Genomic DNA, 57671 nt, shown 5'->3' on the forward strand with positions numbered 1-57671 from the left:
CATTTGACCGCCCATTGGCATTTGACCCATTCCTCCAGGCATTTGACCGCCCATTGGCATTTGACCCATTCCTCCAGGCATTTGTCCGCTCATTGGCATTTGATCAAAGCCTCCTTGCATTGGGTTTGTCATCGGTAATTGCGGCATAAAGGATGAAGATTCATCATCAAATCCATGTGGCATATATTGCGCACCTGCTACGCCTGGCATTGGTCCAGGTTGATAAGGTAACATATTAGGTGCCTGTTGCATTGCCACTCCTTGAACTTGAGGATATGGCATGAATGATACTGGTGGACAAGGAGGCGGCGGACACCATTGTGGTGGTGGCGGACAAAATCCTGATCCAGGCATTATTGGTGAAATAGGTACACAATAATCTTGTAACATTTGCTGCTGTACAGGGAACTGGTTTGCCATTGGTGCTTCTTGTACAGGCATGACTGGGTTTTCCTTTATCGGTTCTTTTATTTCAGGAAGTATGTTTGCTGGTTTTGGAGGCAGTTGTGGCTGTTTTACCCCCATATTGGTCATATTGTTCATATAATAGTTGTTAATATCGATTTCTGGGATGATTTGCAGGGGCATTTTTGGAGTGTATGGTGTTTTAGGTGCTTCTTTAATTGGCGCTTCCTTAATTGGTGCTACTTTAATTGGTGCTTCTTTAATTGGTGCTTCCTTAATTGGTGCTACTTTAATTGGTGCTTCCTTAATTGGTGCTGCTTTAATTGGTGCTTCCTTAATTGGTGCTACTTTAATTGGTGCTGCTTTAATTGGTGCTTCCTTAATTGGTGCTGCTTTAATTGGTGCTTCCTTAATAGGTGCTACTTTAATTGGTGCTGCTTTAATTGGTGCTTCCTTAATAGGTGCTGCTTTAATTGGTGCTTCCTTTATTGGAACCTCCTTCTTTGGAGCTGTTTTAATCGGCATTTCTTTTGGTTTCTCTTTGGTATACGGTTGCTCAGCAATCGGCATTTCTTTCTTGGCGCCTAAGTTGATTGTGGCCCCCGGCTTAGTTCCCATAGGCGCTTCTTTTTTTACATTTCCACCTGATGTTGGGACTTTTATTTTCATACCGGGCATAATCATATCAGGGTTGCTGAGCTGTGAATTCATCTTTTTCAGCTCTTCAAAATTCACGCCGTACTTCTTGGCGATTTTCCAAAGAGTATCCCCTTTCTGTACGATATGGATCTTCACTCTGATTTCCCTCCTATGCATAAGTCCATATATTCTATGTGATGATAGGCAAAGTGCTAACATTCTTCAGAAAAACTTATGCTTTTTTTCGGGAAAATATGAATCAACCCTTTAAATATAAAAATAGATGCAATTTTAAAAAATTGCATCTATCCTATCATTATGCGTTTTGTAACATTCTATCTAGCGCTAATTTTGCATTTTCAGCAATTTCAGGACTAACCTTAATAATATTATTTGTATCTTCTAATGTATCCAAGCTCCACACTAGATGTGGAAGGTCAATTCGATTCATCGTTAAACAAGGACACATTTGTGGATTTAATGAAATGATTTTTTTATCAGGATGATTCTGAATCAGTCGATTGACAAGATTCATCTCCGTTCCGATTGCCCACTCAGAACCTGGCTCCGCTTTTTCAATCGCATTAATAATATAACTTGTTGAACCAGCCATATCGGATAATTCCACGACCTCGCGACGACACTCAGGATGAACAATAATCGTCATGTTAGGATATTGACTCCTTGTGTCATGGACATTATGAACCGTAAAGTTCTCATGTACCGAGCAGTGACCTTTCCAAAGGATCACTTTTATTTTTGAAGGATCACCTCCGTATTCCAGCGAATTTGTAATTGGATTCCAAACTGCCATTTCATCTAAGCCAATACCCAAATCATAAGCCGTATTACGACCTAAATGCTGATCAGGTAAAAATAAAATCCGTTCTTTTTGTGTAAATGCCCACTTTACCATTGTCTCGGCATTAGAAGAGGTTACACTCGCACCACCATGAGCGCCGACAAAAGACTTAATCGCCGCTGTAGAATTAACATATGTTAAAGGAGTAATCGTATCACCAAAGATTCCCTGTAGGATTTCCCACGCTTTTTCGGTTTGATCAAGGTCTGCCATGTCAGCCATGGAACAGCCTGCACGCATGTCTGGGAGAATTACTTTTTGGTTTTCGTTTGTAAGAATATCTGCCGTTTCCGCCATAAAATGAACGCCGCAGAAAACAATATATTCTGCTTCTGAATTTTCAGCTGATAATTGTGCGAGTTTTAAAGAATCTCCTGTGGCGTCTGCAAACTGTATCACTTCATCTTTTTGATAATGATGACCTGGAATGAAAAGTTTTGAGCCTAATTTGTTTTTCACTTCAACCACTCTAGCCTCTAACTCTTCCTTGGACATTTGTTTGTATTTTTCAGGAATCATTTTATTCATTTTCATAGTCGCTAAAATACTCATATTATAATTCCTCCCCTTTACTCCAGAGAACTTTGACACTTATATCGAGTGCTTTATATGAATGTGTTAAGAATCCTAGTGAAATATAATCAACACCTGTATCACGATAATCAGCTAAATTGGTCAATTGAATACCGCCTGAAGCTTCAGTTATGAATCCAGCTGGAACTAATTTGATCAGTTCTTTAATCTCGTCTGGCGTACGATTGTCAAACATAATCACATCTGCACCTGCAGTGACGGCTTCTTTAACTTGGGCTTCTGTTTCAACCTCTACTTCGACCTTTACCATATGACCGGCTTTTTTTCGAACCGTTTCAACTGCATGAGAAATTGAGCCTGCAAACGAAATATGATTGTCTTTAATCATGATGCCATCATATAAACCGAAACGATGATTAAAGCCTCCTCCGGTGGTAACGGCATATTTTTCAAGCATTCTTAAGCCAGGTGTCGTTTTACGCGTATCGCAAATTTTGGTATGACCACTGTCCAGTGTTGAAATAGCTTTACGTGTAAGGGTGGCAATCCCACTCATTCTTTGGACAAGGTTAAGGACAACTCTTTCCCCTTTTAATAAATCTGCGATTTTTCCAGAGGCTGTCGCAAGCTTCTGACCATATTCAATGGCTTGACCATCCTTCACAAAAACCTGTGTTTCAATATCACTATTTAAAAGTTTAAAACCCGCTTTTATAATTTCTTCTCCACAAAAAATTCCGTTATCCTTTGAGAGAAAAACAATTTCCCCTTTAGTATCATCTGCAAAGATTAAATCGGTTGTAATGTCCTGTTCCCCAATATCTTCGATAAAAAATTGCTCAAGTAGCGAGCGCAGTTTCAATGTATTCATGGTTCGTCTCCATTCCCCGGCTATTTTTATGAATAATGGTTTTGTTTAACCAATGATGATCGTCTTCCATCGGATAATCACTTCGATAATGACCTCCACGGCTTTCTGTTCGTTTCAGAGCAGCTTCGGTAATTAAATTTGCTATCATCAGCATAAAAATCTTCGTCATCTCTTCTAAAGAATAATTATCAAGATCATTTATTTGGTGGGCATTAAACGTATCTAACCATGCTTTTTGGTTCTTGAGATTGACCTCATTTCGAACAATTCCGACCCGCTCCATCATCGTATCTTTAATTTGTTGTCTATCTGGTAAGATTACTTTTTCTTGAGGGATAAATGGACGCTTGATCTCTGTCCCAACGATATCTTCATATACAGCCTCATTTAGCCATGAGGATAACTTTTCTCCCATATATAAACCTTCTAATAAAGAATTACTTGCCAAACGGTTGGCACCATGTAATCCTGTGCAGGCGGCTTCTCCAATGGCAAATAGCCCCTTTATAGAAGTCCTTCCGAATAAATCTGTTTTAATTCCTCCCATTAAAAAATGACTGCCGGGAGCAACTGGGATTCTCCCCTTTGATAACTGAATTCCATTTTCCTCACATATGGATGTTATGGACGGGAATCTTTGCTTAAAGTTTTTAATTTTACTAATATCTAAATATATGTTGTAGCCTTTTTTAAGATATTCATAGATTTTCTGCGAAACAACATGCCTTGGGCCAAGGTCTTTGAGAGGATGAACACCTTCCATAATCGGGGTGCCATCATCGGTTACAAGAACGGCACCTTCGCCGCGTACCGCTTCCGAAATCAACCCTTTTGTTTCACCATTTAAATATAAGAGTGTTGGATGGAATTGAATAAATTCCATATCGACCACCTCAACACCAGCTAAATAGGCCATCGCTATCCCATCGCCGCTGACAGTATCGGCATTTGAGGTATAGGTGAACAATTGTCCACAACCGCCAGTAGCAAGAATCGTATTATTGCTATAGTAATTCTTTATCTGTCCATCCGACCCTTTAGCTTTTACACCAATACATCGATTTTCAGAATTCAGCAATAATTCATAAGCAAAAACATCCTCTTCAATGGTGACATTTTCCTTCAGCGTGCTGATAAGGAACTCAACCATATTTTTACCTGTTGCATCACCGCCGCCATGAACAATTCGCTTTTCGCTATGTGCCCCTTCCATTCCTAAGAGCAATTCACCTTTTTGATTTTTATCAAAAACAGATCCTTGTTCAGTAATGAACTTAATCAACCCAGGTGCGGCATGAATGATTTGCTCGACGGCTTTTTGATTATTGTGATATCTTCCTGCCTCAAGCGTATCGGTAATATGTTTACTTGGATGGTCATGCTCGCCAATAGCTGCAGCAATACCGCCTTGAGCAAGATAAGAATTGGCTGTTCTTACCTTTTCCTTTGTGAGAATCCTCACATTTAAATCCTTATTTAAAAGCGAGGCTAACTGCAGCGCAGCTATCCCACTTCCTAAAATTAAAACATCATTATTTGTCATATTGACTCCTCCTGGATTAACAGGTGTCTTGACATCTATATTTACATAGATTTAAACTATTATCAAGAGTTTTTTAAAAGAGCATTATCAAAGTTCAAAAATACTAATATTGGAGATTACTAATGATATATTTTGATTTTGCGGCGACCACTCCGTTAGATTCTGAAGCAGCAGAGGTGTTTGTTCAGGCATCTACTGAGTATTTTGGGAACTCAAGCTCCCTCCATGATATAGGTGGACAGTCACAGGAGTTACTAGAGAATTGCCGCGAAGAGCTGGCAAATCTTTTAGGAGTTAATAAAAAAGGATTATACTTTACAAGTGGTGGATCCGAGGGGAATTTTTTAGCCATTGAGGCATTATTATCTGCTCCTAAAAAACCCGGGAAGCACATTATAGCTGGGATGGCTGAGCACTCTTCCATCCATGGAGTTCTTAACAGGTTAGAAGGGTACAGTATTACCTATTTACCACTTAATTCTTCAGGTCTCATTGACATAGAAGAATTGGAGCGTACCATTACTCCTGAAACGGTTTTAGTGACAGTACAGCACATTAATTCTGAAATAGGTACCATTCAGCCGATTGAAGACATAGCTTCTATTTGCAGGGAGCATGACATCCATTTTCACAGTGATTTTGTTCAATCTTTTGGAAAAATTGAATTGAAAAAGATTGCCCCGCTTGTCAGCAGCTGTTCCTTTTCTGGTCATAAAATTTATGGGCCCAAAGGGGTAGGCGGCGCCTATATCAACCCTGCTATTTCTTGGAGCCCATTTTTCCCAGGCGGATCACATGAAAGAGGCTTCAGACCAGGAACCGTAAACGTCCCAGCGATAGCGGCGATGACTGCGGCTGCTCAAAAAATTAATGACGAACTTGGGCAAAGTCACGATAGATTTTTAGAACTTCGTGGCACTTTGATGGAGGCGCTTGATCCAATTAAGGAATTTGTGCATATTTATCAGTCAGATTCAGACTCGCAGTTACCATCTATCATTGGTTTTCGTATTTCTGGAATTGAAGGGCAATGGATGATGCTCGAATGTAATCGCTATGGGTTCGCGATTTCAACCGGAAGTGCCTGTCAAATTGGCATGCAAGCTCCAGCAAAAGTGACACAAGCATTAGGATTAAGCCTTCAAGAAGGGAAGGAATTTATCCGTATTTCTTTTGGAAAAACAACCAAGAGGGAAGATGTAGTAAAGCTTGGAGAAACTATTGTAGATATCGTAAAAAAATTTAAAAACTAGAAACTGTGCTAGAATATAGAGTAGGAATACGAGGAGGTATTTATGGCTGAGCAAAAGAAAATATTAGGCGATGAAAGGAGAGCTTTCATCCTGCAACTGCTAAAAGACAGCCCTGTACCGCTTACAGGAAGCGAATTAGCAACACGAACAAATGTAAGCAGGCAAGTGATTGTTGGGGATATTACGCTCCTTAAAGCAAAAGATGAGCCGATTATCGCCACAAGTCAAGGCTATTTGTATTTTAAGCAAAACACAGGCATGCCATTATTCGAAAGGACCATCGCCTGCAGTCACTCACCGGATGACACAGTAAAAGAGCTAAATTTAATGGTGGATCATGGTGTATTGGTAAAGGATGTTAAAATTGAGCATGCAGTTTACGGTGATTTAACTGCCTCGATTATGGTATCCAATCGCCAAGAAGTGAAACAATTTATGGATAACATCCATAATACAAAGGCCTCGTTATTATCGGAATTAACAGGCGGCATTCACATTCATACAATCGCTGCATCAAGTACACAAACCTTAGACAATGCCGAAGCAGCTTTGAAGGAAGCTGGATTTTTAATTGAATATTAAAAGCAAAAAGTACCGAGCATATGCCCGGTACTTTTAGTTTAATTCGACCATTTTGGATGGGTAGCTTCCCAATAATGTTACACCACAGCCTAAAGCTTCAAGTTCGGCCATTGCGCCTGGAATCAATACCTCATCTAGTTTCATTTCCAAATCAATGATGAAAAAATAATTGCCAATTCCTGTTTTCATCGGTCTTGATTCAATTTTGGAAAGGTTTATTTTCCGCCAAGCAAAGGCAGAAAGGACCATATGCAGCGTTCCAGCTTTGTCAGTTGGAAGTGTGACCATCAGGGTTGTTTTGTAATGGGATGAACCGCTGAGTTCCTCAAAATCCAGTCCCTTTTCTGATAAAACGAAAAAGCGGGTATGGTTATGGTCAAAATCATGAATATCTCGTTGTACAATCGACAATCCATATTCTTCAGCTGCCAATTCATTCGCGATGGCGGCTACACGCAATTCTGGATGGTCCATCACCATTTTGGCTGCAGCAGCCGTGGAGCTGACACTCTCATAAGGTATCCCATGTAACTTAGTATGTAAGAACTTATGGCATTGGGCAATTGCATGGGAGTGACTGTACACCTTATTAACATCATGCCAATTTTCACTGTTATCAGGATGCACCATCAGATGCTGCTTAATCGGAATGGTAATCTCCCCGACAATCGGCAATTGAACCACATGGGTCAAGTAATCTATTGTAATATTAACGGTTCCTTCAAGTGTATTTTCAATAGGAACAACCGCAAGTTCCACCTTTTCGCTGACAACCGCATCCATGGATTCAGGAATCGTCCGATATGGTTCATGCTCGAATCCAGGAAAAACCTTTTTCACCGCTAATTCGGTGAAGGTTGCCTTTGGTCCTAAAAAACCAACTTTCATGATTTCACACACTCCCTAACAAAAAATCTCTCTCTGCTGCTAAAAATGAGCAATCATTATGCGCCTGTTCCAAGCACTTCTACTTTTTCTACAAATTCAAGCTTGCGTAATTCTGCAAGCAGCTCATCAATATCAGTAGAAATCTCGGTGGTATTCAGTGAAAGTGTAACGTTTGCCCTTCCTTGCAGTGGAATGGTTTGATGAATCGTCAACACATTGCAGCCAGAAGAAGCAACTACACCGAGAAGCTTTGAAAGTGTGCCTGAACGGTCCTCAAGATGAAAAAAAAGTGTTACTAAGCGTTCCTTTACAATCGTGGAAAATGGAAATACAGTATCCCTATATTTATAATAGGCACTTCTGCTTAGGTCCACCTGTTGAACCGCATCCCAAATAGACTCTGCCTTGCCTCTTTCGAGCATTTCTTTTACATCAAGTGTTTTCTTCATGGCTTCAGGCAAGACGTCTTCTCTTATTAAGTAAAATTTTTTATCAAATTTTTCATTTTTCATCTCTATACCCCACCTGATTAGAAAAAGCGTAAGCGCCCATATTGGGACCTATTTGGGGCGCTTCAGCTAGAATTTCTCAAAGTCCTTTTAAAACCTACTCAACAAATTCGAATTCAAAGTCTAATAATTTAACGATATCCCCATTTTTTGCACCTTTTTTCCTTAGAGCCTCGTCAACACCGAGACCACGAAGCTGTCTTGCAAAACGACGGATAGATTCATCCGTTTGGAAATTCGTCATCTTAAACAGCTTTTCAATTTTTTCACCCGTAATGACGAATGATCCATCTGGGTCTCTTGTTATAAAGAATGCTTCAGGATCTGCCTCATGCTTGTAAAGAACACGATGGACCCCCGTTTCCTCCTCTTCATGCTCAAGGGGAAATTCCGGGGTCTGCTCAATTTTATCTGCAATTGCAAATAATAGCTCCCGCAAGCCTTTTCTCGACAAAGCCGATATCGGGAAAATCGGGAAATCCTCTTCAAGGCGTTCTTTAAATTTCTTTAAATTTTCTTCTGCTTCCGGCATGTCCATTTTATTGGCAACAATAATTTGCGGACGCTCTGTTAAGCGGAGATTATACTCTTCTAACTCTTTATTGATGGTCAGATAATCCTCATAAGGATCTCGTCCTTCCATTGCAGCCATATCTATGACATGAACGATTACTCGTGTCCGTTCAATATGACGTAAAAATTGATGACCAAGTCCGACACCCTCACTCGCACCTTCAATCAATCCTGGAAGGTCTGCCATTACAAAACTTCTATTATCCTCTGTTTCAACCATTCCAAGATTTGGAACAATCGTTGTGAAATGGTATTCAGCAATTTTTGGTTTTGCTGAAGAAACGACTGATAATAAAGTTGATTTTCCAACGCTTGGAAAGCCAACAAGTCCAACGTCTGCAAGCAGCTTTAATTCAAGGATAACGTCGCGCTCTTGACCTGGTTCGCCATTTTCAGCAAGCTCTGGCGCAGGATTTGAAGGGGTCGCAAAACGGGAATTTCCTCTTCCTCCACGTCCTCCCTTGGCAATGACTGCACGCTGACCATTCTCAACAAGATCGGCAATGACTTCTTTTGTTTCTGCATCCATAACTACTGTGCCTGGCGGTACCTTAACAATCATATCTTTCGCATTTTTCCCATGCTGATTTTTGGACATTCCATGCTCACCACGTGGGGCTTTCCAATGGCGTTGATAACGGAAATCCATTAACGTACGCAAACCCTCATTTACTTCAAAAACAACATCGGCACCCTTACCGCCGTCTCCGCCAGCAGGTCCGCCCATTGGAACATATTTTTCACGACGAAACGCGACCATTCCATTACCGCCGTCTCCGCCTTTTACGTAAATCTTCGTTTGATCGACAAACATGTAAATCCTCCTGATTTGACTGATAAACGAACGGAATAAAAGCTTACACCATCGGCATAAAGACTTCTAAACCCAGTTCGTTTTCTGAGAATTCCTTAACTACACACTCGATTTCCGAGGAGATCAGGAATTGTTCAATCAGTTCTTTTTTTATTATTATTCCGCTAAAATCAAAAAAGAAACGAACTCCATCTGATTGCGGTTGAATTGTTATTGATAAATGATTTTCTTGAAAGGCCTCAATTGCCTGATCCAAGCAAATAAAGAAGGATTTTGTCCAATTCGACAAAATTTTATCATTTACTCCCACAGCTACATAATCAGTTAGTACCTCATATTCTAGCTGAAATAAATGACTCTCCCAATTTGATTTTAAGAGCAAGGAAGCAAACCTTGGTATGTGAAAATTTGAGAGGTTTGACTCATGCTGTGCTTCGATCACAATTTCATTTATATATGCTTTTGCCCGGTCAATTCTATTTAAATCCAAGTTCCCTTTGATTAACTGCAGCCTATTCAGCCAATCATGCCGTGAGTGCCGCAGCACTTCAACGATATCCCATTCTTTGTCCATAATCGCACTCCTAGCTTAAGTGTCGAAAAAACTATTTTCTGTTAGTATATCAAAAAAGTTCACATGAGTAAGCAATTTTGTGCGAATGTTTTCCAATTGAGGTATTATGAGGCTATTTTCGGGTGGTCAATTTGGAGTTTTATCTGGATAATTTTTCCTTATCGTTTAAAAAAGAAAACCCTAACCAATCAGGTTAGAGTTTTCACTGAAAGCTTACGCTTCTTGAGCTGTTGGATAAACGCTCACTTTTTTACGGTCACGACCAAAGCGTTCGAATTTTACAACGCCATCGATTTTTGCAAAAAGAGTGTCGTCTCCTCCACGGCCTACGTTTTCACCTGGGTAAATCTTTGTACCGCGTTGACGGTAAAGGATTGAACCACCAGTTACGAATTGACCATCTGCACGCTTAGCACCAAGGCGCTTTGCGATAGAGTCACGTCCGTTCTTTGTAGAACCTACTCCCTTTTTAGATGCAAACAACTGAAGATCTAATTTTAATAACATTTATTCCACCTCCTACTTTTTGAAGGTAATTTTTATGTGCTTTCCGTATTCTTCTTCAATCGTCCGTAATGAAACGATCATACCTTCTAGAAGAAGCTGCACTTTCTCATTTATGTCTTCCGGAAGTTCATCTGGAACTACACAGCGGAGAAAGCCATCTCCCTGCTCAATCTCAGGAGTAACACCTGTTAGGGCGTGCACAGCATTGATTGCACCGATGGATACTGCGGATGCGCCTGCACAGACGATATCCTTTCCCCGATCAGCGAAAAATGCATGACCACTTATTTCAAATGATTGAATCGAATTGGATTCAGTACGATTAATCGTAATTTGAATCATCGTGATAACACCTTACGCGTTGATTGCTTCAATAACAACTTTAGTGTATGGCTGACGATGACCTTGCTTTTTACGGTTGTTTTTCTTCGCTTTGTATTTGAAAACGATGATTTTCTTCGCACGGCCTTGTTTTTCAACTTTAGCTGTAACAGTAGCACCAGCCACTAATGGGCTTCCTACTTTTACATTTTCTCCGCCAACGAATAATACCTTATCAAATGTAACTGTTTCGCCTGCTTCAGCGTTAAGTTTTTCAATGTAGATAGCTTGACCAGCTTCTACCTTAATTTGCTTACCACCTGTTTCGATAATTGCGTACATAACTGCACCTCCTTATAAACTCAGACTCGCCATATACAGGCGCTAATGCTTACGCATTGACTTAATACCTGTCCTGTGCGGTTGTAGCACGGGTGCTACAAACATAACATTGAAAATTTTATCATGATATAGGCGAAAGTGTCAATAGGGTTCATCAGCTTTTTGCGCTATTTCAGCATGACTCCCAAATTGTTTTACAACATAGAAATGTGTCGCAGAAGGCTGAATCGAAAAATATACTTTCATTTTCAGCCATTCTTCTACCATTTCAAGATGTGGTGTAATTGCCTCTTTTACCTCTTTCGTTGTTTCAACTAATACTGCTTCATCATCTGCATTACGGTGTTCTAACAACTCCCGCTCCAATCGGAATGCAATCGTATCTGCACTTAATATTCTTCCTGTCCCGTCGCAAACATGACATTTCACCTGAAGGGCTTCTGAGAGTGATACCTTTGTTTTCTTCCTTGTTAGCTGGAGGATTCCAAGTGCCGTAAATCCGATGATCTTTGTTCTCGTCTTATCCTGTTGAAATTGTTTCTCTATCGTTTCCTGAACGTATCGCTTGTCCTTATCATTTTTCATATCAATAAAGTCAATAAGAACAATCCCACCAATATCACGAAGCTTAAGCTGGCGGGCAATTTCGATAGCCGCAAGCGTATTTGTTTTTACCACGGTATCTTGGTAATCATTTTTGCCAGAGAACTTCCCAGTATTGACGTCGATAATGGTTAAGGCTTCGGTTTCATCAAAGATTAAATAGGCCCCGTTGTCCAGCCAGACAATTCGCTTTAGCGCCTTGTCAATTTCATGCTCAATTCGATGATGTGTGAATATATTTTCTTTCCCATTATAATAGGTGATTTTTAGATTAGGATTTCTTGATTGTATTAATTTTTTTAATGGAAGGTCATCGACAAATACTTCTCCTGAAGTCATTTGCGTGAAGGAATCAAGGACCATTTGGGTAAAAGTATCTTTTTGATAGATGATTCCTGGCTTTTTTAGTGTAGCTGCTTTCTCCAGCAAATCAGCTGATTGACTTCGCAAGGTATTTAATTCATTCACCATTTCCTCTTCAGTTGCAGAAGTACTTGAAGTACGAAAAATAAGCCCTTCCTCTTCACTTTTCAGTTTCATGCCTAAACTTCGAAGATGATCCTTTTCATCAACAATTTTTTTAGAAACCGCAACATAGCGCCCTTGTGGCATATAAATAAGGTTCATTCCAGTAAGTTCAATAATTCCCGTTACTCTTGAACCCTTGGGACCTGATGCATCCTTATCTACTTGAACCAAAAGCTTTTCGCCTTGATGAACAAAGGCGGATACACTTTTCTTCTCTTTATCAATACTCCGCTCAGGTGATAATACATAGGAAGCCAGCACATCGCGATGTAGATAGGCATTTTTCTCTTCGCCGATATCGATAAATGCTGCATTCATTCCGGGCAAAACTTTGGTTACGGTCCCAAAATAAATATTACCGACCAGAGATCGTTGCTCTGGTCGGTCAAAAATAATTTCTTCAACTGTATTATTTCGAACGTAAGCAAATCTCTTTTCTCTTGAAACTGCATTTACAATTAACTTTTCCAAACCAACATCCTCACTTTTGTTCTAATTGTTTCTATTATACCTAATTAGTAAGAAAAGAGAAGGTCACTGATTTTATCTGTTAACCGTTTTTCTGAAAAATAAGCGTGCAGCAGTTCATTTTCATCCAACATCCCTTTTTCTTTGCCATTACTCTCAACAATAATCGGGTGCTTACAGCCTCGTTGAAATTTTTCTAACACATCAATCAACAAGTCTTGTTCATTTGCTTGGATGGGTTTCAAGGCTTGGAGGTCGCTCTTTTTGCCATAGTAGCGCTCAAGTAGGAATCTCATAAAAATATATCGACGCTGCTTCCATTCATGATAGAGCGAGAACAATAAGAATCCTACGATAATCCAGACATTTATTTGCTCTGGTGCCGATAGGAGCGTAAGAATCGAAAAGATTCCAATGCTGAAAAAGGAGATGATTAAGGTTAATCGGTGTGCAATTGGAAATGATTTTTTTAAGGATAGGAGCATAAATATCAGTTTTCCGCCATCCAGCGGCCAAACCGGAAACAGATTGAAGATAAAAATCATGATATTGTAGTGATAAAATAATAGGTACAAATCTTCAGGAATTACCTCAAAGGAAAATAATGTGTATGCTAGCGCAACCATCCAGATGTGCTGAAGCGGTCCTGCAAGGACAACAATGGCCTCTTCCTTTAACGGCCGGTTCCCGTGCTCCTCCATTTCAGCCACCCCTCCAAACGGAAGGATGGTGATTTTTTTTATTCTCCATGAAAAAAAAGAAGCCGCTGCAGCATGCCCCATTTCATGGATGAAAATAATGCCGATTAAAAGGCATACCTCGAGGAAATGTGCTGTAGCAATAGATAACGCGATGACAATCCATAACAATGGATGGATATGAACGTGTTGTAATAAATATATGACTCTATTCAAAACGAATCACCTGAATCGGGTCGATGAAATCATCGCCTTTTTTAATGGAAAAATAATACGTGCCCTTCGTTTTGTCTTCTCCGGTTGATTCTAAGGCTGTACCCACGACAGTTTCTGTTTCAATAAACTGATATAAACTAACTTTTATTTCATCGAGATTACCATAGGTGGACTGTGTTTGATCAGCATGCTGGATGATGACGGTTTTACCCGTATCTTCCTTTACGCCAGCGAACATGACATTCCCTTCTTTCATCGCTTCAACGCGTGCCCCTTTTTCGGTTTCAATCATGATACCCTGTCCATTTTTCTCAAAGTTTTCAAGGACCTTTCCTGAAAAAACAGGTATATCATGGTCTTTCTCAACTACGTTTTCCTGCCCACCTTTTTCTTCTTCCGTAAACGGCAGAAGAGCTAATGGCTTACCGAATTGATCCTCGTACCATTTAGACACGGTTGCAAATTTAAAATCCTGCTCCATTGTTTTCATCACAAAATCCTTTGCTGGAGCAAATGTTGCAGAATTCTCTCGGAACATAATAGCAATCACAAGAAATAATAGTGCGGATGCCAGGATCTTGAAGATGAAAACTTCCTTCTTAAATAAAGGATGGACAACATCGTCCTTACCGGCTTCATAAGAAGAAAAATGATTAAAACCGTATTTTTCATCTTCCCCCGGCCAAGTAATTTCTCGTTCAGGACCTTTTCCTGGTGAACTGTTCTCTCTTTTTCGCTTTGCGATTCGTCGCCGTATTTCCTCTGGTGTAGACCGCATTATACCCACCAACCTTTAGACAGCTTTTTGTACAAGTCTATGTGGTTGTCTCAGAGAGTATGACTCCGGCATAACTTTTTTAGGTTTTGTACATTTTTCAAAAGTCTTTGTACATTTATACCTATATTTCCATTTAACTACAAACACCCAACAACTAAAAAATGGACAATTGCCTACCTATAAAATGAAACTTCCATGAATTTGTGGATAAGCCACACGTTTTTTTGGCTTATCCATATAATGACTGTAACTTACAATTAGAGGTGAATATATTTGTCTAACAGTCACAAAGATCATTCTTATCGCGGGGATATTTACGATTTCATTGAGCTGAACCAACTATTATCTGGTCCTCACCAAATTCTTTTTGAGGGGAAGAGTCCATACCAGGACGTGCTTTTGATAGAAACGAAGAATATCCGTTTATACTGGAACAATCAATTAATGTGGAATAGCTTGGATGAACGGATTTTTCACGAAGCTCTTGTTCATCCGGCTTTTGTCATATCAGACAAGCACGAACGTGTCTTAATCATCGGTGATGAATGCGGAATGGCATTGCGCGAAGCCCTCAAATATGCAGATGTAAGCCATGTTAGTTTCGTGCCCCTACCTGGTGAAACCCTTTTAGCTGCGCAGAAAACACAAGAAATTTCTGAAATAAATGAAGGTTCTTTTTTTGATAAACGTGTTCAAATTATCAAGAGTAACATTCATGACTTCTTCAAGAAAGAACAGCAGCCATTTGATGTGATAATCGTGGATCTTCCTGATCCAGAAGCCAAGGAAAGAAGCAAAATGTATACAACAGAAATCTATAGAAAATTATCCAATCTCCTAACCGATGACGGTATATTGGTTTCACAGTCCGCATCACCTGAAGATACCCCGGTGGTTTACTGGAGTATTGAAAAAACTATACAAAGCGCTTCCCTTCACACTCTTAACTATCATGTTAATGTTCCATGGTTTGGAGACTGTGGATTTCACCTTGCCGGGAAGAAAGTTCTAAAGTGGTGTGGAGAGAAAATAAATACCCCAAACCGTTCATTACCAAAAAACATAAAAACATGGTTTACTTTTTCGCAGCAGTTAATGTCATACAAAAAACAAGCTGTTGTCAACTCATTAAAGTGCTTACGCCTATGTAGATTCCTTCCGAATAATGTGCAAGATCCGGAAGACATGAAAGAACTTCGTCATCTGCTTTCCAATTCCCATCGAGTACTATATGAAGGCGGAACAAAGGGAGATCGTGTATTAGTGTTGGAGACAAATGATGTGCGACTGTATCTAGACAAGCAGCTTCAATTTAGTTCTTTAGATGAAAAAATCTATCATGAGGCTCTTGTTCATCCGGCACTTTCCATGGTTCCAAAAAGGGAACGTATTCTAATTGCAGGTGGCGGGGATGGATTTGCCATTCGCGAGGTTCTTAAATATCAAGATGTTAAGCATATTGACTTAGTAGACCTCGATCCATTAATGATCGACATCGCCCGTAATATACCTAAAGTAGCATCCCTAAACAAAAGAGCACTCCATGATAAACGGGTATCCGTCCATCAGAAAGATATCCAGGTATTTCAAAAAGAACAAAAGGAACCTTATGATGTCATCATTGTGGACTTGCCAGACCCAGGTGATGAACTATTGAGCCGATTGTATACGGTAGAATTTTTCAGCCAATTATCCAATTTACTAACGGAAGATGGCATTTTAGTTTGTCAATCTCATTCACCAGGGTATGCTCCATTTGTGTACTGGAGTATTGGATTATCACTTAAAGGGACTGGAATGCATATCAGGAGCTACCATACCGATGTTCCTTCATTTGGGGATTGGGGCTTTCACTTGGCCTCAAAAAAGCAGCTGCAATCATTGAACAGAAAAGTATTTGTCCCGAATCAAACACTCCCGGAAGACCTGTCCAGCTTATTTAGCTTTCCATCAAAATCCCGGTCGGTTCGAGAGAATTCACATATGAATACCTTGTCAAACCTAAAACTACAAGAAATTTATAAACAAGAACTACGAAGGTAACTTACCAAAAAGGCTCTACTCTGAATATGAGTAGAGCACCTTTTTGGAAATTTTATTATTTCTATAAAACTTGGACAACCGTACAATTTATTTTTCCATAAATCCCATACGATAACTTATAAAGGAAAACGGAGGGGAATGATGGGACTTTGACCATAGAAGGAAAGCATATTATCATTGATGCATTTATGTGCGATTCTACTCATTTAAATGACATCAAATTTTTAGAAGAAATGTGTAAAAAGGCGGCTCTTGGTGCAGATATGGAGATATTATACTGTTACTTCCACCAATTTGAGCCACAAGGTGTAACAGGAGTACTGGTTTTATCCACTTCTCATTTATCTATTCATACATGGCCAGAAGAGAAGTATGTTTCATTAGATTTTTATACTTGTGGAACTCTAGAACTTACATCTCAAGTAGAATTTCTTATTAAGGAATTGTCTTCAAAGCAAGCAATGGTATACTCCATTTCCCGAGGCGTTTCATATCCTCAACTTATTAAGTGTGAAGAATTAGGCAGTTGACATTTGCATATTTAACCAAGGTGGAAAAATATGAGAACCAAAAATGTAAAGCCATTTACTTATGGATCATTATATAAACAAGATTACCCTTATGGCAAGAATGTCCCACTTGCGGCTGGGAACCTAATCGATTTTACTATAGCCGGACCCTACCAAAATACTAGACCTGATATTGCAGCAAATAGAATTACAGTTTACAAGTCAGGTGTTTATCAGATCACAGCAGATGTATCCGTTATTTTAGAAGAAGAACAATTTGCCGTTTTCAACATCAACCGACTTCCTGATGGATCTGATCCACTGATAGGTTCTACCTTCGATGCAAACGGTATAAGCACCATCACCGGAATAACGGTTCAAGCTTTTTTAAATGCTGGAGATGCGATCGGTATTTTAATTGCTGATACGTTTGTGCCAAGAGGGAAACCACCACGATATAATAGAGCCGCACTCACGGTTTATTTACTGGAATATTAAAAGGAAATTGTGCTTTATTTATAATAAAAAGCCTGTCCACTATCTAGTGGACAGGCTTGTTTATTTAACGAACGCCAAAGAATTTTTTAATTTTACCAAAGACGCTTTTGTTTGTGTCTTCTAGTGGCTGCAATGGAATCGATTCCCCTAGAATACGTCTAGCGATATTTCGGTAAGCGATAGACGCTTTACTATTTGGATTTAAGGCAATCGGTTCGCCGTGGTTGGAAGCTTTAATTACTTCCTCATCATCTGCAACAATACCAATTAACTCAATCGATAAATGTGCGGTGATTTCATCCACATCTAACATATCTCCGCTTTTCATCATGTGGTTTCGAATTCGATTAATCACTAATTTCGGTGACTCGATCGTATTAGCCTTCTCTAAAAGACCAATAATTCTATCAGCGTCTCGTACAGCCGAAACTTCAGGAGTGGTTACGACGATTGCCCGGTCTGCCCCAGCAATGGCGTTTTGGAAGCCTTGTTCAATTCCAGCAGGACAATCAATAATAATATAATCATAGTCTTGCTTAAGTTCATTAATGAGTTTGTGCATCTGTTCTGGCTTAACAGCTGATTTATCAACTGTTTGCGCTGCTGGAAGCAAATACAATAAATCTTCGAATCTTTTATCCTTTACGAGTGCTTGATGGATTTTACATCTTCCTTCTACTACATCCACAAGATCATAAATAATTCGATTTTCCAGCCCCATTACGACATCTAAATTTCGAAGGCCAATATCCGTATCCACTAAGCATACTTTTTTGCCTTGAAGGGCCAACGCTGTACCAATATTAGCAGAAGTCGTGGTTTTTCCGACGCCGCCTTTACCGGATGTAATTACTATTGCCTCTCCCACATTAATGTCCCCCTTCGAATCTATTTAAATTAGGCCTTAAATTTATTAAAACTTGCAATCTATCTATGATGATTTGATGGTTATCGTCGATGTAAGCACATTCCATTTCACGTTTTTCCTTGTTTTGGGCTTTATCGGGTGCACGATTGATACAGTCGTGAATCCTCAGCTGTGATGGCTGCATACTTGAAGCAGTAATAACCGCCTGATCATTTCCAAAAACTCCTGCATGAGCTATTCCCTTTAAAGAACCCATGATAAATATATTGCCGCCTGCAATTACAGTTCCACCAGGGTTTACATCTCCAATAAGCAGTAAATCACCTGGGACTTCTAATACTTGCCCAGAACGAATAATCCGAGCTACGGTAACGACTTCGTTTTCGGCTTTAAGTTTATCTGCTTCTTCTCTTGTGACGACATAGGATTCAATATCATCGACCACTAAGTTCTTTTTTTGACGAATGAGATTTTTTATTTCTTCACGCTGAGCATCATTCAAGTACCTATTGCCAACATCGACTTTAACAGGGGTTAAATGACGCTCAGTATGAGTGCTTTGGTTTGCCGAAAGTTTTTCGTCGAGCTCCTTTTTCAGCTCCTCATAGGAACAGCTATCATCAAGATGAAGGACAATTCCATCCTTCGTACCTTTTATCGTAACATTTTGCCGCTTTTTCATGGAGAAAACTCACCTCAAATAATAAGAAACACAAAGTGCTATGGAAATAGGCATCTTTTTAATTCATAGACACACTTTTACTTTTATTATACAATTCGACACGCTTTGTGTATTCTCCTTTTTTAAAAAGAAATACAAATATCATTCATCTCGTAAGCTTTCCGCAAAACTTTCAAAATGACGTTTTAAAGGATAAGCTGCAATCAATAGGAAAGCTGCATTTAAAATGAGTGAAGGATAAAAACGCATCTCCATAAAACTCATAAATTCAAGCGTTGTGATATGGAGTAAAAAGTCCATTTCATAGACACCAAATTCAAGTAAGGCAATCCCCACTAAAGACACTAGAAATGCGACAATAATATTCGTCTGGAGCACATGCATGATTTTCGAAATAAGGTACGTAATGAATGGAAATAGGAAAAAGTAAATTCCAATAATTTCAATCCAAACAATATCAAATAAAAGTCCAAAAATAGCAGCATAAATGATTCCATATTTTCTGCCGGCATAGATGGCTAGAAACAATATACCTCCAAACAGAAAATGAGGCGCCAAAATGTGGTTGCGACCAAATATTTCAGGAGGGATATATTGTACGAATAAGCTCTCTAATAAGAAAAGGAATAGAAACAAAAGAGGAAGTAGGAATTTCTTCACAAATCCTCCTCCTTCCCTTCACCGCTCATATCCTCTTCTTTAGGCTGAGCCATTGATCGTGTGATCACAATGATATTTTCCAAATCGTAAAAATCCGCACCTGGTTCTACTAATGCCGTTTGATTCAATCCATATTGGTCAGGCTTAACCTCAATCACTTTACCAATTTGCAAGCCCTGAGGAAAGACACCGCCTAGACCAGAGGTAATGACATTTTGTCCTTTTTTAATTTCCACCCCAGAAGGAATCGCTTTTATTAATAATGCTTTTTTCTCTTTATCGTAGCCTTCAACAAGACCAAATACATTCGTATCACCTTGCACAATAGCAGAAATCCGATTCTTTGGATCCATTGCACTCAGCAATTGGACTGTTGAATTAAATTGATTGACTGTTTTTACCTTGCCAATCAAGCCATGCGCCGTGACAACAGCCATATTTTTTTTAATACCGTCTGTTTTTCCTTTATTGATAATAATCATTTCATGCCAACGATCAGGGTTTCTACCTATTACTGTTGCCTGTAAAGGTTCAAAATCTCTCAGGGTCTCTTCTTCACCGAGAATATCACGCAGCTCTTTATTGTCCTTTTCCAGCTCCTGTACCTGTGCTTCAAGGCTAACAAGTTTCTCCATCCGTGATTTTAATTCTTTATTCTCTTCATATGTATTTTGCAAGTCCTGAAGATTTTCAAAGAAACCTGCAACCAAATGAGCAGGCTTTGAAACCAGGGATTGAACCCAGCCAGCAGTGTCCTTTAAGAACTGCTCCGGCCAGGATAGTTTACTTCTCTCCCTTAACGAAAACCCAATCAATGCCACGAGAACAATAATGCTTACCAGCAAAACGATTAGTCGTTTATTCAAAAAGAACTGTGGCATGATTATACACCTCTATTTTTTATGCTTTTCTTGTTAACGAGATTCTTTCGCTTTGTTTTTAAATAATTGAATATGGTCTAACGCCTTTCCAGTACCGATTGCTACACAATCGAGCGGATTTTCAGCGATAAGTACAGGCATATTAGTTTCTTCGCTAATTACCCTGTCCAGATTTCGAAGCAGGGCACCTCCGCCTGTTAAGACAATTCCTCGGTCCATAATATCTGCAGCAAGCTCTGGCGGTGTTTTTTCTAATGTGTTTTTTACAGCCTCTACAATCGCATAGACCGTATCTTTTAAGGCAGCACCAATTTCCTTCGCTGTGATTTCAATTGTTTTTGGCAAACCAGTTAATAAATCACGTCCGCGAATTTCCATATTATCGATACCTTCAGAGTCACCTGCAGAACCAATTTCCATCTTAATCGCTTCCGCTGTCCGTTCACCAATCATGAGGTTATAATTTTTTCGGATAAATGTAACAATTGCATCGTCCATTTCATCACCGGCAACGCGAATCGAAATACTGGTAACAATTCCGCCTAAAGAAATAATCGCTACTTCGGTTGTACCACCGCCAATATCGACAACCATACTGCCAGTTGGTTCCCATACAGGCAGGTTTGCACCGATTGCCGCTGCAAATGGCTCCTCAATCGTGTAGGCGTCCTTAGCACCAGCTTGACGTGTTGCGTCGATAACAGCTCTTTCCTCAACAGCCGTTATTCCAGATGGAACACATACCATTACGTACGGCTTACCGGAGAAAATGCTCTTACTTTTTATTGCCTGACGAATATGGTATTTCATCATGACTGCAGTAATTTCAAAGTCCGCAATGACTCCATCCTTCATGGGTCTCATCGCAACCACATTTCCTGGTGTACGACCAATCATGTTCTTCGCGTCATTACCAACCGCAACAATTGATTTCGTGTCTGTCTGCATGGCCACTACTGATGGCTCTCTTAATACAATCCCTTTACCTTTAACATAAACAAGGGTATTTGCCGTTCCCAAGTCAATACCAAGGTCTCTAGTCCCAATTCCAAACATAGTTGTATCTCCCTTTCTGATACGATAATTCCAAAAGATAAGTGAATATACCTTCAATCATCATGTGTTTTTCTAGTAAATTTATATGATTAACACGAAAGATGTCCTAAAAAATCATAAACATTATTATATCCCAACGTCAAAAAAAATCATAGTATTATAAATATCCTTTTTCCTTGAGGCTGACAAATTTATTTTCGCCAATGATGAGGTGGTCGAGGACGTCGATCCCTATCATTTTCCCGCATTCCACTAGCCTTTTGGTAACCTCTATATCTTCGCGGCTCGGTGCGGGATCCCCTGAAGGATGATTGTGGAGACAAATGATTGAAGCGGCTGAGCGTTTTAAAGCTTCGCGAAATACCTCCCTAGGATGCACGATGCTGGCATTTAAGCTTCCAATAAAGATGGTTTGTTTATGGAGCACTTGATTTTTTGTATTTAAATATAAACAAACAAAATGCTCCTGTGATAAAAAGCGCATGTCATTCATCACATAATTGGCTCCATCTTCAGGTGAGCGTATCACATAGCGATCTGTATAGTTTAGGTTCGCTATCCTTCTGCCGATTTCGACAGCAGCAAGAATTTGGATGGCTTTTGCCTGCCCAATTCCCTTAATTTCTGTCATTTCTTCTAAGGTTGCGGCTTTTAAAAGTCGTAAGCCCTCAAAATTTGTAAGAAGCCGGTTGGATAATTGAAGAACACTTTCATCCTTCGTACCGGTTCTAAGTAAGATCGCAATTAATTCATGGTTTGATAAACTCTCGGGACCATTTTGAATAAATCGCTCTCTAGGTCTTTCATCTTGAGGAAAATCACGGATCATTAATGAATTGGTTGACATTCTATTTCCTCCCTATGATAGGGAGTTAATGAACTACAAATGCTCTTACGTCAACTGGTAGCCCAGCCGTTTTAATTCTCGATAGGTCTTAGCTGACGGCAGGCCTACAACCGCAAAATAGTCTCCATTAATTTTTTTGACAAGCATGCTTCCCAGCTGCTGAATGCCATATGCACCTGCTTTATCAAGCGGTTCACCACTTTGTACATAGAAATTGATTTCCTCGTCCGTTAACTCCCAAAACCAAACTTCTGTTCTTTCGAAAAAACGGGATGTTCCATTTGGAGAAAGTATGGAAACACCAGTGTAAACGTCATGCTTTCTTCCAGAAAGCTTTTTTAACATACCTCTGGCATCAGCCTCGTCAGTTGGCTTTCCTAAGACTTGACCATCTGCAACGACAATCGTGTCTGAACCTATGACATATGCTTCTGGATTTTCTTTAAAAATGACCTTTGCTTTTCGCTCGGCAAGATCCATAACTACATCCTCTGGAGAAAGCTTTGGATCAAAGCTTTCATCTACTTCACTGCTTGAAATCGTGAATGTTAATCGGAGGTTTTCTAGAAGTTCTTTTCGCCGTGGAGAAGAAGAGGCTAAAATGAGGTTTTGCATTTAATCACCTTACCTTTTGCATCATTTAGGGAGATACATGATAATCGTATCAGAAATTGTAGAAGCAAACAATTTTTATATCAATAAATTTCGAAGAAATTTGTAAAATTATGCAAAATATATTTTTGTCTCAAATTCAAAATATTTTGACTTCAAAACAAAAGGCCTGTCCAAATTAGACAGGCGCGGTTCCAAAGAATAATTTCCCGGAAAATATCAGGTTTTGTCGACTAAAGTGAATAGTAAATACTAAGAAAGTTTAATAAATGCTGTTGTGCTTCAACCAAACTATCTTCATTCTTCTTTTCTTGAAATGCTTCTACTTTCGACAACGCACTCGATAATTCCTTGTTTAGATTTTTTACTTTTTCATTTTTCAGCTGTTCTGCAGATTGATTTAGTTGATCACCCAAACTTGTTACTTCTTTACTAGATTCCAATGAAATACTACCAGAAACAAGGGCGTTGGAAGTGACCTTTGATAGCTGTTGATAAATAGCTGGCACTGCCTCTAAAAAGCTTTTTTCGGTTTCATTTATATCTGATACAGTCTTTTCGGCAATGGGGATTTGTTTTGAAAAAACATCTTCAAACCCATTAGCTTTATATTGTGCCCCTAACGCTTTAGCTGTTTCAATAGAATCAGCCACACCTAAAAACAAAAATTCATTATCGCTCATAGACAGAGATTGTGCTGGTAAACCTTTTTCTTTAGCCTGACTAACTGCTTCAGAAGCTGCGTCCTTTGTCGTAAAAGCACCGCCTTGGACAATAAACGCTGTTTGAGCTACTAAGACAATGGAACTACTCTTTCCTGCGGTTTCTTCTGATCCTTTATCGGTCCCCTTACCTACGACCACCGGCTCAGTTACAGCTGGCTTACTACTATCATTTATGACTAGCTTAAGCATAAGCGCCCCAAAGCTTGTCCCGATCAAGATAGCAAATACGGCTGTTACTACAATGGATTTAAACGCTCCACCATTTCGCTTATTTGAAAAGGTTGAGAACGTAACAGGCTTCTTTTTCTCACCCTTTTTCTTATTTTGACTGCTTATAACTTTATATTCCTGAATATCATTTTCCGCAGATTCAGGAATAATCCAGTCAAAGCTTTCATCGGCTGCCTCTTTTGCCGCAGAGGTCTCGAGAAAAACATCCTTTTCGTGGAAATCATCCTCTATAGAAATCACTTTAGTTAAAGAATCTTCAATAGATTCTTGTTCCTTCTGAATGGGGTCTTCTGAGAACGTTGGGGTTTCTCCATTTAACTTTATTTTGATGGTATTGCCACGATTCGGCTTGTCCACAAACTTGCACTCCTCCCTTTACCAATAGCAATATCTACCATCCTATCATAAAGACAAAAAAAAATAACAAGACTTTTGTCGTCTTGTTATACAATGCTTTCGCCAAATTATTTGAAACTTCGCGAGAGTATTAATTAGCCTTTGTCGTATCTGAAAAAGAGCTTAATGGATTTTTCTTGTTAGCTGGTGCCGGAGCATCGATTTTAGGAAGCTCGGCAATTAAATCGTCTAATCCTGGCAAGTAATAAGCTGAAACGGTAAGAGTATAGGATATAGGTGCTTTCTCTGTTTCCGCATCAAGAGTCGTTATTTCTGCTCCTCCAGAGTAATTGATCGATTCAACAACCACAATCCTCTGTAATGATTCAAGTGTTGCGATAAATTTTTCAACATCTTCATACGTAGGTGATTCAACACTTAAACTGACGGTAAGCTTTTTTAGACCATTTGAAGCAGTTGGAGCAGTTTGTTGATCAGTTGCAGCTGCTGCCTCTTGATTTTCTGTACTTGACTGTTCGGTTGCTGCAGTCTCTTGACTCGTGGCATTAGACTGGTCAGGTGTTGTTGCTGACTCCGTTTTTGCTGTCAAGACATCGGCATCTTTAGTAAAGCTCATGGACGAAACTACACTCTTTGAAACAGTCTCGGCTTTTTCCAAATCCAAAATGAACTGTTCTAGAAGCGGTTTGACAGGGACTCTCTTCTGAAGTTCCCGTGTGTCTTCTACAACTTTTGCAGTATCATCTGCTTTCTTTTGAGTAACCACATCCAGAAGTTTCTGCTCGGTTGTTAATGACTGTTGTTTCATCTTTACATCGTTCTTTAATGGTGAAAGTTTAATGAATTGAGAAAACACAATGATTAATACCAAAAAAAGTGTTCCAGTAAACAAAATAGTTTTGTCGATTTTAGAGAGACGGAGTTTCATGAGGCTGTCACTCCTTCCTCATCACTTTTTTCAGTTGTCAGTTCTTTAATTTTCACTATATTTAACTTAATTTCAAATTGTCCAATATACCTTGGAAGATATAGGTCATTTGAATCATCGTTATTTTCATTATTAAATGTCGCTGCTTGGTTTTCATTTATTGCCCCAGCGGCACTATTTTCACCAGTTGACGCAGCTGCAGTTTCTGCAGAGTTTTCAGCTTCTACTTTTTCTTCAATCGTAAGCGAATTTAGGGTTGATTCTCCTACCCACTCAGATTCACCTAAGTGATCTAAGAAGTATGCCGCCTCACGTGCACTATCAAACTGAACGGTAAGGATAACTGTACCTGCTTCAGCGTAAGCAAAGGATTGAATGAACCCACGTTCTGGCAGAAGAGATGTTAAATGCTGCATAATCGGAATTGTTTGAATCGGATAGCTATTAGCCCATTCTACTGCAGCTTTTAAAAGAGTAATAGACATTTGAGATTCATTTTTTTCAGCATTTTCCCCTTCTTTTTCAGCAACTTCTTTTGTCATAGAAATTTGTCTATCAAGATTCGCAATTTCACTTTTGGTGGACTGTATTTGCCAAAAATAAAACGCACCGACAAGGAGAATAATAGCCAGCAGCACAATCAAAATGAAAATATTAAATTTCCTTGGTTCCTTTTGAGGAAGGAGGTTAATTTCTACTAACATCATTGCACCTCTTTCAAGGCAAGACCTAAGGATACTAATAAATTTGAGGGAATACCTCCCTTGGCTTTTTCATCTGATGGTAGTGAGAGTATCTCGACGGGAACCTCGAAACGCTCAATCATTTCATCATAAATCGCTTTTAACATTGGATGGTCTCCATTTACTAGGAACTTTGTAACATCCTGTCTTTCATTGCTAAGCGAAAAACGGTAATAATCCACTAATTTATTTATTTCATTAAAAATATCTTCAAATTGAATAACCAATTCTTCTGCAGCACCATTATAGGTAAATTCAACTAGTCCTGATAATCCTTGGTTATACTCCCAGTCTTCAATATTGAATGGCAAGGCAAAATGGCGCATAACCATAGGTACATTACCCTCAAAAATACACAAATTAACACTTGTTAAATCAAACTGGACCGTAAAAAGTATATCTTTTTCATTACCTTTGTCCAAATGATGATAGAGGCGGTAAAGTGAAAGCGGCGAAATATCAGCAGCAACTGGGTCTAACTTCAGACTAGAGAATAATTCCGCATATTCCATTACGAACTGCTCTGGTGCGGCAAATAATAGTATATCAAGTGTTTTTCCATTGTTTTTAAGGAGATGATAATCAAAAACTGGTTCTTCAAATGGCAAGTGGATGGTAGAACCAAGTTCTAAATATAGATATCCTTTAATTTCATCCTCCTGAATATCAGCTGGAATGGAGACTTTTCGGATAATTACAAGCGGATCTGGTACGATGAAACGAATTGAACGCCTTTGTATCTTCCATTCTTCAATACATTGTTCAAGGATGTTTGATAAAGAATCAAGATCAACAATTTTCCCATCAACGATGATTCCTGGTGGTAAAAAACGTTCACTCCATTTTTGGGCAGTAGGGGGGTTACTTTGTTTTAATTCTAAAAAGCGAATTGAGTGGTCATTAAACACCAAGTTGATTATTCTATTTTTAGTTGAAAAAAGGGAGAATCCCATATTTATTACCCCTTACTTATAATCATTGAAAAAGAAACTGTAAATATAACTCGAACAAATCGGATCCCCAATAATAAGCAGTCAACGTTCCAGCAGCAATAAATGGGCCAAAAGGAATAGGCTGCTTTCGTTTTACAATTTTGAAAACCAGGGCCAAACTACCTATAACAGCACCGAATAATGTCGAAAGGAAAAATGAAAACAATACGAGTTTAAAACCTAATACAAATCCAAGCAGTGCATAAAGTTTTATATCGCCGCCACCCATCCCGCCTTTACTAGCTAGCGCAATGATGAGCAAGAGTAAAAAAACAGTACCTGCACCAAGGAGGCTGTCCCACCAAGGAGGTAGAGGCCAAATAATACGTTCCAATAAAAAAATCCCTGCAAACCAAATTAAAATTTTATCAGGGATGAGCATATAGTTTATATCTGATACGATGATAATCATAAACATCGAAATAAGTGTAAGGGCTACTACAAGCTCTCCTGTCCACCCAATAAAAAGTGGTGCTGTTGCAAACAAAATGCCAGTAAGCAATTCAAAGACCGGATATATAGGAGAAATCCGCGACTGACAGCCGCGGCATTTCCCTTTTTGAATCAAAAAGGATATAACTGGTATAAGTTCATACGATTTTAATTGGTGCCCACAAGTTTGACAAGAAGAGCGTGGAGTAACAATTGATTTCTTTAAAGGTATTCTAAGTCCAACTACAATATAGAAGGAGCCAAAAATTATACCATATACTAGCAATAATGTATAAACCATTTTATTTTGAGTAATCTAATAAATCGTCTTCTGTAATACCTCCAACAGCATCTGCATCTACTCCAGTCGCTGCAACTACAGGTGTAAATCCTGCTGTAGTTAGACCAGCAACATCATGATCCTTGATGGAGTATCCATTAACATCATCATAAAATACGGTAAAACTAGTATCTTGTAAATTATCTAATGTATCGTCTAGAACAGTATTACTCCATTCTACTGTTGTAGAATTTGTTGCATGTTGAAGCTTAGCAGCACTAATGATTTGAATTGCTTCCGCAACTTTAGCATCATCTTTAGACTTATTAATAATTCCCATGATACTTGGAACTGCAATTGCTGCTACAATCCCTAAAATAACAATCACAGCAAGTAATTCAATAAGTGTTAAACCACGTTGATCTTTAATCTTTTTCATTAAATTTTGCATCATTTTTCCAGCTCCTTATTGGTTCTATGAACCTAGTAATATTCTCCTTTAAATTATACAATAAATTACAAAGCTATTAAAAGAGTTTTTGGGTAATTTGTCACTTTTAATTTTTTCTTAGGTTTATTTGTAATATTTTGGTGTTAAAATTGTTTAAACATCTCAAACTGTGGCAGCATAATGGCCAGTACAATAATTCCAACAACTCCTGCCAAAAAAACAATCATCATCGGTTCAATCAAAGATTTTAATTGGTCAGTTGCTGTCTCAACTTCTTTTTCATAAAACTCTGCAATTTTATTCAACATTACATCTAGGGCACCGGTACTTTCTCCTATTGTAATCATTTGGGTAACAAGGGGTGGGAAGGCCCAATGTTCCTTCATAGGCTCTGCCATTGACCGTCCTTTTTCTAGGGAGTTCCTGGACTCATTAATCACTTTAGCTATTACGTCATTTTCAACGACCTTTTCAACTATTGCCATTGCTTGGAGTATTGGAACCGAACTCGAGAATAAAGAGCTAAGCGTTCTCATCATGCGTGCTAAAGCTGCCTTTTGTAACATTTTCCCAAAAACGGGTATCTTTAATAATATATAATCGAAGTAATATTTAGCTTTTTTATTCCTTTTCAAATAGGTAAATAAAACTACCATTAAGATTAAAATTAACGCCAATAACCACCAAAAGGATTGAACAAAGTTACTAGCAGAAAGTACAAATTTTGTAATGGCAGGCAATTCTGCTTCAAGGTCATCAAACATTTTAACAAAGGTCGGTACGACAGCGACTAGCAAAAAAATGACAACTGCAATGGCAATAATACCTATTACTATTGGATAAGTAAGAGCAGATTTAATTTTCTGTCTTGTAAAGTGCTGTTTTTCATAATGTTCTGCCATTCTCTCGAGGGTTTCATCAATATTCCCACTGATTTCCCCGGCACGTACCATGTTTGTAAACATTGAATCAAAAATTTTCTTATGCTTTGATACAGAATCAGAATATGGATTCCCTTCTCGTAACTCCTGCTCTACAGCAAGTAATGCTTTCTTCAATCCCTTACTTTCCGTTTGAACAGCAAGAATTGCGGTTGCGTCCACCACTGTAACACCAGCTTTTAAAAGTGTAGCAAACTGCCTTAAATATATAACAAAATGTTGGAGTTTTACAGGATTTCCAAAGGAAAGATCCTTTGTCATTAATGTCTCTGGGACTTCTGTCATTTCAATAACCCGAATTCCTTGTTCCTTTAACTTGACCATCGCTTCACGTCTAGAAGCAGCATTCATCGTTCCTTGTTTTTTACCACGCCTGTCCCGTCCTGAATATTTAAATCTAGCCATCCAGCATCATCTTTTCTTGTAGATATTTGGTTGCTGCTTCTGTTTGAATTAAGTTGCGGTCGATTAAATCTCTGATGCTCATTTCGAGTGTGTGCATTCCTTGGGCACGTGACGTTTGCATCGTGCTTTGTATTTGGTGAATTTTTTCGTTTCTGATTAAGTTCGCAATCGCCGGATTGTTAACTAAAACTTCCGTTGCTGCTTTCCTTCCTTTTTTATCAACAGTAGGAAAGAGTCTCTGGGAAATAACTCCTACCAAAACAGAAGCTAACTGGACACGAATTTGTGGCTGCTGGGCAGGTGGAAATACGTCGATAATCCGGTTTATCGTTGCCGGTGCACTCGATGTATGAAGTGTCCCCAACACTAAGTGACCTGTTTCTGCAGCTGTAATCGCTATCCCGATAGTTTCCAAGTCACGCATCTCCCCAACAAGAATAATATCTGGATCTTGTCGTAGTGCACCCTTTAATCCATTAGCATAGGATTGGGTATCAAAACCGACTTCACGCTGGTCGATAATCGAGTTTGCATGTCGATGTAAATATTCGATCGGATCTTCAAGCGTAACAATATGCTTTCGCATAGTTCTGTTCACATAGTCAATCATCGAGGCAAGAGTTGTTGATTTCCCACTACCTGTTGGGCCTGTGACAAGAATTAATCCTTGAGGTTTCTCGACAAGTTCTGAAACAATTCTTGGTAAGTCTAAGTCTTCAAGGGTTGGAGTTTTCGAAGCTACCACCCGGAGTGCCAGCGATACACTCTTTCTTTGGTGGTAAGCATTAACCCGGAACCGAGACACTCCAGGAAGACCATATGAGTAATCAAGTTCCCCTTTTTCCTTGAATAGTTCAAACATATTTTCTGGAATAGTCAATTTTGCAATTTCTTCAGTATCCGGTGGCAGCAGAATATCTTTTCCATACCGTTTAATATCCCCATTTATCCGAAATACTGGCGGTACCCCTACAGTGAGGTGGATATCTGATGCTTTAAATTCGAGTGCTGCTCGTAGTATATTTTCAAGTTTTTCTTTCATAGTGTTTTCTCCTACTCTAATATAGCTACCCGTAATACTTCTTCTGTTGTTGTTAGTCCTTGTTTAACTTTTAAAAGACCGTCATCTATTAAGAAAATCGTTTTATTTTTAATCGCAAGTTCTCTTAAATTTTGAATAGAATCATCATTCATGATTACTCGTCGCATCTCATCATTTAAAACCAGAACTTCATGGAGGGCAATTCTCCCCTTATACCCCGTCATATTACAAGAAGGGCAGCCTTTCCCCCGATTGATTTTATCAATTTTCATCCCGCGTCTTGCAAAGATTTCCACTTCCCGCTTGGTGGCCTCTTGTATTTCCCCACAATCACGGCAAACCTTTCGGACTAGACGCTGGGCAACTATTCCACTTAAAGAGGAAGCAATTAAAAAGGGGTCCACCCCCATATCTACGAGCCTCGTAATAGTTCCGAGTGAATCATTCGTATGAATGGTGCTTAATACTAAGTGACCCGTTAAAGATGCACGAACAGCTATCTCTGCTGTTTCTTTATCACGAATTTCTCCGACCATGATGATGTTCGGGTCTTGGCGGAGAATGGAACGCAGTCCAGCGGCAAAAGTCATACCAACATTTATGTTGACTTGAATTTGGTTAATCCCTTCCAACTGGTATTCGACAGGGTCCTCAATCGTAATTATATTGACTTGCTCACTATTTAATTTATTTAATGCAGCATAAAGAGTAGAAGATTTTCCGGAACCGGTTGGTCCGGTAATCAGCACAATACCCGTCGGCTGCTCAATTAATTCTGAGAACCTCTTTAAATTGAGTGTGTTAAAGCCTATTTTAGTTAAGTCATTTAATGCAGCACCCATGTCCAGTATCCGCATAACAATTTTCTCGCCATAAACAGTCGGCAAGGTAGAAACTCGAAGATCGATTGGATGAAATTCAAGATTTAATTTAATCCTTCCATCCTGTGGTATCCTGTGTTCTGTTATGTCAAGATTGGCCATAATTTTTATTCTTGCTGTTAACACGCTTTGCATATGGCGGGGTAAAACACGTTCTACTTTTAATACCCCATCGACACGATACCTTATGACAACTTTCGTTTCATGTGGGTCAATATGAATATCACTCGCCTTTTGGATAACAGCATTCGTCAATAACTGGTTGACGAGACGAACAATAGGTGAATCCAAATCTGTTACATCATCATCCCGTCCACGGTCACTTGAAGACAGATCATCAAACAACTCCTCTAAATCTTCATCGACATTGTAATATTTATTGATGGCTCTTAAAACACCATCCTTTGTAGCAATTACAGTTTCAATTTGAAATCCAGTTGACAGCCGCAGGTCGTCAATCACGATGAAATCCATTGGATCCACCATCGCTACATAAAGCTTATTTCCTTCTTTTTTTAACGGAATAATTAAATTACGCTTCGCTGTTTCCTTTGAAATGAGCGAAAAAAGATTCGTATCAAATGGATAATGAAAGAGATTAACATGCGGTATTCCTAATTGAACTTCAAGAACCTCTGCTAATTGCTGATCCGTTATATAACCTCTTTGCAATAAGGCATCGCCGATTTTTTGGTTTGGAGCCTTTTCGTTTAAAACCGTTTGCAGTTGTTCAGGTGTAATAAATCCTTCCTCAATTAACAAATCTCCAAGTCTTTTTCGACTCTTTTTCATTTTTTATCCCTTCTTATTTTATTTTGGTTGTTCATTCGGTTTCCCCCAAAGGCCAGTATCATCAGGGTTTTGTTGCGTTTCGTCAGATAATGGCGGAGTGGTTTGACTGCCATTTGGATCAGGACTAACAGTAGCGCTGCCTCCAGCATTTGTTGCAGCGCCCTGACTTGTTCCTGTTAATCCATGGATTTCAACGCGATAAACTGGCGGATAATAATCCTCTGAGATCAACTCACTTTTAATGAGTTGATTATTTTGGTGTACATCACGATATACCTTTACGATTTTTCCATCAGCACCTTCAGTTTGAACTTTAATATTTCCAGGCTGAATTAATGGACTGTATTGTTTAATGGTCTTCGGCTTTAATTGTTGTTCATCTTTTTTACTAATTTCATAGTTGTTAAGAAGTTTTTCACCCTTTAACGTCACGATTAGACTTTTGTTTACTAATTTAAGCTCAATCGAATACAATGACTTATTTGGATTGACTATAACTAAATCTGTACCTTTTGCAGAATTGACCTTTGCTTCCGTACCTAATACTGCATACTCAGGAAGCGCACCGCTTATGTTTCTTTCAGTAATTGAAAAATTTGATGGCAGGATTGCTTGATAAATGCCTGTTGCAATAACGCTTAGAATAGATGAATTCTCTATCCATTGGTTTTTAGCAAACTCCAACACGGAAAACGTAGCTTCTTTGTCTATAAGTATTTCTCGATTCGTTTCTATTACTGCCTGTAAGCTACCTGGAACATCCTTTAACTCAACAATCGCCTCACTAATGACTGCATTTTGGGAGGCTGGATCTACCATTAAATAATCAGTACTTAAATTAAAACTAAATGAACCATTGTTAAACTGTGAAGCAGTATTGGATAAATCCGCAGTTAATTTGGTAAGTTCAAGCTTATTAATGTCAAGCTGCGGAAATAAAATTTGAATTTGTTCACCAACCTGCAACATTTCAATCGTAACAACAGCTTGATTTTGCTGTCCATCTACAATCGCTGAAACAGTTTGTGCAGAATCAAAATGAAACAGATTTGTATCAAAAGGAACGATTAATTCGCTGTATTGTAGTTCAAACTTCGTGTTTTTCACCCAGTCAACATACTTTTCTTCTAACATAGAGATTGCTTCACTTTTGGTTTTACCAGAGACATCTATAGCACCAACACTTGTTCCCTCAGAGAATTTTCCATCAGCACCAGAGAAATTTTCAAATGCCTTTGCACCGAAATGAGAGGAACTAAAAATAAATGCAGTACTGAAAAATAGCACCGCAAACAGTTTTATGAATCGTTTATTTTTACCCAATCGAATTGCCCCCATTCCAGCAACCTATTTCTTTTGCAATTCAAAATCTTTTTTTGAATTAATTTCTTCTTGAGGATCATTGGTCCCGGCAGCCGCTTCTTTAAAAGCAGTTAGTAATTCTAATTCAATATCGTTTTCATCGTTATCATTGTTTTCTTCTTCCTTACCTTCAATAGGATCATGATCTGCCCGCTCATCGAGCCAGTCATCCTTCACTGATTCACCTATTTCTTCAGAGTCCTCTAGGAGCATACTTTCGATTTCAGAAAGGTACCCATCGACAATCTCCAAATTTCCAGTGCCTTCATCAATAGGTTGTTCTGTATCCCGCTCTTGTAAAAATGAAACATCAAGGTCCTCGCTATCTTCTAAACCTTGTACCAGTCCAGGTTCTAGAGTTGCTGACCTAGCAGCCATCTTTAAAGTTGAAGGAGTAACTAATTCCACTTCTTCTAAATCAAATAAATCATCAAAAATAGCTTTTTTGTCGGTCTGGTGATTCGAAAATGAAAATTCAATATCATCTATTAACTCTTCATTAGCTGCAGATGGCTTATATAGCACTTTGCCTAAACGGGTGTCCAATATGTATGATACAAAAAATGAAAAAACGAGCAAAATCAACAAAGTTTGCCATAAAGTGAATAAATTAACCGTAGCAAGGCCACCCAGAGCGATGGTAAAAGCCGCCAAAACAACAATAATCTTTCCTTTTAAATTTAAATCTCGTGATAAAAAGGATATTATCAACAGCAAAAGCAGCATAGCACCAAAGGCCCAGAGAATTATTTGCATTCTTTTACTCCCCTTCTTTTTCCCTATTAAACTACAAATTTATTCAAAAAAATATATTTTTAGTTCATTTTACTCAAAAAATAGACAAAAATCTCCTATTAAATATTGTATAATACTATTAGGCATTTTGAAAGAAGGCGAAAAATATTTTATCTAGGCAATTTCACCCTAGAAATTAGATAGATATGGCAGGTGATTTTTTGTTCCACTCACTCAAAAATGAAAAAGGGGTAACGTTAATAGAATTATTAACCTCAATTGTTATTTTATCTATTATCCTGCTAAGTTTTATGACGTTTTTTACAAACTCATTTCAATATAATGCAGTCTCTTCAGACAAAATGAAAGCTACAAATATTGCCAGAGAAGTACAGGAAGAATTCAAGGTCAATGGCGAAAAAAATTTCGAGTTAAAAGACTTGATTACCTATTCCAAAACCTCAACCGTTACAACGATATCGAAATCAAGCTACCCTAAGCTGAATTTAACTGAAGATATTACAAAAAACAGTGGGATCCTTACTTTAAAGTTAATGAGTCAAAACTTTAATGTGGAAGTATTAGTTGATACGAACAATGACCCAAATTTACATTCCTCTCTAGCTAAAATACATGTGAAGGTAAAAAAAGGCTCAAAGGTCGTATCTGAAGCATTCACGTATTTTGAAAATTAAGGGGAGGGTTAAATGCAGAAGTATAAACGCCTGTCAAATGAAGATGGGATTACACTCATAGAAATACTAGCCACCCTAGCGATTGTATCTATTATTAGTATCCTTCTCTATGGTGTTTTACTAAATGGCTTTGACTATTCAAAAAAATCAAAAGAGAATGTTTCTCTCCAGCAGGAAATGAATATAGTCGTTACTTCAATTACAAAATTCCATGAATCCTACGGAGCATATGATATTATAGTGGACGGTCCTAATTCTAGTAAAATACAATTGCTTAGCAAAAAACCTGATGGTACGGTTGACAAAACGATTGAACTATCGAACTCCAGCTATGAATACTCATTATTTGATTACAAAGGGACAACAGAAACACCATTTTCTCCAACAACCAATGTGAGTACCGCTCAGCCCTTGTATATTAAAATTATTATTAAAGATAAAAAGCAGCCAAGCCAGGCATACGAGGTTAAAACGATTATTTCGAGGTTGTAGGGAGGTATTTATGTGAAGAATTTAAAAAATGAACGAGGGATGACGCTTGTCATCGTGTTGTTAACGATAACGGTCTTCTCTGTATTAGGTTTGGCTGTTATGAGCGCTTCAGTCACTAACGTTAAACAGGTAAAAAAAGCAGAGACCGATATTCAAACAGTGGATGCTGCAGAAATGGGAGTTCAATATTACAATACATTGTTGAAGGATTTCTTTCATGAACAGATTGCATTGAAGAAAGGTGAAATTAAAACCCTGATTCAGAATGATTATGTAAACAAAATACCACTTACAGACGAAAAGATCGAGGAATATGAGAAGAAGCTCGGAGATAAATTGATTGAGGCTTTTAATAGTTCTATACTATTCCCAGCTTTCGGCACTGCACTTAGTAAGGATATTGATGTACCATCCAAAACTTACTTCCAAATCAAAAATCTTACCGCGTCACCATTATGCCCTACCTGTAATACAACATCCAAAGAGGCAGTGGAGAAGATAGAATTCAGCTATGAAAGCTATGGATTTACCAACCAGCAGCCTGAAAAAAAACTAACTGGAAAATTTGTCTTTACGTTTTCAATTGATAAGGCAGAGATAAAAGAGAAATCAATCCCTGCTCAAAATCATGACTATACAACATTAATCCCAAAACCAACCAGCGTATCTCCTTGTTCCTCAGAAGCATTTGGAAATGGAAAAAACGGCAGAGATGTTTTTGATAATGTAAATTGCAGTTACAATCAGTTAATTATAGTGGAAAAGCCTTCGGAAGTTTCAGATTCTCAACTTGTTTTCGACAATGGTGTTCAATTTATTAAACAAATGAATAAGGGCATAGAAGACTCAACTTTATACATTACTGGAGCACCTGGAACTACCACTATTTTTAATAAGCAGGTAAATGGAATCCATAATTCCAAAATCTTTGTTAAAGGGAACGCTCAATTCGAAACCGTTAACCAAGGAATTCATAATTCTACTATTGTAGTCGTTGGCAATGCTAAATTTGGAGATGGAAATGACAAATTAAAAAAACTAACACATTCCTCAATATACGTTATTGGCAATGCCGACATGACAGACATAGATTTCTCAAAATTCGACTCAACGGCAAAAATATGTGTAAAGGGCACAATAACTGGAGATTTAAGTCTTTACGACCATCCAATCTATTCCGAAAGCTATAATAAGGTGAAATTTGATGAAAAATGTTCACTCGGAGTTATTCAAGACGGGGATAAAACAATCGAAATTACTGATCAATTCATGGATTGGGCTGAAGAAATAAAGCCAATCGTAAATTACAATTAAGCATGAGGAAAGGGTGTCCCAATTCGGAACACCCTTTATTAATGTCTATTAACATGTTGAATACTCAGCAACCCGATTTCTTCCTGCTCTCTTTGCCCCTACATACAATGCCCTATCCGCATGTCTAACCAAAGCTAGTGCATCCTCCGCATCCTCAGGTGCTGTTGCGACTCCAATCGAAGCTGTAATTTTGATCTGTTGTTGTATAAGCTCTAACGATTGATGTAAGGTAAATGGCCAGTTGGCGATGGCTTGTCTGATCATTTCTGCCATCTGGAAGGCTTCTTCTTTATTGGCTTCAGGTAGGAGAACGACAAATTCCTCGCCACCATAACGGGCGACCGTTCCACGCGAACCAACAAGTTTACTTAATCTATCTGCCAATTCACTTAGAATTTCGTTCCCGCTTTGGTGTCCGTATGTGTCATTGACTTCTTTAAAATGGTCGATATCAAGGATGATAAGCGATAATACGCTTCTCTCAAACTGATATAATTTTTCGAATTCTTCTGTCAGATGTTTTTCAAAATATCGATAATTATATAATTTCGTTAACGCGCAGCGTTCACTCTGTGTTTTTGTTACCTCATAGTGCTTTGCATTTTCCTTTGCCACCGCAAAGTAGGAACAAAGAATATCGACTATCATTAACTGGGATTTTTCGTATGCTCGTTTTCGCTTTGAAGCGAGCATTAAAACTCCAATCACTTTTTTATTTCTAACGATCGGAACGGCTAATATACTTTCGGCATCCGCTGGGACAAAGTCCTTAGAAAAAGGTTTCCAATCTTTTCTTGAATTGTATAAATATCCTTTTTGCTTTTCCCAAACATAACCGCTAATACCCTCATTTTTTTTTACCCTAGCAATCTCGCTGGTAATCCCATTACCGCATTCAATCCTGCGGACTAATTGGAGCTCGTCCTCACTAATGACATCAAAGATATAGGCATAGTCCACTGGGAGCATTTCAATCAGCTTTTGAATAAAAAGGTCAATAACCCCATTAACCTCAAGCCGTTCTGCCATTTGGTGACCAATTTCAGCAGCTTTCTGTAAATATTCGTTAATATTTTCACTAGAATAATAAAGTTTAAAGATGGTTGATAAACTTGCAAACGGAATTGCCACAAATAATAATGCTAATAAACCTTCCTGGTTATAAAACATATATAGTACAAAGCCAAGTGGCAAGGTAATGAATGTAGTGATGGTCTCGACCATGAAATCCTTTCCAAAATAAGATTCCTTACTTTTATAAATGAAGTATAAATAGAAGGAAATAATGACCTGATTTAGAAAGTAATTTACTAATGCATAAACAGCTGCAAGCCATAAAGAGTGAGGGTCATTTATAAGGTTGGGTCCCGTTTGACCCCCAAGTGAGTAGTAAACAACACCGCTTACAAAGGATACGAGAAAAAACATTATCAAATTTAGTGGTATTCGGAAATATTGCTCCTTTTGAACGCGCAGCCTTAGCAGTAACAAAATGACAGCTGCTTGGGCAAAGATCATTTCAACGAACAAGCCAAAGCTTAAAAATGTCGCAAGGGATACCCACTGAATCAAGAATATTGGAGTATTATTTATGACCATTGGCATAAAGGCTACAACAGATGTTAACGTCAAAAAGGCTAATAGTTCCAACCATTGCCCTGAGAAATGAGGAGGAAAAGTTTGAAAGGTAAACCACATTCCTGCTGGAACTAACAATAACCACACAAGAAAGATAGCTATTTTCATTTTTGGATGAACTGCCATTAACTCCCCTCCCCATTACCATTATTTTGAAATCAAGATGTATTTATTTTATCAAAAATACTTTATCTTGTCATAGTGAAATTGCATTGTTTTTCAAAAATTCACATAAATAAGGTTTGACCTCAGAGATGAAATATAAGGACCCGGTAACGACTAACACGGATTCTGGCTGTAGTCTCTGAATTAATTTGGCAAGATGGGAATCCCACTTTTCACCGATTACTTTATTTTTAGAACGACTTAATGAGAACAATTCAATGGCTTCTGCCGCACGAGGAAAATCGAAAGATACAAAGGAGATTTCATCTGCAACTTGATCCAATTGAGCTATCATTTCGTCCAGCTTTTTATCCTTTAATGCTGCAAATACAATATGAATATTATTGTTAGAATAACGAGTTGAAAGTTCATGGACAAGGGCCGAAATACCCTCATCATTATGGGCACCGTCAATAATGACTAGTGGACTTTTTGATAAGATTTCAAATCTGCCTGGCCAATATGCAGTCTTTAAGCCTGTCCTTATTGCACTCTCAGAGATTGAAAATTCTTCGTGAAGATTTATAGATTGTGCTGCCATAACTGCTACTGCTGCATTTTCTGTTTGGTGCTGGCCAATCATGCTGATTTCTAATTGTTGTAATGTTTGATTATCACTTATTAATGTAAATAGCTCTCCTCTTGTTTGCGGGCTGTGGGAGGTAATCGAAAACTCCTGATTCAGCCTATATAGGGGAGCATGCTTTTTTTCGGCCTGTTCTTTTATTACCTTTATGGCATTTGCGTTTTTAACTGCAGTGAATGTAGGAATCCCTTCTTTAATAATCCCCGCCTTTTCAAACGCAATTTCCTCATACGAATGTCCTAGGATATTCGTATGGTCAAGTCCAATATTTGTTATGACTGAAGCTATTGGATGAATAATATTGGTGGAATCAAATCTTCCTCCCAAGCCTACTTCATATAGTACAATGTCCACTTGATTTAGATTGGCAAAGTAATAGAAAGACATGGCTGTAATCACTTCAAACTCAGTCGGTCCACCCAGCTCGGTTTCTTCTAATTCATCCGCGAGCGGTCGAATCACATTCGTCAGCTCTAAAACCTCTTCGTCGCTGATTGGCTTCCCATTTACAGAGATTCGTTCATTAAATTGTTCGATATATGGTGAGGTAAAGGTACCAACGGAATAGCCTCCCGCTTCAAGAATCGAACGCAAGAAGGTCACAGTCGACCCCTTGCCATTTGTACCGCCAATATGGACGGTTTTCATTTTACGTTCTGGAGACCCGAGTTTCTCCATCATCCATTCCATTCGGGCAAGACCTGGTTTAATCCCAAGCCTTAATCTTGCATGAATCCATTCAAGGGCTTCGTTATAAGTCGTAAACATCCATGACACCCCATTTGTTTTTTTAAAAGAAGACGAATCCTGTTTTGGACTCGTCTCAACACATTATATTCCTTTTAGTTCATTGATACGCGCTTCAACTATTGCTCTCTTTTCGCGATAGTCTTTTTCTTTTGCACGTTCTTCAGCCACAACACTTTCAGGTGCCTTTTTCATAAAGCCTGGGTTGTTTAATTTCTTTTCAACTCTTTCAACTTCTTTTGTAAATTTATCATATTCTTTTTCAAGGCGGGCAATTTCTTCATCAATGTTAATCAATCCTTCTAGTGGAAGAATGATTTCCAGTCCAGTGATTACAGCTGTCATCGCCTTTTCTGGTGTTTCAAGGCTAATTCCCATTTGCAACTCTTCTGGATTACAGAATTTTTCAATATAGGCTTGATTCTTTTCAATTGCTTTCAGAATTGAATCATCCTTCGCCTTAACAAGCATTTTAATTTTCTTGCTCATTGGCGTGTTTACTTCAGCACGAATATTTCGAACGGAACGAATCATTTCCATTAACATCTTCATTTCTTGTGCGGCTTGTTCATCCGAATAAGCTGGATTTACCTCAGGCCACTTCGCTGTTGTAATTGATTCTCCAGAGTGTGGAAGGTTCTGCCAGATTTCCTCGGTAATGAATGGCATAAACGGATGCAACAAACGCATCGTCTGATCAAGAACATGTGCAAGAATCGAACGAGTGGTCTTCTTTGCAGCATCATCCTCACCATATAATGGAAGCTTTGCCATTTCAATATACCAATCACAGAAATCATCCCATATGAAGTTGTATAAGGCACGACCTGCTTCTCCAAATTCATAACGCTCTGAAAGCTTGGTAACCTGTTCAATCGTTTCATTTAATTGAGTTAAAATCCACTTATCTGCAACTGATTTCTCTCCGCTAAAATCTATTTCTTCATATGTCATGCCGTCCATATTCATTAATGCAAAACGAGAGGCATTCCAAATTTTATTAGCGAAATTCCATGTGGATTCAACCTTTTCATAGCTAAAGCGTAGATCCTGACCAGGTGAACTTCCTGTTGAAAGGAAGTAACGTAAAGCATCCGCACCGTATTTGTCGATTACATCCATTGGGTCCACACCGTTACCAAGAGATTTACTCATTTTGCGTCCTTGTTCATCCCGAACTAAACCGTGAATAAGAACATCTTTAAATGGACGGTCACCTGTAAATTCAAGGCTTTGGAAAATCATTCTTGATACCCAGAAGAAGATGATATCGTACCCGGTTACAAGTACATCTGTTGGGAAGAAACGCTTGAAATCTTCTGCTTCAACATCCGGCCAACCCATCGTTGAAAACGGCCATAATGCAGAGCTGAACCATGTATCCAATACGTCTTTATCCTGCTCCCAATTTTCACCATCAGCAGGGGCTTCATGACCAACAAATACTTCACCTGTTTGCTTATGGTACCAAGCAGGAATTCGGTGGCCCCACCAAAGCTGTCTTGAAATACACCAGTCACGAATATTTTCCATCCAGTGCAGGTAGGTTTTTTCAAATCTTTCTGGAACAAAGTTAACTTTATTTTCTTTATTTTGAAGTGCGATTGCTTCATTCGCAAGTGGCTGCATTTTAACAAACCATTGTGTAGATAAGTAAGGCTCAACTACTGCCCCACTGCGTTCTGAATGACCAACTGAGTGCAAGTGCTCTTCGATTTTGAAAAGGATGCCTTGCTCTTGAAGGTCCTTAACAATTTGCTTCCGACATTCAAAACGGTCCATTCCTTGATACTTTCCAGCTCTCTCATTCATCGAGCCGTCTTCGTTCATCACTAGAACGCGCTCAAGATTGTGTCGGTTACCTAGTTCAAAGTCATTAGGGTCATGGGCTGGAGTAATTTTTACCGCCCCTGAACCGAATTCCATTTCAACGTAATCATCACCAACAATTGGAATTTCACGGCCAACAATTGGAAGGATAACTGTTTTTCCAATTAAGTGCTTATAGCGTTCATCTTCTGGATGAACCGCTACTGCTGTATCACCTAACATCGTTTCTGGTCGAGTGGTTGCTACTTCAATATGTCCAGAACCATCAGCTAGCGGATATTTCATATGATAAAAAGCACCTTGAACATCCTTGTAAATAACCTCGATATCCGATAATGCTGTCTTAGTGGAAGGATCCCAGTTGATAATGTATTCGCCACGATAAATAAGATCCTTGTTATATAGAGTGACAAATACTTCACGTACAGCTGCTGACAAGCCTTCATCCAAAGTGAAACGCTCACGGCTGTAATCTAAACCTAAACCTAACTTTGCCCACTGCTGGCGGATATGGGAGGCGTATTCTTCCTTCCACTTCCATGTTTCCTCAACGAACTTTTCACGTCCTAAGTCGTAACGGCTTTTGCCTTCGCTGCGGAGTTTTTCTTCAACCTTCGCTTGCGTTGCAATTCCGGCATGGTCCATCCCCGGTAACCAAAGAACATCGTAACCCTGCATCCGCTTCATACGGGTAACGATATCTTGCAATGTTGTATCCCATGCATGCCCTAAATGGAGCCTTCCAGTTACGTTTGGCGGCGGGATAACAATCGTATAAGGTTGTTTCCCTTCATCATTCTGCGCTTCAAAAAACTTTCCTTTTAGCCACCAATCATAGCGACCTTGTTCAATTGCTTGTGGATCGTACTTTGTTGGCATGGTAATTTCCTTTGTATCCATTTGACCATCTCCTTTATTTCTCTTTCTGTCCATTAAGAAAAACTAGACAAACAAAAAACCCCAATCGTCATAAAAGGACGAATGGAGTTTGCTTCGCGGTACCACCTTTTTTCCAATCATAAATTTAATGATTGGCTCTTAAATGGATAACGGATTTGATCCGTCTTCAACTAGTGGGATTAGAAAATCCGTTCGCTGAAGAAGCTCGAGGGCGACCTTCCGAGTGTCTGCTTAGGAAACCTTCCAGCTAATGGCTTCCCTCTCTTTAAGCCGGGTAACATCGTACTCTTCCCTGTCTTTGCTTATGTGTTTTTATTTATATTGTTTATACTACCCAAAAAGTGTTCTAGACGTCAATAATGATAGCCAATTTTTTTATATTATATACCATTTTGAAAAAAACGTTAAGGAATTAGGGGAATTCACTAGGTAGAAAGAATATACATAAAAGAAATGCCATTTTGGAGAGGAAGGAATATATGAAGCGGAGGAAGTTCATCACGAAGTACTCCTACACTCCCTGGTATCGAACGACTAGGAGAGTATGCGAGCAGCTGATTTTGCCGTTTACGATTTTTCAATTAATCCGAACACTGTTTATACCTACTGTCTTTGATGTCTTGTTATTAAGTATTTTTATTGCGATTGCCGTATCCATTTATTTTGAAATTGTTTAAGAGCCCAAAAAGCAATAGTTACTGCTGCTGGGCTCCTTCTTTTGCCTTCTTTTCCTGTTCATCGAGTTCTGTCATTCTCATGGCAACATATTCGGAATTCTTTAAATGCCAGTATTTCCGCTGCAGCATTCGGACAAATTTCAACTCATTTTTGGGCTGCTCTTTTTTATAATACCGTTCGACTACCTGGATGATTGGAATAGGATAAGCTAAATAACTAAAGAATAGAAGTTTTTCATCTGCTTTGAAGGGGAAATATTTATAATAATGGTAAACCCACTCAATGGCTTCATCATTTCGTGTTGGCTGATTATTAAAGTAACGTGATAGGTATGGCAATAAATCATGAATCGGTGAGCCGTAACGGGCATTTTCAAAGTTAATAAAATAGCCGTAACCCTTTTCATCATAAAGGAAATGCTCGGATGATAATTTTCCATGTGTAATCACCATTCGTGCTTTTTCTGCTTCCTTTGTTTTTTCATACCATTCTTCAAATTTTGTTTTTGAAAAACGAAGGGCCTGACTTATTTCGTTATAGTACAAGCAATACACAAGCTCAAAGGGTGACATATAAGTCTTTTTTTCACAATCATCGATGAACCCGTCTAGAAACTCCTGATTCTTATCGAGCAGCTGAATGGTTTTTTCATAATGCTCGGTACGCTCCTCTTTATTCACGGTGATCTCTTTGGCAGATAAAGTATGAAGCCTCGCTAATTCACGAAATAACTGCTGGTGTTTCTGTGTCCGGTCTTCCTTTATTTCATTTGACATCCATGGCATTAAGTAATACAAGGCTTTATCATGGAGGACGGCATACCTTCCGTCCATTGTCGGATAAATAGGCACGATCCGATTGAAGCCCTTTTGATAAAGGAGATGGACATGGCGAATAAAATCTGTTCCAGTTGTTGGAACAATTTTCTTCAATGCAAATGTCCCTTTATTGGAATAGATTTTCTTTATATTGCCATGTTCCTCAATAAAATAAGGCTTTAATTGATAGTTGTTTAAAATGGGTATAAGCGAATCCACCTGATTCGAATTACTCATCAACATTCATCTGCCTTTCAGCTAGAGCAAAGTACTTAAAAAGATGGGAGCAGGTTAAAAACCCGCTCGCCATTTGTTTGGTTGATTATTTTTTTGCTAAGGCAACAGGTACATATAATACTTGACCCTCATACACATCTTGATTGAGTTCAAGATTATTGTAACGAAGCAGATTTGGAACTGAAATGTCATAACGGTCGGCGAGACTATCCAACGTATCGCCCTTTTGGACAATACAAACTTTTATTCTAGCTTGATCGGAGCTGTCTTCCTTTCGGGCAAAGAACTCCGTTAGTGTCATTGTTTTCTTTTTTGCAGCCTTCTTTTTCGCTTGTTTCGGAGGTGCTCCTGGAGAGGAGGAACTCTCTTCTAGAACAGGTTCTTTTGCTTCTGCTGGCTCTTCTACTTCTTCTTCAATTGGCTGTGCTGGTGGTTCCTCGACGATTTCCTCTATCTCTTGGACCCGCTCTGTAACTTCACTTCTTGCAAACTCAAAAACTGCTGGTTGCTGAGGCTCTTCTTCAGGCTCTTGATACGTAAAGGTTGGGAATTTCGGAAAAGCTTCAACCTTTTCCTCTTCTGGCTGTTTTCTTGCTTCAGCCTCAAACAAGAAAGTATCCTCAAATTGATTCTCTTCTGGTTGTAATTCTTCTAGTTCTTCTTCGCTTGGAGCTTCTACCTGGTAACGGTGGAGAACTTCATACTCCTCCTCAGGTTCTAAATCTTCTTCTTGTTGTTGTGTTGAATCATACAAGCCGCTGATTGTCAGTTCTGCGGATAGTTTAAGGCAGCTGCGCTCCGGAATGGAATAATCAAATGACTCCACGATTACATCAATATCATAAATGCTTTGAATCCGATTGTTGGGAATGGTAATATCGACAGGAAAACGGTGTGAAAATTCACAAATGCCTTCCTCATGTGGATCCACTCTTTCTACATACCTTTGGTTAGGTACATTTTCTTCCTCGTCCACTGTACTTTCTTCGTCATTTCTATATTCGCCTGTTAATTCCAGCGAACCACGTATGGTTACGTATTGATCATTTTCCTGGATGGTAATATCCGGATCTAGAGAAATCGACACAAGTTCAGCTACTTCCTGTCCTTTTCTAAACCACAAAGACTCCTCCAAGGAAAATCGCAGGCACGTTTGATTCTCCTGAGACAAAGCGACTCCTCCTTTCGTTTCCTTCACGTAAAATCACTATGTCACTTACACTTTATGAACCAATGCTTTTAATTATGATAAAAAAGCCTTCTGATGCGAAAAAGTTTAGGATTTAGGGTGGTTGGACGAAATTAACCCCGCCGGAAATTGGATTAATCCCGCGGAATTTGGCCATAATCCCGCTCAAACTTTTAAGCCCGCCGATTTTTTGGATTTACGTGCCGAATTCCACAAAAAAACACCCACCAACAAGGGTGAGTGCTCAAATTTATTTAAGTTTTGAAAAAGCAATTTCTACTGCTTTGATTGTTTTTTCGATGTCTTCGTCGGTATGTGCAGTTGATAAGAACAATCCTTCGAATTGAGATGGCGGCAGGAATACACCTTGTTCAGCCATTTCACGATAGTATGCAGCAAAATAATCTAGGTTAGAGGTTTTTGCTGTTTCATAGTTGATTACATCTTGATTGGTGAAGAAGAACCCAATCATGGAACCCGCGCGATTAAAGGTAACAGGAATATCATATTTTTCAGCCGCAGCCGTAATGCCTTTTTCAAGTAAATCACCTTTGCGTTTGAACTCTTCGTAATGCTCTGGAGTTAATTGACTTAAGGTCTCATAACCAGCAGTCATCGCAAGCGGATTTCCTGAAAGTGTTCCTGCTTGATAGATTGGTCCTGCTGGAGCAATTTGACGCATAATTTCAGCTTTACCGCCGTAAGCACCAACTGGCAGCCCGCCGCCAATTACTTTACCAAGACAAGTGATATCAGGCATGATATTGAAATAGCCTTGAGCACAATTGTAGCCTACACGGAATCCAGTCATTACTTCATCAAATATTAGCAATGCTCCCTTTTCAGATGTAATCTCACGCAGACCCTCTAAGAATCCTGGAAGCGGTGGAACAAGACCCATATTACCAGCAACTGGTTCGACGATAATACAAGCAATATCATCACCAAATTGCTCGAACGCGTATTTAACACCTTCAAGGTCATTGTATGCTACTGTAATTGTGTTGCTGGCAACACCTTCAGGTACTCCAGGGCTGTCTGGTAGCCCAAGTGTAGCCACACCAGAACCTGCTTTAATTAATAAGGAATCACCATGTCCATGGTAACAGCCTTCAAATTTCAAAATCTTGTTACGACCTGTGTAGCCGCGTGCTAAGCGTAGCGCACTCATCGTCGCTTCTGTTCCGGATGATACCATCCTTATTACTTCAATCGACGGCACACGTTCAATCACAAGCTTAGCCAGTTCGTTTTCCATTAATGTTGGTGCACCATAGCTAGTACCAAGCTCAGCCACTTTTTTAATTCCTTCAACTACTCTGTCATTTGTATGACCAAGGATTAGCGGTCCCCATGATAATACATAATCAATATATTCATTGCCATCGATATCATAGATTTTTGAACCTTTACCTCTTTCCATGAAAATCGGATCCATATTGACAGATTTAAAAGCACGTACCGGGCTATTAACACCACCAGGCATCATCGTTTGAGCTTCTTTAAATGCTTCAACTGATTTTGTATATGAGCGCATTTTGAGTTCCTCTTTTCCAGTTGTAATTAATGGTCTTCTTTTAACCAACGGCATGCGTCTTTTGCAGCATACGTAATAATAAGGTCTGCGCCTGCACGTTTAAATGCTATCAACATTTCCATAACCGTTTGTTTCTCGTCTATCCAGCCGTTTGCAGCTGCTGCTTTGATCATGGAATATTCACCGCTGACGTTATAGGCAACAACAGGCAGATTAAAGTTATTTTTAACATCACGAACAATATCAAGGTACGGCATACCAGGTTTCACAATTAAAAAGTCTGCGCCCTCTGCTACATCGGATTCAGCTTCCCTGAAAGCTTCCATACGGTTTGCAGGGTCCATTTGATAGGTTTTACGATCACCAAACTGTGGTGCTCCCTCTGCTGCTTCACGGAAAGGTCCGTAAAAAGCAGAAGCATATTTAACGGCATAAGACATGATTGGAATTTCTTTGAACCCAGCTTCATCTAAACCTGCACGAATGGCTGTCACAAAGCCATCCATCATATTTGAAGGGGCGATAATATCAGCACCTGCTTCGGCTTGAGCGATTGCTGTTTTTACAAGTAACTCAAGTGAAGGGTCATTTAAAATTTTGTCGCCTTCTACCATTCCGCAGTGACCGTGGCTGGTATATTCGCACAAGCATGTATCGGCCACAACAATTATTTCTGGATAATGTTCTTTTATGTATCGAGTTGCCACTTGGATAATCCCGTGGTCATGAAACGCTTGTGTACCACACTCATCTTTTGTTGCCGGAATTCCAAATAATAAAACGGACTTAATTCCATGTGCAACGATATCATCCATTTCAGCTTTTAGGTTATCCATTGACACTTGGAATACACCAGGCATAGAAGATACTTCTCTGCGGATGTTTTCACCTTCATAAATAAATAACGGATAGATGAAGTCCTCTGGTCTTAAGTGGTTTTCTCTAACAAGTGCACGCATATTAACACTTGAACGTAATCGACGATGACGTGAAAATTGAAGTTCCATTAATTATTACCCCCAAATTCTATTTTCGGATATCATTTTTCTAAAAATTGTATCGTGCTGTTAATCATTTCTTTAACCGTATACTCCTCTGGAGAAACGTGAACCGGTAATCCAAAGGCAAGTAATTTCTTTTTTGTAACTGGACCAATGCAGCATATCACACATCTTTCAATATGACTCTCCAGCTTATACTCCTCCACAACACGCATAAAGTGATTAACAGTGGAAGGACTCGTAAACATTAAGATATCAATTTCATCCTTAGAAAGCGTTTTAGCTAACTTCTCAGTACTCTCTTCTGGCATATAAGTCTCATATATAATGATTTCATCTACAAGTACACCATGGTTACTTAGAGAAGTAGAGATATATTCCCTTGCCAGATTCCCCTTTGGAATCAGCACCTTTGAACCACTTGGTACAATCGGTAAAAACTCGTTTACAAATACTTCCGTCACATAACCAGACGGTACAAAATCTGCTTTTAACCCTTTTTCCTGCAGTACTTCTTCCGTTTTCGTGCCTATCACAGCAATTTTCGGAAATGATGTATGATCTTTATTTTTATAAAAAGAAAAGAAAGTTTCCACAGTGACATTGCTAGTAAAAACAATCCAATCATATGTATCAATCTTATTCATAGCAGTTTGCAGCTGCGGATTGAAATCAATAGGACGAAATGCAATAAGAGGGATTTCGATTGAAATCCCTCCATACTTTTCTACAAGTTGTGAAAAGGATTTTGCCTGACCTGTTCCACGAGGGACAAGGACCTTTTTGTCTTTCAAACCTAATGGTTTTAGCATTGACCTTCGAGCTCCCGTTTAACCTTCTCAATAAGGTCCTTAGCTCCTTTTTCAATTAATAGGTCTGCTGCTTGAATACCAAGCTCTTCTGGGTTAGTCCCTCTAAGTTCTTCTTTGAAGATTTCCTGGCCTTCAGGAGAACCCACCAAAACATTTAGAACGATTTCATCATTATCTGCAATATAGGCGAAACCAGCAATTGGCACCTGGCAGCCGCCTTCCATTTTATGAAGGAAAGCTCGTTCCGCTTTAACTGCTCTTTCTGTTTTTTTGCAAGTGAATTTTTCAAATAGTTCAAGAAGTGCTTTATCATCCTCACGGCACTCGATTGATAATGCTCCTTGACCAACGGCAGGTACACAAATTTCTTCATCGATAAATTCAGTTATGGTTTCTTTTGCCCAGCCAAGACGTGAAAGCCCAGCTGCAGCTAGGATAATAGCATCATATTCTTCTTCTTGAAGCTTTTGTAATCTCGTATCAACATTTCCGCGAATCCATTTAATTTCTAAATCAGGGCGCTTCGCTAAAAGCTGGGCGCTGCGGCGAAGACTGCTAGTGCCAATAATCGCTCCAGGCTTCAAATCCTTTAACTTAATATGATCTCTTGAAATCAATGCATCACGGTGGTCCTCACGAAAAGGAATACAGCCAATGGTTAGTCCCTCAGGAAGAACGGCTGGCATGTCCTTCATACTATGAACAGCCATATCAATTTCTTTATCCATCATTGCCTGTTCGATTTCCTTTACAAACAATCCTTTTCCGCCTACTTTTGATAGAGTTACGTCTTGGATTTTGTCTCCTTTTGTGACAATTTCTTTTACTTCAAATTCAAAAGGTCCTCCGAGCTTTTTCAGCTGTTCAATCACCCAATTTGTTTGTGTTAAAGCCAATTTGCTGCGTCTAGAACCTACGATAATTTTTCGCATGAGTGCCTCCTATATTATGAGTACCAAAAATGAAATGATGATAATTGACCAAATAAGAAAAAGTTAATTAATACAATTAAAAAAGACCCGGCATTCCAAAGGGCTAATTGTCTGCCTGACATGTTTTTACCGATACGCAGGTACAAATAGATACTGTATCCGGTTAATAGAATAAATGAACCAATAATTTTCATATCATACCATGGCATTCCTGGAACCTTTAAGAAGGCCCATTGTAATCCCAGGATTAGACTTAATAACAGCATTGGAACACCAATTACTACTAATATATAAGAGGTTTGTTCCAGCTTACTTAAATCTGATATTCTCAAAAGTCTTGTTCCCCATTTTTTCCTTTTCAATAAATCATATTGAATCAGATATAGAAGCGATAGGACAAAAGATATAGAGAAGGCCCCGTATGATAGAATGGCCATTGTGATATGTATAAGCAAGAGCTCAGACATTAGCTGATTACTTATGACATGTGAATCATACTTAATAGGAGCAAATGTATGGATGGCGATAACAATAAAACCAAGTATATTTGTAAAAAAGACGATGAAATCGACCTTTAGAAGACGATTGATCCCAAGCGACAGCGTTACCAATACCCAGGCATAAAAATATAGACCTTCAAAAATCGTTAACGCAGGGAATCTACCTGTTTTTATCATATAGGAAGTTAGAAATACTGTTTGTAAAACCCATACAAACGCAAGTAACCAGAAGGCGATTCGGTTTGCCTTCCGGTTATGGTGAATGAAATCGAAAAAATATAACAACACACTGAAGGCATATAGGACTACTGTCAATTCGTGCAGCCGTGTCATATAGAAGTCATACATAAGGAGTACCTCTTATGACTGAAAAGAAGCCTGCGGTACATGAACCATTGAGTTATTGGTTTCGGCTGCTTTCGTTTGTTTTTCTACAAGCTCTTCAATGTTAAATATTTTCATAAATAAATCCAATGCTTCTTCAGCGTCTGGACGAGCAGCCAATTCTTTTGCTTGTAGGATAGGATCTTTTAGAAGCTGGTTGATAATGCTCTTTGTATGTTTATTTAAAACCTTTATATCTCTGTCCGATAAATGTGGCAGCTTGCGTTCTAAACTAACCATCGTTTCTGCTTGAATGGCAACAGCCTTATCTCTAAGAGCCGAGATAACAGGAACTACTCCCAGCAATCCGAGCCATTGCTTGAAATCAACGATTTCCTTTTCAATCATCAGCATGATGATTTGAGCTGCATTCTTCCGCTCCTGAAGGTTAGCCTCAACAATTCCTTCTAAATCATCGATATCATATAAAAATACACTTTCAAGCTCTGCAATTCTTGGATCTAAGTCACGCGGAACGGCAATATCGACCATAAATAATGGCTTACCCTTACGCTTTTTCTCGACTTTTCCCATCATTGTTTTTGTAATGACAAAATCCTTTGCTCCTGTTGAGCTAATTAAGATGTCCGCATCAACCAATGTCTTTTGGAGTTCTTCTACTGTTTTGGCCTCACCAGCAAAACGGTTTGCAAGAACTTTAGCTTTTTCAAAGGTACGATTGATAACAGTAACTTTTCTAACTCCATGGCCATGCAGATTTTGCGCCGCCAGCTCACCCATTTTACCTGCACCATAAATTAACACATGCTTATTCTCAAGAGAACCGAAGATTTTCTTTGCGAGTTCTACGGCAGCATAACTGATTGAGACCGCATTGGCGCCAATATCCGTTTCAGCGTGTCCACGTTTCGCAACTGTAATCGCCTGCTTAAATAGCTGGTTGAAGACTGTACCCGTTGTTCCTTGTTCTTGAGCTAAAATAAAGCTTGACCGAACCTGCCCTAATATTTGTGTTTCACCTAAAACCATTGAATGAAGACTGCATGTTACCTTGAATAAATGCTCAATGGCACCATCTTCTTCGTAAACAAATAGAAATGGTGAAAACTCTGATTGTTCAATTCCGAACCAATCAGATAAAAATTCTTTAATATAATAGCGTCCAGTATGCAACTGATCTACAACCGCATAAATCTCAGTACGATTACACGTTGATACAATAATATTTTCTAATATACTTTTTTTAGTATTTAATTTCTTTATCGCATTTCCAAGGTCAGATTCATTAAAAGTCAACCGCTCACGGATTTCAACAGGGGCAGTTTTATAGTTTAAACCGATCACTACAATATGCATTTTCTTAGAACACCCCCAAAAAGTAATACAAAACCTACTAATACATTATTAACTAGTCTGATTATAACACGGGATTTTTCAACTTTTATCCGAAAAATGTGAACAGAAAATGAAACTATGTGTTACTATAAAAAGCAGAAGCGCCTTCGGAACAAGCACAGCTTGTTCCTGCGAGGATTAATCTAAGGAGCTTTCCTTAGTGTCCAGAGGCGACAGGCATAAGACGAGACGGCATGAAGGTTGCTCTTTAACCTTCTTGACGGATTGGCTTATATGACCCCGAGCCTCTAGGCGCTGGAGCTAGCCTAATATATAGGAAAAAAGTTGAGTAATTAATAAATATATCATCTTATGTACAGTACCAAAAAAACAGACTAGATTCAAGTATACCTTACTGGAAGTGGTGTTAAAATGAAGAATCAGCGCATTTTCCCTGGAATTATTCTCATAGGCTTTGGAGCCTTCCTTTTCTTACAACAGTCTGGATTTACGGCTCTACAGACATTGTATTCATGGCCAACTCTTCTTATTATTGTTGGAGTAGCTTTTTTAGGACAGGGATACTCCGCAAAGGACCATGAATCAATTCTACCGGGAGTCATCATCGCGGGATTCGGTCTTCATTTTCATCTCGCCGGCAAGATGGTGTTTTGGCCAAACAACACAATTGGCATGCTCGTATTATTTATATCGATTGGCTATTTTCTTCGGTTCCAAAAAACAAATAATGGTTTGTTTCAGGCATTTCTCTTTTTAGTATTGGCATTTTTGCTATTATTTTACGACAAAGTTGCAGAATATTTTGGTTTACTGCAAAATGGGCTCAGCTTTGTATGGAAGTTTTGGCCCGCCATTATTATTCTTGTCGGAATCTACTTTCTATTTAGAAAAAGAAAATAACGTCAGGCGAAAGTTGCCTGACGTTTTTTTCTTACATATAACTTTGCAAAATGGACCACGCTTTATCTTTCCCTTCACCCGTTTCGGATGAGAAAAGGACGATTTGATCATTTTCATCTAAATCAAGCGTATCTTTTGTCACTTTTAAATATTTCTGCCATTTCCCTCTTGGGATTTTATCGGCCTTTGTCGCGATAACAATACACGGAATTTCATAATGCTTAAGGAAATCATACATCATGATATCATCCTGTGTTGGCGGGTGCCGTAAGTCTACGATTAAAACTACCGCTCTAAGTTGCTCACGAGAAGTTATATACGTTTCAATCATTTTTCCCCAAGCTGCACGCTCCGATTTGGAGACCTTTGCGTATCCATAACCAGGAACATCTACAAAGTGAAGAATTTCATTAATCAAATAAAAGTTTAACGTCTGTGTTTTTCCAGGCTTTGACGAAATTCTCGCAAGACCTTTACGGTTAAGCATTTTATTGATAAAAGATGACTTACCAACATTAGAGCGCCCTGCTAATGCAAATTCAGGCAGCTCTGTTTCAGGGTACTGCGCTGGCCTTACGGCACTGATGACTATATCGGAACTTATTACTTTCATTGTAATCCACCTTCTACTAGTGCATGCCTTAGAACTTCATCGACATGTGAAACAAGCACAAACTCTATTTCATTTCTAACACTTTCTGGGATGTCATCGATATCCATTTCATTATCCTTAGGAAGAATGACTTTTGTTAATCCAGCTCTATGTGCACTGAGTGTTTTTTCTTTTAATCCGCCAATCGGAAGCACCCGTCCTCTTAGAGTAATCTCTCCTGTCATTCCTACTTCACGGCGAATTGCTCTGCCCGTTAGCGCAGATACAAGTGCAGTTGCCATTGTAATTCCTGCAGATGGACCATCTTTTGGAACAGCACCTTCTGGAACATGAATGTGAACATCAAATTTTTCATGAAAATCTTCTTCAATTCCAAGCTCACTGGCTTTAGAACGAATATAACTAAAGGCGGCCTGCGCAGATTCTTTCATGACGTCCCCTAGCTTTCCTGTTAACACTAGTCTGCCTTTACCTGGCGATAAAGACACCTCGATTTGCAATGTATCACCACCTACAGTCGTGTAGGCTAGACCTGTTGCAACCCCAACTTGATCCTCTGTCTCGGCTTGACCGTAACGGAATTTAGGTTTGCCTAGAAACTCCTCGACATTCTTTTCGGTAACGATCACCCGTTTCTTCTCACCTGAAACAACGATTTTTGCTGTCTTACGGCAGATGGTTGCCATTTGCCGTTCAAGGCTCCGCACTCCTGCTTCACGGGTATAATATCTTACTGCCTTAAGAATCGCATCATCTCTTACCTGAAGGATTCCTTTTGTAAGTCCATTTTCTTTAATTTGCTTTGGCAGTAAATGATCTCTTGTGATATGAACTTTTTCGATTTCTGTATAACCAGCTATAGTGATAATTTCCATTCTATCTAAAAGTGGTCCTGGAATCGTTGACAGGTTATTGGCAGTCGCAATGAACATGACTTTTGATAGGTCATATGTCTCTTCGATATAATGATCGCTAAAGTTATGGTTTTGTTCCGGATCCAATACCTCAAGCATCGCCGAAGAAGGGTCACCACGGAAGTCACTGGACATTTTATCAATTTCATCTAATAAAAAGACTGGATTAATGGTGCCCGCTTTTTTCATTCCCTGAATAATCCGGCCTGGCATCGCTCCAACATAAGTTCTCCGATGGCCACGAATTTCAGATTCATCGCGAACACCACCAAGTGAAACACGGACAAAATTACGATTCAAAGAAGTTGCAATTGACCGTGCTAAGCTTGTTTTACCTACTCCAGGAGGTCCTGCAAGACAAAGAATCGGTCCTTTTAAGGAATTTGTCAGCTTTTGAACAGCTAAAAACTCCAAGACACGTTCCTTTACTTTTTCAAGACCAAAATGATCCTGGTTCAGAATTTTTTCAGCACGAAGAATATTAATATCATCATCTGTCTTCTTCGACCATGGAATCGTAATCAGCCATTCGATATAGTTTCTAATAACAGCACTTTCTGCTGAGCTTGATGGCACTTTTTCATAGCGGTCAAGTTCTTTTAAAGCAGTTTGCTGAACATGCTCAGGCATACCCACGTTTTTAATTTTTTCAGTTAGTTCAGCGATTTCACCCGTTTTGCCTTCTTTTTCGCCTAATTCTTTCTGAATCGCCTTCATTTGCTCGCGAAGGTAATATTCCTTTTGCGTCCTTTCCATGGAACGCTTCACACGCTGCCCAATCTTCTTCTCAAGATTTAGCACTTCTTTTTCATTCTGAATGGTCGTTACAACGGTATTCATTCGTTGCTTTACATCAATCGTTTCAAGAATTTCTTGTTTTTCCTTCAGTTTGATTGGCAAATGGGAAGCGATAATATCTGCCATTCTTCCTGGTTCCTCAATATCAACCACCGAGGCATAGGTTTCTGCCGAGATTTTTTTAGATAACTTTATGTATTGCTCGAAATACTCAAGCATTGTTCTCATTAATGCCTGATCTTCAACATCCTTCGTTGTCGTTTCATCATAGGTCACAATGCTGACTGCATAATATTCGTCCTCATCATGAAATGATTCTATTTTGGCTCTGTTTAGTCCCTCAACCAATACTCTAATTGTACCATTCGGAAGCTTAAGCATTTGTTTAACCTTTGTTAAGGTACCAATTTGGTATAAATCCTCTTCCGATGGATCGTCTATTGCAATATCCTTTTGTGTAGTTAAAAAAATTAAATGGTCATCTACCATCGCTTTTTCAAGGGCCTCAACCGATCTTTCACGTCCAACATCTAAATGCAGGACCATAGTCGGATATACAAGCAACCCTCGAAGCGGCAGGAGGGGGACGATCAATTCTCTATCTTTCGCCATTAAATTGCACCTCCACATGCATGAATCAATCTTTCCTGCTGATAATAGCAGAAATCGTCTTTGTACAATTCTATCTTATTTGCAAATATGTGTCTAATAATACGAAAGCCACAGAATTTACTTGTCAATATAATTAATTTTCCCCAAGCTAGAGGATTTCTTTCCTCTTTTACTGATAAAAAACACTTCGGTTAAGACAACCGAAGTGTTATCGTTAAATCGATTCTTTTTTAGATAGCTCAATCGAAGCCGGAATGACTTGATTGTGTGCGAGTTGATTGACGAGGGCTATGTCAAAAACTTCACTTAAATGTGTAACGGGTACAATCCGGATTCCCTTTATTTCATTTAATATCGATTGCATGTTTTCTTCAGGGATGATAACGGTTGTTGCTCCTGCTTTTTGAGCCGCCTTTACCTTAGGGTAGACGCCGCCAATCGGCTTCACATTGCCATGGATACTTATTTCTCCCGTCATCGCTACTTTGTTATCAATTGGAATTTTGTAAATGGCCGAATAAATTCCCGTTGCCATCGCAATTCCTGCTGACGGACCATCAATTGGTACCCCGCCAGGGAAATTAACATGAATATCAAAATCACCCGCTGGAACACCCATTGACCGTAGAACGGTGATAACATTTTCAATTGAACCACGTGCCATACTTTTTCTGCGGATTGATTTACCTTGTCCGCCAATACTTTCTTCATCAACGATTCCAGTAATATTTATTGTTCCTTTATCCTTCGCCGGGATAACCGTTACCTCGATTTCGAGCAGAGCACCTGTATTCGGACCATAAACAGCTAGTCCATTCACAAGCCCGATTCGGGAATCGTCATTAATCTTTCTTTCCATTCTTGGTGACAGTTGGCTAGAATGTGCGACCCATTCTAAATCTTCGTCTTTTATAAAATTGCGCTCATCCGTAATGGCCAGCCCTGCAGAAATTTGAACCATATTAACGGCTTCGCGCCCATTTCTTGCATATGTAGATAGAATACCTAATCCCACTTCGCTAATGTCTAGTTTTACTTTTTCAGCGGCTTTTTTACCGACTTGAATGATTTCTTCTTGTGTTAATTCTCTAAAGAAAACTTCCATGCAGCGTGACCGAATCGCAGGTGGTATTTCACTAGGTGTCCTAGTTGTTGCACCAATTAAACGAAAATCTGCCGGCAGTCCATTTTTAAAAATATCATGGATATGCGTAGGGATTTGGTTATTTTCTTCATGATAATAGGCACTTTCAAGAAATACTTTACGATCCTCAAGAACCTTTAATAGCTTGTTCATTTGTATTGGGTGAAGTTCGCCAATTTCATCAATGAAAAGTACTCCTCCATGTGCGTTCGTTACTGCGCCTTGCTTCGGCTGTGGAATTCCCGCCTGCCCCATCGCACCTGCACCTTGATAAATCGGGTCATGAACGGACCCAATTAGTGGATCGGCAATACCTCTTTCGTCGAATCGAGCAGTTGTTGCGTCCAATTCAATAAATACAGAGTTTTGTTTGAATGGTGATTTTTGAACCTTCTTTGCTTCTTCTAAAACTAATCGAGCAGCAGCTGTTTTCCCTACCCCTGGTGGTCCATAAATA

55 protein-coding genes, 2 pseudogenes and 2 other annotated features (1 of these 59 running past the window's edge) are annotated in these 57671 nt (G+C 39.0%); of the genes and pseudogenes, 11 read left to right on the forward strand and 46 right to left on the reverse strand.

Features of this window, described 5'->3' with window-relative positions; translation table 11 throughout:
- Positions 1-571 precede the first annotated feature (571 nt).
- A pseudogene (locus TR08_RS34125) lies at positions 572-868 on the forward strand (pentapeptide repeat-containing protein); the annotation flags it as partial.
- Between the two features lie 197 nt (positions 869-1065).
- Here TR08_RS34125 and safA read toward each other — a convergent pair.
- The 4 genes and pseudogenes from safA to nadB all read right to left on the reverse strand — a co-directional run.
- Positions 1066-1263, reverse strand: a pseudogene (gene safA, locus TR08_RS33480) (SafA/ExsA family spore coat assembly protein); the annotation flags it as partial.
- 97 nt (positions 1264-1360) lie between these two features.
- Complete coding sequence (nadA, locus tag TR08_RS26445) at positions 1361-2458, reverse strand: quinolinate synthase NadA (RefSeq protein ID WP_045523384.1); 1098 nt, start codon at positions 2456-2458, stop codon at positions 1361-1363.
- Between the two features lies 1 nt (position 2459).
- Positions 2460-3311: a carboxylating nicotinate-nucleotide diphosphorylase gene (gene nadC, locus TR08_RS26450; protein ID WP_045523386.1), complete on the reverse strand. Its 852-nt coding sequence runs from the start codon at positions 3309-3311 to the stop codon at positions 2460-2462.
- Positions 3280-4854 carry an L-aspartate oxidase gene (nadB, locus tag TR08_RS26455; protein WP_045523388.1) on the reverse strand — a complete coding sequence of 525 codons (1575 nt, stop codon included), beginning with the start codon at positions 4852-4854 and terminating at the stop codon, positions 3280-3282. Before nadB ends, nadC begins: the two co-directional genes overlap by 32 nt.
- Before the next feature lie 122 nt (positions 4855-4976).
- Between nadB and TR08_RS26460 the strand changes: the two genes are divergently transcribed.
- Together TR08_RS26460 and TR08_RS26465 are read left to right on the forward strand one after the other, a co-directional pair.
- Positions 4977-6107 carry an IscS subfamily cysteine desulfurase gene (locus tag TR08_RS26460; RefSeq protein ID WP_045523390.1) on the forward strand — a complete coding sequence of 377 codons (1131 nt, stop codon included), beginning with the start codon at positions 4977-4979 and terminating at the stop codon, positions 6105-6107.
- A 42-nt stretch (positions 6108-6149) separates the two neighbouring features.
- The gene (locus tag TR08_RS26465; protein WP_045523392.1) at positions 6150-6689 is read left to right on the forward strand and encodes a transcription repressor NadR; all 540 of its coding nucleotides are present in this window, start codon (positions 6150-6152) and stop codon (positions 6687-6689) included.
- Between the two features lie 33 nt (positions 6690-6722).
- Here the strand turns inward: TR08_RS26465 and pheA are convergent, their stop codons facing one another.
- The 10 genes from pheA to TR08_RS26515 form a co-directional block, all read right to left on the reverse strand.
- A complete protein-coding gene (pheA, locus tag TR08_RS26470) occupies positions 6723-7577 on the reverse strand; it encodes a prephenate dehydratase (protein WP_045523394.1) in 855 nt (284 codons plus the stop codon).
- 56 nt (positions 7578-7633) lie between these two features.
- A complete protein-coding gene (locus TR08_RS26475; protein ID WP_045523396.1) occupies positions 7634-8089 on the reverse strand; it encodes an ACT domain-containing protein in 456 nt (151 codons plus the stop codon).
- 94 nt (positions 8090-8183) lie between these two features.
- Positions 8184-9473, reverse strand: a complete 1290-nt coding sequence (gene obgE / locus TR08_RS26480; protein ID WP_045523397.1) for a GTPase ObgE — start codon at positions 9471-9473, stop codon at positions 8184-8186.
- 43 nt (positions 9474-9516) lie between these two features.
- The gene (locus tag TR08_RS26485) at positions 9517-10047 is read right to left on the reverse strand and encodes a sporulation initiation phosphotransferase B (protein WP_045523399.1); all 531 of its coding nucleotides are present in this window, start codon (positions 10045-10047) and stop codon (positions 9517-9519) included.
- Positions 10048-10260: 213 nt separating this feature from the next.
- Positions 10261-10554: a 50S ribosomal protein L27 gene (rpmA, locus tag TR08_RS26490; RefSeq protein ID WP_045523401.1), complete on the reverse strand. Its 294-nt coding sequence runs from the start codon at positions 10552-10554 to the stop codon at positions 10261-10263.
- A 12-nt stretch (positions 10555-10566) separates the two neighbouring features.
- On the reverse strand, positions 10567-10896 hold the full coding sequence (locus TR08_RS26495; RefSeq protein WP_045523403.1) for a ribosomal-processing cysteine protease Prp: 330 nt from the start codon (positions 10894-10896) through the stop codon (positions 10567-10569).
- Between the two features lie 12 nt (positions 10897-10908).
- Positions 10909-11217: a 50S ribosomal protein L21 gene (rplU, locus tag TR08_RS26500; protein ID WP_045523405.1), complete on the reverse strand. Its 309-nt coding sequence runs from the start codon at positions 11215-11217 to the stop codon at positions 10909-10911.
- A gap of 12 nt (positions 11218-11229) precedes the next feature.
- Positions 11230-11310, reverse strand: a sequence feature (ribosomal protein L21 leader region).
- A gap of 48 nt (positions 11311-11358) precedes the next feature.
- Positions 11359-12819 (reverse strand): Rne/Rng family ribonuclease, encoded by a 1461-nt coding sequence (locus TR08_RS26505; protein WP_045523407.1) that lies wholly within the window; start codon positions 12817-12819, stop codon positions 11359-11361.
- A gap of 44 nt (positions 12820-12863) precedes the next feature.
- Positions 12864-13730, reverse strand: coding sequence for a M50 family metallopeptidase (locus TR08_RS26510; protein ID WP_045523409.1), 867 nt, complete (start codon positions 13728-13730; stop codon positions 12864-12866).
- A complete protein-coding gene (locus TR08_RS26515) occupies positions 13723-14508 on the reverse strand; it encodes a M23 family metallopeptidase (RefSeq protein WP_045523411.1) in 786 nt (261 codons plus the stop codon). Before TR08_RS26515 ends, TR08_RS26510 begins: the two co-directional genes overlap by 8 nt.
- A 273-nt stretch (positions 14509-14781) precedes the next feature.
- Between TR08_RS26515 and TR08_RS26520 the strand changes: the two genes are divergently transcribed.
- From TR08_RS26520 to TR08_RS26530, 3 genes are all read left to right on the forward strand, one after another.
- On the forward strand, positions 14782-16551 hold the full coding sequence (locus tag TR08_RS26520) for a spermidine synthase (RefSeq protein WP_045523413.1): 1770 nt from the start codon (positions 14782-14784) through the stop codon (positions 16549-16551).
- 149 nt (positions 16552-16700) lie between these two features.
- The gene (gene speD / locus TR08_RS26525) at positions 16701-17081 is read left to right on the forward strand and encodes an adenosylmethionine decarboxylase (RefSeq protein WP_052427643.1); all 381 of its coding nucleotides are present in this window, start codon (positions 16701-16703) and stop codon (positions 17079-17081) included.
- A 30-nt stretch (positions 17082-17111) separates the two neighbouring features.
- Positions 17112-17558, forward strand: a complete 447-nt coding sequence (locus TR08_RS26530; RefSeq protein ID WP_045523419.1) for a hypothetical protein — start codon at positions 17112-17114, stop codon at positions 17556-17558.
- A gap of 64 nt (positions 17559-17622) precedes the next feature.
- Here TR08_RS26530 and minD read toward each other — a convergent pair whose 3' ends face one another.
- The 18 genes from minD to TR08_RS26620 all read right to left on the reverse strand — a co-directional run bounded on the left by minD (position 17623) and on the right by TR08_RS26620 (position 34482).
- Positions 17623-18426, reverse strand: a complete 804-nt coding sequence (minD, locus tag TR08_RS26535) for a septum site-determining protein MinD (RefSeq protein WP_045523421.1) — start codon at positions 18424-18426, stop codon at positions 17623-17625.
- A 1-nt stretch (position 18427) separates the two neighbouring features.
- The gene (minC, locus tag TR08_RS26540) at positions 18428-19108 is read right to left on the reverse strand and encodes a septum site-determining protein MinC (protein ID WP_045523423.1); all 681 of its coding nucleotides are present in this window, start codon (positions 19106-19108) and stop codon (positions 18428-18430) included.
- A 141-nt stretch (positions 19109-19249) separates the two neighbouring features.
- Positions 19250-19768, reverse strand: coding sequence for a rod shape-determining protein MreD (gene mreD / locus TR08_RS26545; protein WP_045523425.1), 519 nt, complete (start codon positions 19766-19768; stop codon positions 19250-19252).
- Positions 19765-20649 (reverse strand): rod shape-determining protein MreC, encoded by an 885-nt coding sequence (mreC, locus tag TR08_RS26550; RefSeq protein WP_045523427.1) that lies wholly within the window; start codon positions 20647-20649, stop codon positions 19765-19767. The genes mreD and mreC overlap by 4 nt, the downstream gene beginning before the upstream one ends.
- Before the next feature lie 33 nt (positions 20650-20682).
- Positions 20683-21705, reverse strand: a complete 1023-nt coding sequence (locus tag TR08_RS26555) for a rod shape-determining protein (RefSeq protein ID WP_045523428.1) — start codon at positions 21703-21705, stop codon at positions 20683-20685.
- A 157-nt stretch (positions 21706-21862) separates the two neighbouring features.
- The gene (gene radC, locus TR08_RS26560) at positions 21863-22552 is read right to left on the reverse strand and encodes a RadC family protein (RefSeq protein WP_045523430.1); all 690 of its coding nucleotides are present in this window, start codon (positions 22550-22552) and stop codon (positions 21863-21865) included.
- 45 nt (positions 22553-22597) lie between these two features.
- Positions 22598-23167 carry a Maf family protein gene (locus TR08_RS26565; RefSeq protein ID WP_045523433.1) on the reverse strand — a complete coding sequence of 190 codons (570 nt, stop codon included), beginning with the start codon at positions 23165-23167 and terminating at the stop codon, positions 22598-22600.
- A 230-nt stretch (positions 23168-23397) separates the two neighbouring features.
- Complete coding sequence (locus TR08_RS26570) at positions 23398-24477, reverse strand: SPOR domain-containing protein (protein WP_045523434.1); 1080 nt, start codon at positions 24475-24477, stop codon at positions 23398-23400.
- A gap of 130 nt (positions 24478-24607) precedes the next feature.
- Complete coding sequence (locus tag TR08_RS26575) at positions 24608-25405, reverse strand: hypothetical protein (protein WP_052427644.1); 798 nt, start codon at positions 25403-25405, stop codon at positions 24608-24610.
- Positions 25402-26109 carry a hypothetical protein gene (locus TR08_RS30580; RefSeq protein WP_052427645.1) on the reverse strand — a complete coding sequence of 236 codons (708 nt, stop codon included), beginning with the start codon at positions 26107-26109 and terminating at the stop codon, positions 25402-25404. Before TR08_RS30580 ends, TR08_RS26575 begins: the two co-directional genes overlap by 4 nt.
- Positions 26109-27101 (reverse strand): type IV pilus biogenesis protein PilM, encoded by a 993-nt coding sequence (pilM, locus tag TR08_RS26585; protein WP_045523436.1) that lies wholly within the window; start codon positions 27099-27101, stop codon positions 26109-26111. The genes TR08_RS30580 and pilM overlap by 1 nt, the downstream gene beginning before the upstream one ends.
- A 22-nt stretch (positions 27102-27123) precedes the next feature.
- Complete coding sequence (locus TR08_RS26590; protein ID WP_370576413.1) at positions 27124-27858, reverse strand: prepilin peptidase; 735 nt, start codon at positions 27856-27858, stop codon at positions 27124-27126.
- Positions 27859-27874: 16 nt separating this feature from the next.
- Positions 27875-28306 (reverse strand): type II secretion system protein, encoded by a 432-nt coding sequence (locus TR08_RS26595; RefSeq protein WP_045523439.1) that lies wholly within the window; start codon positions 28304-28306, stop codon positions 27875-27877.
- Between the two features lie 140 nt (positions 28307-28446).
- Positions 28447-29649, reverse strand: coding sequence for a type II secretion system F family protein (locus TR08_RS26600; protein WP_045523441.1), 1203 nt, complete (start codon positions 29647-29649; stop codon positions 28447-28449).
- Entirely contained in the window at positions 29642-30691 is a 1050-nt protein-coding gene (locus TR08_RS26605) for a type IV pilus twitching motility protein PilT (RefSeq protein ID WP_045523443.1), read from the reverse strand. Before TR08_RS26605 ends, TR08_RS26600 begins: the two co-directional genes overlap by 8 nt.
- Before the next feature lie 11 nt (positions 30692-30702).
- Positions 30703-32364, reverse strand: a complete 1662-nt coding sequence (locus TR08_RS26610; RefSeq protein WP_045523444.1) for a GspE/PulE family protein — start codon at positions 32362-32364, stop codon at positions 30703-30705.
- Between the two features lie 18 nt (positions 32365-32382).
- Positions 32383-33687, reverse strand: coding sequence for a G5 domain-containing protein (locus TR08_RS26615; RefSeq protein WP_045523446.1), 1305 nt, complete (start codon positions 33685-33687; stop codon positions 32383-32385).
- Between the two features lie 24 nt (positions 33688-33711).
- Entirely contained in the window at positions 33712-34482 is a 771-nt protein-coding gene (locus tag TR08_RS26620) for a hypothetical protein (protein ID WP_045523448.1), read from the reverse strand.
- A 200-nt stretch (positions 34483-34682) separates the two neighbouring features.
- On the opposite strand from TR08_RS26620, the gene TR08_RS26625 reads away from it, so the two are divergent.
- From TR08_RS26625 to TR08_RS26635, 3 genes are read left to right on the forward strand one after another with little or no spacing between them, the layout of a single operon-like run.
- Positions 34683-35156, forward strand: a complete 474-nt coding sequence (locus TR08_RS26625; protein WP_045523450.1) for a type IV pilus modification PilV family protein — start codon at positions 34683-34685, stop codon at positions 35154-35156.
- A gap of 12 nt (positions 35157-35168) precedes the next feature.
- Complete coding sequence (locus TR08_RS26630; protein WP_045523452.1) at positions 35169-35648, forward strand: type II secretion system protein; 480 nt, start codon at positions 35169-35171, stop codon at positions 35646-35648.
- Positions 35649-35660: 12 nt separating this feature from the next.
- Positions 35661-36962, forward strand: coding sequence for a type II secretion system protein (locus TR08_RS26635; RefSeq protein ID WP_045523454.1), 1302 nt, complete (start codon positions 35661-35663; stop codon positions 36960-36962).
- Positions 36963-37010: 48 nt separating this feature from the next.
- Here TR08_RS26635 and TR08_RS26640 read toward each other — a convergent pair whose 3' ends face one another.
- The 3 genes from TR08_RS26640 to TR08_RS26650 form a co-directional block, all read right to left on the reverse strand.
- Positions 37011-38726 carry a sensor domain-containing diguanylate cyclase gene (locus TR08_RS26640; RefSeq protein ID WP_081954667.1) on the reverse strand — a complete coding sequence of 572 codons (1716 nt, stop codon included), beginning with the start codon at positions 38724-38726 and terminating at the stop codon, positions 37011-37013.
- A gap of 70 nt (positions 38727-38796) precedes the next feature.
- Positions 38797-40119 carry a bifunctional folylpolyglutamate synthase/dihydrofolate synthase gene (locus tag TR08_RS26645; protein ID WP_045523455.1) on the reverse strand — a complete coding sequence of 441 codons (1323 nt, stop codon included), beginning with the start codon at positions 40117-40119 and terminating at the stop codon, positions 38797-38799.
- A 63-nt stretch (positions 40120-40182) separates the two neighbouring features.
- Positions 40183-42828 carry a valine--tRNA ligase gene (locus TR08_RS26650; protein ID WP_045523456.1) on the reverse strand — a complete coding sequence of 882 codons (2646 nt, stop codon included), beginning with the start codon at positions 42826-42828 and terminating at the stop codon, positions 40183-40185.
- 70 nt (positions 42829-42898) lie between these two features.
- Positions 42899-43136 (reverse strand) — a binding site (T-box leader).
- A 171-nt stretch (positions 43137-43307) separates the two neighbouring features.
- Here TR08_RS26650 and TR08_RS31565 point away from each other — a divergent pair.
- Complete coding sequence (locus tag TR08_RS31565; RefSeq protein ID WP_081954668.1) at positions 43308-43505, forward strand: hypothetical protein; 198 nt, start codon at positions 43308-43310, stop codon at positions 43503-43505.
- 18 nt (positions 43506-43523) lie between these two features.
- On the opposite strand, the gene ysxE is transcribed toward TR08_RS31565, so the two are convergent.
- The 8 genes from ysxE to hemA all read right to left on the reverse strand — a co-directional run bounded on the left by ysxE (position 43524) and on the right by hemA (position 52233).
- Complete coding sequence (ysxE, locus tag TR08_RS26655; protein ID WP_045523457.1) at positions 43524-44561, reverse strand: spore coat protein YsxE; 1038 nt, start codon at positions 44559-44561, stop codon at positions 43524-43526.
- An 85-nt stretch (positions 44562-44646) separates the two neighbouring features.
- Positions 44647-45732, reverse strand: a complete 1086-nt coding sequence (gene spoVID, locus TR08_RS26660; protein ID WP_045523458.1) for a stage VI sporulation protein D — start codon at positions 45730-45732, stop codon at positions 44647-44649.
- A gap of 268 nt (positions 45733-46000) precedes the next feature.
- The gene (hemL, locus tag TR08_RS26665) at positions 46001-47287 is read right to left on the reverse strand and encodes a glutamate-1-semialdehyde 2,1-aminomutase (RefSeq protein WP_045523459.1); all 1287 of its coding nucleotides are present in this window, start codon (positions 47285-47287) and stop codon (positions 46001-46003) included.
- Between the two features lie 26 nt (positions 47288-47313).
- Complete coding sequence (gene hemB, locus TR08_RS26670) at positions 47314-48294, reverse strand: porphobilinogen synthase (RefSeq protein ID WP_045523460.1); 981 nt, start codon at positions 48292-48294, stop codon at positions 47314-47316.
- Between the two features lie 32 nt (positions 48295-48326).
- A complete protein-coding gene (locus tag TR08_RS26675) occupies positions 48327-49100 on the reverse strand; it encodes a uroporphyrinogen-III synthase (RefSeq protein WP_045523461.1) in 774 nt (257 codons plus the stop codon).
- Entirely contained in the window at positions 49094-50032 is a 939-nt protein-coding gene (hemC, locus tag TR08_RS26680) for a hydroxymethylbilane synthase (protein WP_045523462.1), read from the reverse strand. Before hemC ends, TR08_RS26675 begins: the two co-directional genes overlap by 7 nt.
- A gap of 14 nt (positions 50033-50046) precedes the next feature.
- Positions 50047-50880 (reverse strand): cytochrome C assembly family protein, encoded by an 834-nt coding sequence (locus TR08_RS26685; protein ID WP_045523463.1) that lies wholly within the window; start codon positions 50878-50880, stop codon positions 50047-50049.
- Positions 50881-50892: 12 nt separating this feature from the next.
- On the reverse strand, positions 50893-52233 hold the full coding sequence (hemA, locus tag TR08_RS26690; protein ID WP_045523464.1) for a glutamyl-tRNA reductase: 1341 nt from the start codon (positions 52231-52233) through the stop codon (positions 50893-50895).
- Between the two features lie 411 nt (positions 52234-52644).
- Between hemA and TR08_RS26695 the strand changes: the two genes are divergently transcribed.
- Positions 52645-53133 (forward strand): LiaF transmembrane domain-containing protein, encoded by a 489-nt coding sequence (locus TR08_RS26695; RefSeq protein ID WP_045523465.1) that lies wholly within the window; start codon positions 52645-52647, stop codon positions 53131-53133.
- 31 nt (positions 53134-53164) lie between these two features.
- On the opposite strand, the gene yihA is transcribed toward TR08_RS26695, so the two are convergent.
- From yihA to lonB, 3 genes are all read right to left on the reverse strand, one after another.
- Positions 53165-53746, reverse strand: a complete 582-nt coding sequence (gene yihA, locus TR08_RS26700; protein ID WP_045523466.1) for a ribosome biogenesis GTP-binding protein YihA/YsxC — start codon at positions 53744-53746, stop codon at positions 53165-53167.
- Positions 53743-56070, reverse strand: a complete 2328-nt coding sequence (gene lon, locus TR08_RS26705; RefSeq protein ID WP_045523467.1) for an endopeptidase La — start codon at positions 56068-56070, stop codon at positions 53743-53745. Before lon ends, yihA begins: the two co-directional genes overlap by 4 nt.
- A 214-nt stretch (positions 56071-56284) precedes the next feature.
- A protein-coding gene (gene lonB, locus TR08_RS26710) for an ATP-dependent protease LonB (RefSeq protein ID WP_045523468.1) crosses the window boundary here: on the reverse strand, positions 56285-57671 show its 3' portion. It continues 281 nt past the right edge of the window; the window shows 1387 of its 1668 coding nt (coding positions 282-1668); the start codon falls outside the window, past its right edge; its stop codon occupies positions 56285-56287.

The sequence above is a fragment of the Neobacillus niacini genome (genome assembly GCF_000759675.1).
Classification (GTDB): Bacteria; Bacillota; Bacilli; order Bacillales; family Cytobacillaceae; genus Neobacillus; species Neobacillus niacini_A.

What these genes read in the sequence shown, in the direction of transcription:
- nadA (WP_045523384.1), bottom strand. Translation starts at nt 2,458, where the DNA reads ATGAGTATTTTAGCGACTATGAAAATGAATAAAATGATTCCTGAAAAA.
- nadC (WP_045523386.1), bottom strand. Translation starts at nt 3,311, where the DNA reads ATGAATACATTGAAACTGCGCTCGCTACTTGAGCAATTTTTTATCGAA.
- nadB (WP_045523388.1), bottom strand. Translation starts at nt 4,854, where the DNA reads ATGACAAATAATGATGTTTTAATTTTAGGAAGTGGGATAGCTGCGCTG.
- TR08_RS26460 (WP_045523390.1), top strand. Translation starts at nt 4,977, where the DNA reads ATGATATATTTTGATTTTGCGGCGACCACTCCGTTAGATTCTGAAGCA.
- TR08_RS26465 (WP_045523392.1), top strand. Translation starts at nt 6,150, where the DNA reads ATGGCTGAGCAAAAGAAAATATTAGGCGATGAAAGGAGAGCTTTCATC.
- pheA (WP_045523394.1), bottom strand. Translation starts at nt 7,577, where the DNA reads ATGAAAGTTGGTTTTTTAGGACCAAAGGCAACCTTCACCGAATTAGCG.
- TR08_RS26475 (WP_045523396.1), bottom strand. Translation starts at nt 8,089, where the DNA reads ATGAAAAATGAAAAATTTGATAAAAAATTTTACTTAATAAGAGAAGAC.
- obgE (WP_045523397.1), bottom strand. Translation starts at nt 9,473, where the DNA reads ATGTTTGTCGATCAAACGAAGATTTACGTAAAAGGCGGAGACGGCGGT.
- TR08_RS26485 (WP_045523399.1), bottom strand. Translation starts at nt 10,047, where the DNA reads ATGGACAAAGAATGGGATATCGTTGAAGTGCTGCGGCACTCACGGCAT.
- rpmA (WP_045523401.1), bottom strand. Translation starts at nt 10,554, where the DNA reads ATGTTATTAAAATTAGATCTTCAGTTGTTTGCATCTAAAAAGGGAGTA.
- TR08_RS26495 (WP_045523403.1), bottom strand. Translation starts at nt 10,896, where the DNA reads ATGATTCAAATTACGATTAATCGTACTGAATCCAATTCGATTCAATCA.
- rplU (WP_045523405.1), bottom strand. Translation starts at nt 11,217, where the DNA reads ATGTACGCAATTATCGAAACAGGTGGTAAGCAAATTAAGGTAGAAGCT.
- TR08_RS26515 (WP_045523411.1), bottom strand. Translation starts at nt 14,508, where the DNA reads ATGCGGTCTACACCAGAGGAAATACGGCGACGAATCGCAAAGCGAAAA.
- TR08_RS26530 (WP_045523419.1), top strand. Translation starts at nt 17,112, where the DNA reads ATGAGAACCAAAAATGTAAAGCCATTTACTTATGGATCATTATATAAA.
- minC (WP_045523423.1), bottom strand. Translation starts at nt 19,108, where the DNA reads ATGAAAAAGCGGCAAAATGTTACGATAAAAGGTACGAAGGATGGAATT.
- mreC (WP_045523427.1), bottom strand. Translation starts at nt 20,649, where the DNA reads ATGCCACAGTTCTTTTTGAATAAACGACTAATCGTTTTGCTGGTAAGC.
- TR08_RS26555 (WP_045523428.1), bottom strand. Translation starts at nt 21,705, where the DNA reads ATGTTTGGAATTGGGACTAGAGACCTTGGTATTGACTTGGGAACGGCA.
- radC (WP_045523430.1), bottom strand. Translation starts at nt 22,552, where the DNA reads ATGTCAACCAATTCATTAATGATCCGTGATTTTCCTCAAGATGAAAGA.
- TR08_RS26565 (WP_045523433.1), bottom strand. Translation starts at nt 23,167, where the DNA reads ATGCAAAACCTCATTTTAGCCTCTTCTTCTCCACGGCGAAAAGAACTT.
- TR08_RS26575 (WP_052427644.1), bottom strand. Translation starts at nt 25,405, where the DNA reads ATGAAACTCCGTCTCTCTAAAATCGACAAAACTATTTTGTTTACTGGA.
- TR08_RS30580 (WP_052427645.1), bottom strand. Translation starts at nt 26,109, where the DNA reads ATGTTAGTAGAAATTAACCTCCTTCCTCAAAAGGAACCAAGGAAATTT.
- pilM (WP_045523436.1), bottom strand. Translation starts at nt 27,101, where the DNA reads ATGGGATTCTCCCTTTTTTCAACTAAAAATAGAATAATCAACTTGGTG.
- TR08_RS26595 (WP_045523439.1), bottom strand. Translation starts at nt 28,306, where the DNA reads ATGATGCAAAATTTAATGAAAAAGATTAAAGATCAACGTGGTTTAACA.
- TR08_RS26600 (WP_045523441.1), bottom strand. Translation starts at nt 29,649, where the DNA reads ATGGCTAGATTTAAATATTCAGGACGGGACAGGCGTGGTAAAAAACAA.
- TR08_RS26605 (WP_045523443.1), bottom strand. Translation starts at nt 30,691, where the DNA reads ATGAAAGAAAAACTTGAAAATATACTACGAGCAGCACTCGAATTTAAA.
- TR08_RS26610 (WP_045523444.1), bottom strand. Translation starts at nt 32,364, where the DNA reads ATGAAAAAGAGTCGAAAAAGACTTGGAGATTTGTTAATTGAGGAAGGA.
- TR08_RS26620 (WP_045523448.1), bottom strand. Translation starts at nt 34,482, where the DNA reads ATGCAAATAATTCTCTGGGCCTTTGGTGCTATGCTGCTTTTGCTGTTG.
- TR08_RS26630 (WP_045523452.1), top strand. Translation starts at nt 35,169, where the DNA reads ATGCAGAAGTATAAACGCCTGTCAAATGAAGATGGGATTACACTCATA.
- TR08_RS26640 (WP_081954667.1), bottom strand. Translation starts at nt 38,726, where the DNA reads ATGGCAGTTCATCCAAAAATGAAAATAGCTATCTTTCTTGTGTGGTTA.
- TR08_RS26645 (WP_045523455.1), bottom strand. Translation starts at nt 40,119, where the DNA reads ATGTTTACGACTTATAACGAAGCCCTTGAATGGATTCATGCAAGATTA.
- TR08_RS26650 (WP_045523456.1), bottom strand. Translation starts at nt 42,828, where the DNA reads ATGGATACAAAGGAAATTACCATGCCAACAAAGTACGATCCACAAGCA.
- TR08_RS31565 (WP_081954668.1), top strand. Translation starts at nt 43,308, where the DNA reads ATGAAGCGGAGGAAGTTCATCACGAAGTACTCCTACACTCCCTGGTAT.
- ysxE (WP_045523457.1), bottom strand. Translation starts at nt 44,561, where the DNA reads ATGAGTAATTCGAATCAGGTGGATTCGCTTATACCCATTTTAAACAAC.
- hemL (WP_045523459.1), bottom strand. Translation starts at nt 47,287, where the DNA reads ATGCGCTCATATACAAAATCAGTTGAAGCATTTAAAGAAGCTCAAACG.
- hemB (WP_045523460.1), bottom strand. Translation starts at nt 48,294, where the DNA reads ATGGAACTTCAATTTTCACGTCATCGTCGATTACGTTCAAGTGTTAAT.
- TR08_RS26675 (WP_045523461.1), bottom strand. Translation starts at nt 49,100, where the DNA reads ATGCTAAAACCATTAGGTTTGAAAGACAAAAAGGTCCTTGTCCCTCGT.
- hemC (WP_045523462.1), bottom strand. Translation starts at nt 50,032, where the DNA reads ATGCGAAAAATTATCGTAGGTTCTAGACGCAGCAAATTGGCTTTAACA.
- TR08_RS26685 (WP_045523463.1), bottom strand. Translation starts at nt 50,880, where the DNA reads ATGTATGACTTCTATATGACACGGCTGCACGAATTGACAGTAGTCCTA.
- hemA (WP_045523464.1), bottom strand. Translation starts at nt 52,233, where the DNA reads ATGCATATTGTAGTGATCGGTTTAAACTATAAAACTGCCCCTGTTGAA.
- TR08_RS26695 (WP_045523465.1), top strand. Translation starts at nt 52,645, where the DNA reads ATGAAGAATCAGCGCATTTTCCCTGGAATTATTCTCATAGGCTTTGGA.
- yihA (WP_045523466.1), bottom strand. Translation starts at nt 53,746, where the DNA reads ATGAAAGTAATAAGTTCCGATATAGTCATCAGTGCCGTAAGGCCAGCG.
- lon (WP_045523467.1), bottom strand. Translation starts at nt 56,070, where the DNA reads ATGGCGAAAGATAGAGAATTGATCGTCCCCCTCCTGCCGCTTCGAGGG.